Source organism: Streptomyces sp. NPDC001933, assembly GCF_042890955.1.
Classification (GTDB): Bacteria; Actinomycetota; Actinomycetes; order Streptomycetales; family Streptomycetaceae; genus Streptomyces.
Genome location: NZ_JBIASS010000015.1, coordinates 210736 through 252816 on the forward strand (window position 1 = coordinate 210736; position 42081 = coordinate 252816).

The 42081-nt window shown below is 71.1% G+C and carries 34 protein-coding genes and 1 riboswitch (1 of these 35 only partly in view); of the genes, 15 read left to right on the plus strand and 19 right to left on the minus strand.

Features of this window, described 5'->3' with window-relative positions; translation table 11 throughout:
- The 3 genes in view from ACFYY7_RS31435 to ACFYY7_RS31445 are tightly spaced (at most 37 nt apart) and all read left to right on the plus strand, a layout consistent with a single transcriptional unit that may run on beyond the window.
- A protein-coding gene (locus ACFYY7_RS31435) for a M60 family metallopeptidase (protein ID WP_388667106.1) crosses the window boundary here: on the plus strand, nucleotides 1–1116 show its 3' portion. It extends 285 nt beyond the left edge of the window; only the last 1116 of its 1401 coding nucleotides appear in the window; the start codon falls outside the window, past its left edge; it ends in the stop codon at nucleotides 1114–1116.
- Nucleotides 1117–1139: 23 nt separating this feature from the next.
- A complete protein-coding gene (locus tag ACFYY7_RS31440; protein WP_388667108.1) occupies nucleotides 1140–3566 on the plus strand; it encodes a polysaccharide lyase 8 family protein in 2427 nt (808 codons plus the stop codon).
- 37 nt (nucleotides 3567–3603) lie between these two features.
- Nucleotides 3604–5514 (plus strand): DUF2264 domain-containing protein, encoded by a 1911-nt coding sequence (locus ACFYY7_RS31445; RefSeq protein WP_388667111.1) that lies wholly within the window; start codon nucleotides 3604–3606, stop codon nucleotides 5512–5514.
- A gap of 12 nt (nucleotides 5515–5526) precedes the next feature.
- Here ACFYY7_RS31445 and ACFYY7_RS31450 read toward each other — a convergent pair whose 3' ends face one another.
- The 7 genes from ACFYY7_RS31450 to ACFYY7_RS31480 form a co-directional block, all read right to left on the minus strand.
- Nucleotides 5527–6090: a GAF domain-containing protein gene (locus tag ACFYY7_RS31450; protein ID WP_388667190.1), complete on the minus strand. Its 564-nt coding sequence runs from the start codon at nucleotides 6088–6090 to the stop codon at nucleotides 5527–5529.
- Nucleotides 6091–6110: 20 nt separating this feature from the next.
- On the minus strand, nucleotides 6111–6704 hold the full coding sequence (locus ACFYY7_RS31455; protein ID WP_388667193.1) for an ATP/GTP-binding protein: 594 nt from the start codon (nucleotides 6702–6704) through the stop codon (nucleotides 6111–6113).
- Nucleotides 6705–7035: 331 nt separating this feature from the next.
- Nucleotides 7036–7407 (minus strand): DUF742 domain-containing protein, encoded by a 372-nt coding sequence (locus ACFYY7_RS31460; RefSeq protein WP_351259008.1) that lies wholly within the window; start codon nucleotides 7405–7407, stop codon nucleotides 7036–7038.
- A 2-nt stretch (nucleotides 7408–7409) separates the two neighbouring features.
- A complete protein-coding gene (locus ACFYY7_RS31465; protein WP_388667114.1) occupies nucleotides 7410–7844 on the minus strand; it encodes a roadblock/LC7 domain-containing protein in 435 nt (144 codons plus the stop codon).
- Nucleotides 7845–7851: 7 nt separating this feature from the next.
- Nucleotides 7852–9846 (minus strand): ATP-binding protein, encoded by a 1995-nt coding sequence (locus ACFYY7_RS31470; protein ID WP_388667117.1) that lies wholly within the window; start codon nucleotides 9844–9846, stop codon nucleotides 7852–7854.
- 607 nt (nucleotides 9847–10453) lie between these two features.
- On the minus strand, nucleotides 10454–11743 hold the full coding sequence (locus ACFYY7_RS31475) for a hypothetical protein (RefSeq protein ID WP_388667120.1): 1290 nt from the start codon (nucleotides 11741–11743) through the stop codon (nucleotides 10454–10456).
- Between the two features lie 73 nt (nucleotides 11744–11816).
- A complete protein-coding gene (locus ACFYY7_RS31480) occupies nucleotides 11817–15218 on the minus strand; it encodes a PQQ-binding-like beta-propeller repeat protein (protein WP_388667122.1) in 3402 nt (1133 codons plus the stop codon).
- Between the two features lie 498 nt (nucleotides 15219–15716).
- Here ACFYY7_RS31480 and ACFYY7_RS31485 point away from each other — a divergent pair, with 498 nt between their 5' ends.
- Nucleotides 15717–19481 (plus strand): S8 family serine peptidase, encoded by a 3765-nt coding sequence (locus ACFYY7_RS31485; RefSeq protein WP_388667125.1) that lies wholly within the window; start codon nucleotides 15717–15719, stop codon nucleotides 19479–19481.
- Nucleotides 19482–19648: 167 nt separating this feature from the next.
- On the opposite strand, the gene ACFYY7_RS31490 is transcribed toward ACFYY7_RS31485, so the two are convergent.
- Both ACFYY7_RS31490 and ACFYY7_RS31495 read right to left on the minus strand, forming a co-directional pair.
- The gene (locus ACFYY7_RS31490; RefSeq protein WP_388667127.1) at nucleotides 19649–20890 is read right to left on the minus strand and encodes an MBL fold metallo-hydrolase; all 1242 of its coding nucleotides are present in this window, start codon (nucleotides 20888–20890) and stop codon (nucleotides 19649–19651) included.
- Nucleotides 20891–21190: 300 nt separating this feature from the next.
- Nucleotides 21191–21631 carry a PPOX class F420-dependent oxidoreductase gene (locus ACFYY7_RS31495; protein WP_388667130.1) on the minus strand — a complete coding sequence of 147 codons (441 nt, stop codon included), beginning with the start codon at nucleotides 21629–21631 and terminating at the stop codon, nucleotides 21191–21193.
- Nucleotides 21632–21779: 148 nt separating this feature from the next.
- Here ACFYY7_RS31495 and ACFYY7_RS31500 point away from each other — a divergent pair, with 148 nt between their 5' ends.
- From ACFYY7_RS31500 to ACFYY7_RS31515, 4 genes are all read left to right on the plus strand, one after another.
- On the plus strand, nucleotides 21780–22343 hold the full coding sequence (locus ACFYY7_RS31500; RefSeq protein ID WP_388667133.1) for a carboxymuconolactone decarboxylase family protein: 564 nt from the start codon (nucleotides 21780–21782) through the stop codon (nucleotides 22341–22343).
- Nucleotides 22344–22437: 94 nt separating this feature from the next.
- A complete protein-coding gene (locus tag ACFYY7_RS31505; protein ID WP_388667136.1) occupies nucleotides 22438–22722 on the plus strand; it encodes a hypothetical protein in 285 nt (94 codons plus the stop codon).
- The gene (locus ACFYY7_RS31510; RefSeq protein WP_388667139.1) at nucleotides 22719–22952 is read left to right on the plus strand and encodes a hypothetical protein; all 234 of its coding nucleotides are present in this window, start codon (nucleotides 22719–22721) and stop codon (nucleotides 22950–22952) included. The genes ACFYY7_RS31505 and ACFYY7_RS31510 overlap by 4 nt, the downstream gene beginning before the upstream one ends.
- Nucleotides 22953–23078: 126 nt before the next feature.
- On the plus strand, nucleotides 23079–23669 hold the full coding sequence (locus ACFYY7_RS31515) for a TetR/AcrR family transcriptional regulator (protein WP_266727884.1): 591 nt from the start codon (nucleotides 23079–23081) through the stop codon (nucleotides 23667–23669).
- A 65-nt stretch (nucleotides 23670–23734) separates the two neighbouring features.
- Here the strand turns inward: ACFYY7_RS31515 and ACFYY7_RS31520 are convergent, their stop codons facing one another.
- Both ACFYY7_RS31520 and ACFYY7_RS31525 read right to left on the minus strand, forming a co-directional pair.
- A complete protein-coding gene (locus ACFYY7_RS31520; protein ID WP_388667142.1) occupies nucleotides 23735–24736 on the minus strand; it encodes a DUF6745 domain-containing protein in 1002 nt (333 codons plus the stop codon).
- 139 nt (nucleotides 24737–24875) lie between these two features.
- Nucleotides 24876–25202 (minus strand): hypothetical protein, encoded by a 327-nt coding sequence (locus tag ACFYY7_RS31525; RefSeq protein WP_266727887.1) that lies wholly within the window; start codon nucleotides 25200–25202, stop codon nucleotides 24876–24878.
- 184 nt (nucleotides 25203–25386) lie between these two features.
- On the opposite strand from ACFYY7_RS31525, the gene ACFYY7_RS31530 reads away from it, so the two are divergent.
- From ACFYY7_RS31530 to ACFYY7_RS31555, 6 genes are read left to right on the plus strand one after another with little or no spacing between them, the layout of a single operon-like run.
- Nucleotides 25387–26343 (plus strand): STM4015 family protein, encoded by a 957-nt coding sequence (locus tag ACFYY7_RS31530; protein ID WP_388667145.1) that lies wholly within the window; start codon nucleotides 25387–25389, stop codon nucleotides 26341–26343.
- Between the two features lie 6 nt (nucleotides 26344–26349).
- Nucleotides 26350–27321 (plus strand): STM4015 family protein, encoded by a 972-nt coding sequence (locus ACFYY7_RS31535; protein ID WP_388667148.1) that lies wholly within the window; start codon nucleotides 26350–26352, stop codon nucleotides 27319–27321.
- The gene (locus tag ACFYY7_RS31540) at nucleotides 27302–28456 is read left to right on the plus strand and encodes an STM4014 family protein (protein ID WP_388667151.1); all 1155 of its coding nucleotides are present in this window, start codon (nucleotides 27302–27304) and stop codon (nucleotides 28454–28456) included. The genes ACFYY7_RS31535 and ACFYY7_RS31540 overlap by 20 nt, the downstream gene beginning before the upstream one ends.
- 52 nt (nucleotides 28457–28508) lie before the next feature.
- Entirely contained in the window at nucleotides 28509–29324 is an 816-nt protein-coding gene (locus ACFYY7_RS31545) for an STM4013/SEN3800 family hydrolase (protein WP_383718575.1), read from the plus strand.
- Nucleotides 29321–30694, plus strand: a complete 1374-nt coding sequence (locus tag ACFYY7_RS31550; protein ID WP_388667154.1) for an STM4012 family radical SAM protein — start codon at nucleotides 29321–29323, stop codon at nucleotides 30692–30694. Before ACFYY7_RS31545 ends, ACFYY7_RS31550 begins: the two co-directional genes overlap by 4 nt.
- Nucleotides 30695–30702: 8 nt before the next feature.
- Nucleotides 30703–31581, plus strand: a complete 879-nt coding sequence (locus ACFYY7_RS31555; protein ID WP_388667156.1) for an STM4011 family radical SAM protein — start codon at nucleotides 30703–30705, stop codon at nucleotides 31579–31581.
- 49 nt (nucleotides 31582–31630) lie between these two features.
- Here ACFYY7_RS31555 and ACFYY7_RS31560 read toward each other — a convergent pair whose 3' ends face one another.
- The 3 genes from ACFYY7_RS31560 to ACFYY7_RS31570 form a co-directional block, all read right to left on the minus strand.
- Entirely contained in the window at nucleotides 31631–32473 is an 843-nt protein-coding gene (locus ACFYY7_RS31560) for an SGNH/GDSL hydrolase family protein (RefSeq protein ID WP_351265939.1), read from the minus strand.
- A 189-nt stretch (nucleotides 32474–32662) separates the two neighbouring features.
- Entirely contained in the window at nucleotides 32663–33577 is a 915-nt protein-coding gene (locus tag ACFYY7_RS31565; protein ID WP_388667159.1) for a peptidoglycan DD-metalloendopeptidase family protein, read from the minus strand.
- A gap of 3 nt (nucleotides 33578–33580) precedes the next feature.
- A riboswitch (cyclic di-AMP (ydaO/yuaA leader) is annotated at nucleotides 33581–33737 on the minus strand.
- Nucleotides 33738–34034: 297 nt separating this feature from the next.
- A complete protein-coding gene (locus ACFYY7_RS31570; protein ID WP_388667161.1) occupies nucleotides 34035–36131 on the minus strand; it encodes an alpha-galactosidase in 2097 nt (698 codons plus the stop codon).
- A gap of 225 nt (nucleotides 36132–36356) precedes the next feature.
- Here ACFYY7_RS31570 and ACFYY7_RS31575 point away from each other — a divergent pair, with 225 nt between their 5' ends.
- Nucleotides 36357–37172 (plus strand): tyrosine-protein phosphatase, encoded by an 816-nt coding sequence (locus ACFYY7_RS31575; protein WP_388667164.1) that lies wholly within the window; start codon nucleotides 36357–36359, stop codon nucleotides 37170–37172.
- A gap of 9 nt (nucleotides 37173–37181) precedes the next feature.
- Here the strand turns inward: ACFYY7_RS31575 and ACFYY7_RS31580 are convergent, their stop codons facing one another.
- From ACFYY7_RS31580 to ACFYY7_RS31600, 5 genes are all read right to left on the minus strand, one after another.
- Nucleotides 37182–37349: a DUF6126 family protein gene (locus ACFYY7_RS31580; protein WP_376314470.1), complete on the minus strand. Its 168-nt coding sequence runs from the start codon at nucleotides 37347–37349 to the stop codon at nucleotides 37182–37184.
- Between the two features lie 33 nt (nucleotides 37350–37382).
- Nucleotides 37383–37991 carry a helix-turn-helix domain-containing protein gene (locus tag ACFYY7_RS31585; protein ID WP_388667169.1) on the minus strand — a complete coding sequence of 203 codons (609 nt, stop codon included), beginning with the start codon at nucleotides 37989–37991 and terminating at the stop codon, nucleotides 37383–37385.
- A gap of 66 nt (nucleotides 37992–38057) precedes the next feature.
- On the minus strand, nucleotides 38058–39455 hold the full coding sequence (locus tag ACFYY7_RS31590) for an aspartate aminotransferase family protein (RefSeq protein WP_388667171.1): 1398 nt from the start codon (nucleotides 39453–39455) through the stop codon (nucleotides 38058–38060).
- Entirely contained in the window at nucleotides 39452–41353 is a 1902-nt protein-coding gene (gene dxs, locus ACFYY7_RS31595) for a 1-deoxy-D-xylulose-5-phosphate synthase (RefSeq protein WP_388667174.1), read from the minus strand. The genes ACFYY7_RS31590 and dxs overlap by 4 nt, the downstream gene beginning before the upstream one ends.
- Nucleotides 41354–41379: 26 nt before the next feature.
- Nucleotides 41380–42081: flavodoxin-dependent (E)-4-hydroxy-3-methylbut-2-enyl-diphosphate synthase (locus tag ACFYY7_RS31600; RefSeq protein ID WP_388667177.1), on the minus strand; the 702-nt coding region annotated here is incomplete at its 5' end.

Sequence of the window (42081 nt, forward strand, 5' to 3'; positions counted from 1 at the left end):
GTCCCGGCCGGCACCCCGCTCTCCCTCACCGTCCAGCCGCACGACGATCTGCTGCCCACCCTCTGGATCGGCGCCTGGGACTACTACGGCGAGATCACCGAGCCGCGCAGCTATCCGCTGACCGCGGGGGCCAACACCGTCACGGACCCGCACGGCGGGCCGGTCTACCTCACCCTGACGGGCCGCGGCGAGCAGGCCGGTGTGCTGTTCCGCTCCGGTGCCGTCCCCATGCCCGTCTTCACCCTGGGCCGCACCTCCGAGGCCGACTACCAGCAACAGCTGGACACGCTCACCACCTCGCCGTACGTCGAACTGCACGCGCCGAACACCATCATGACGCTCACTCGCGAGGGCGCGCTGCTGTACCGCGGCGAGGACCACGCCGCACTGCTCGGGCTGGTCGAGACGATCATCGACTCCCACGCCCGGATCAGCGGTCTGGACGGCTCGAAGCCGGTGCACCGGCGCAAGGCCGGGCCGTACCACTTCACCGAGGTCAGCAAGGTGCCCAGCGGTGTCGGCGCCTACGCCACCCATGGCTACAACGGCTTCCCTCGCGCCTACCTGGACCGGGCCACGACCGTGGAGGGGCTGCGGACCCGGGGCTGGGGGCTCTACCACGAACTCGGCCACCTCCACCAGCAGATGGCGTACAAGCCCGGCGGTCTGACCGAGGTCACGGTCAACATCTACTCGCTGGCCGCGCAGCGCACCCTGAAGCAGCCGTCCAACCTCCTCACCGTCGACCCGAAGACGGGTCTCACCTACTTCGAGTCGGCGCGGCTGAAGTTCGGCACGGCCGGGCTGACGTACGAGAAGTCCTTCGGCGCGTACGAGAAGCTCGTCCCGCTGCGTCAGCTGGAGCTGGCGTTCGGCGACGACTTCTGGCCCCGGATGCACAAGCTGGTCCGCGAGGAGAACCCGCAGTCCGACTACACCGAGAACGACAAGCGCTACCGGGCTCTCGCCATCTACTCCAGCCGTGTCGCTGGCTACGACCTCACGGACTTCTTCGTGAACACCTGGGCGTTCCCGATCGACGCCACGGGCCGGGCCGAGCTGGCCGCACTGAACCTTCCGAAGCCGCCCGTCGACCCGTCCACGATGGCCGACTGACCGCTGTGACAAGGGAGTTCACCGTGAACCTGAGCAGACGCACTCTGCTCGCGGCGAGCAGTGCCACCGCCGTCGCCCTCATGACCCCGGCCGGCGCGGCACACGCCTCGCCCGTCGCGGAAGCATCCGGCGGAGCCACAGCCGCACCCACCGCCGGCTTCGACACACTGCTCCAGCGGGCCGAATCCCTGCTCACCGGCGGCGGATTCGACCCGGCCGACCCCGACTTCGCCACCGCCGTCGCGGCCCTGGACACCACGGCCGCAAAGCTGTGGGACACCCTCGACCGCAGCGCCGGCCGCACCGCGCTCTGGCCGGACCTCGCACCAATCACCGACCCGGGCAACTTCGGCCAGAGCTACACCCGGCTGCGCACCGTCGCGACCGCCTGGGCCACCGGGGGCACCTCCCTCGCCGGGTCCACGCAGGTGGCGGACGCCCTCGTCGCCGCGCTGCGCTTCACCCACGACACCGCGTACAACGCGGCCAGGCGCGAGACCGGCAACTGGTGGTTCTGGGAGATCGGCGCCCCGCGTGCGCTGATGGACTGCTCCGTCATCCTGCGCGACCGGCTTCCGGCAGCCGACCTGGCGGACTATCTGGCGGTCGTCGACCGGTTCTGCCCGGACGCAGACCGCCGTACCAACTCCCCCACGCTCTCCGAGACCGGGGCGAACCGCACCGACAAGGCGGTCATCGTCGCGCTGCGCGGGCTCCTGGGGCAGGACCCCGCCAAGCTCGTCTCGGCCCGCGACGCGCTCTCCGACGTACGCGACTCGGGCCGCAACAGCCTTTTCCAGTACACGAGTTCGGGTGACGGCTTCTACGAGGACGGCTCGTTCGTCCAGCACGACGTGGTGGCCTACACCGGTTCGTACGGCGTCGTGCTGCTGGGCGGCACGGCGTATCTGCTCGCTCTGCTGGCGGGCTCCGAGTGGGCGGTGGCCGACCCGAAGGTGTCGGTGATGTACGACGCCGTGGAGCGGACCTTCGCCCCGGTGGTCTTCGACGGGCTGATGATGGATTCGGTGCGCGGCCGGGCGATCTCCCGGGAGCGTGCCGGTGACCACCGCGACGGTGCGACGGCCCTGGCGGCGATCCTGCTGCTGGCGTCCGGCGCGCCCGCCGATTACGCGACGCGCTGGCGGTCACTGGTCAAGGGCTGGCTGACCCGCAACCGCACCACCCCCTTCGAGGGGCTCGCGACCATCCCGCAACTCGCCCTGGCCAAGGCCGTCCTGAACGACGAAGCCGTGCCGGCCGGACGGCGCTCCACGGGCAGCCACGTCTTCGCGGACATGGACCGCGTCGTGCACCGCCGCCCCGGCTGGGCCTGCGCTCTCTCGCTGTCGTCGAAGCGGATCTCGGCGTACGAGGCGGGCAACGGCGAGAACCTGCACGGCTGGTACACCGGCGACGGCATGACGTATCTGTACGACGGCGACGACCTCGGGCAGTTCAACGACGGCTTCTGGCCCACCGTCGATCCGTACCGCCTCCCCGGCACCACGGTCGACACCCGGCCGCGGACCGACCTCGGAACCGGCGCGGGTACGTCCACCTACCGTCCGGCCAACACCGTCGCGGGCGGTGCCGTGCTGGACGACCGGTACGGGGCCGCCGCCATGGAGGTGATCGGCGCCCAGGGCACCACCCTGCGGTCCAGGAAGTCCTGGTTCCTGCTCGACAACGCGGTGATCGCGCTCGGCGCGGGCATCACGGCGAGCGACGGCCGGCCGGTCGAGACGATCGTCGAGAACCGCAACCTGGGTACGGACGGACGCCACCGGCTGCTGGTCGACGGCATCCGCCTCCCCGTCGAGCAGGGCTGGAGCGGCGAGTTCGGCCGGGCCCGGTGGGCGCATGTCGACTCGGTTGGCGGCTATGTGTTCCCGGAGGGAACCGCCCTGCGTGCCCTGCGTGAGGAACGCACCGGCACCTGGCGGGCCATCGACACGGGTGCGGACACGGGCGGCAGCACCGACCCCGTCACCCGCCGCTACCTGACGCTCTGGACGGACCACGGCACTTCCCCCACCGATGCCCACTACGCCTATGTGCTGCTGCCGGGTGCGTCGGCCGCGGCGACCGCGGTGTGGTCGCGGTCCCGGCCGGTCCGGATCGTCGCCAACGACACCACCGCGCAGGCCGTGGAGGTGCGCCGGGCCGGGCTGACCGCGGTGAACTTCTGGGGCGCCGGAACGGCCGCCGGGATCACCGCGTCGGGCCCGGCGTCGGTGCTGGTGCGGCGCCAGGGCGGACAGGTCCGGGTCGCGGTCGCCGACCCGGGCCGGACGCTCACCACGCTCACGGTCGAACTCCCCTTCCCCGTGCGGTCGGTGGCACGGGCCGATGGTTCGGTGACTCTCGTCCCGGGCCGCAGGCCCGTGCTCACCGTCACCGTCGGCGGCTCACGCGGCCACACCCACCGAGCCGAACTCGTCCAGTAACCCATCCCGAGCATCACCCCCGAGGAGCAGCACCACCATGTCCGTCGCACCGCATCTGCAACTGCCGCCGCCCGACCGGCTCCTGTCGTCACGAACCGGCTGGACCCGGGCGCACTGGGAGGCGACCGCCGACCGGATGCTGGATGCGCTGGTGCCGTACGCGACCCCCGGCTTCGCCCAGTACCGGCTGCCCGGCCGCGGCAGCTGGTCGGGGGTCGTCTCGGACGGTCTCGAAGGGTTCGCCCGGTCGTTCCTGCTCGCCGCCTGCCGGATCGCGGGCGCGGGCGGGGCGGTGGACCCCGCACTGATCGAGCGGTACACGGCGGGCCTGGCCGCGGGCACGGACCCCGGGAGCGGGGAGGCGTGGCCGAGGCTGACGGACTGTTCGCAGCAGATGGTGGAGGCGGCGTCGGTCGCGGTGGCGCTGCACGAGACCCGGCCGTGGATCTGGGACCGGCTCGATGCCCGGGTGCAGGAGCGGGTCGTCGACTGGTTCTCCGGGTTCGTCGGCGGACGGACCTGGGACAACAACTGGCGGCTCTTCCAGGTGGTGTCCGAGCAGTTCCTCGCCTCGGTCGGCGCACCGTACAGCCGCTCCGACATCGAGTCGAACCTGGACAGGATCGAGGACTGGTACGTCGGTGACGGCTGGTACACCGACGGGGACGGCCGGAACTTCGACTACTACATCGGCTGGGCGATGCATCTGTACCCGCTGCTGTGGTCGCGAATGGCAGGTGCCGAGGACGGTGGCAGGACGGAGGTCTACCGGCAGCGGCTGAGCCGGTTCCTGGAGGACTATCAGCACTTCTTCGGATCCGACGGCGCGCCGGTCCACCAGGGCCGTTCGCTGACCTACCGGTTCGCGGCGCTGGCGCCGGTGTGGATGGGGGCGCTGGCCGACTGCACCCCGCTGGCGCCGGGGCTCACCCGCCGGCTCGCCTCGGGCACGATGCGGCACTTCGCGGAGCGCGGTGTGCCGGACGAGCGGGGGCTGCTGACGCTCGGCTGGTACGACACGTTCCTGCCGAGCACCCAGCCGTACTCCGGCCCCGCCTCACCGTACTGGGCGAGCAAGGGCTTCCTCGGGCTGCTGCTGCCGGCCGACCACGCCGTGTGGACGGCGCGCGAACTCCCGCTGCCCGTCGAGGAGTCCGACCAATACACCGCACTGCCCGCCACCGGCTGGCTGCTGCACGGCACCCGTGACGACGGCATCGTCCGGCTGATCAACCACGGCAGCGACCACAATCCGCCGTACGACGAGTCGGCCGACCTGTCCGAGGGCACCGAAGATCCGCACTACGCCCGGTTCGCGTACTCGACGGCGACGGCGCCCGAGGCCGCCCCGCACGCCGTGGCCCGCGCCATCGACGGCCATCTGGCGCTGCTGGCACCGGACGGCACCCCGTCACCGCGCCGCCGGATCCATCCGTTGCGCTGCGAGGATCGCGTCGCCGCCTCCTGGTACGCGGCCCGGCTGCCCGGTGACGATCACCCATACCGGATCGAGACGACGAGTGTGCTGCACGGCCCGTGGGAGTTCCGGGTGCACCGGGTCGAGGCGCCCGAGGGCGCGGTGGTACGGGAGGGCGGTCACGCGGTCGCCCATGCGGAGCGCCCGTTCGCCCTGTCGGGTCCGGACTGGGCCCTCGCCCGCACGGCCGACGGTCTGAGCAGCGCCCTGATCGGGCTGCACGGCTGGGACGGCGGCATCGAAGGGGCGGCCGTGGCACGTGATGTCCAGTCGAACGCGTACGGGCCGCACTCGGCGATTCCGTACCTCCGCAGCGGGCCGCACCCGGGCGGGCGGAGCATCCATGTCTCGCTGGTCGCCCTGTCCCGGGACGCCGTGCATCCGGAGGCGCTGCGCGACGCGGTGCGGGTGCGTGCGGGTGCGGACTCGGTGGTGCTGACCTTCCTGGACGGTACGACGGTCGAGGTCTGACCGCTGCCGGAGTCAGATTCCGCTGCCGTTGCCCTCCCGCTGGTCGATGTGGAAGACGAGCTCCATGGCCAGGGACTTGATCGTGTCGAGCCCCGCCCTGCCCCACGGGCGGGGCACGGTGTCGACCGCGCAGACGGCACCCAGAGCGACCCCCGTGCGGTCGATCAGGGGTGCGCCCAGATAGGAACGGATGCCTATCTCGTCGACCACCGGATTGCCGGCGAAGCGCGGGTAGTCGCAGACGTCCTCCAGGACGAGCGCCTTGCGCCGTACGACGACATGCGGGCAGTAGCCGCGGTCGAGCGCCACGTACCGGCCGCTGCGGCTGCTGCGCGCGGCAGTGGCGCCCAGGTCGGAGCCCTTGTGGGCGCCGCCGGGGGTGTGCAGCCCGGCGAAGAACTGCCGGTTGCCGTCGATGAAGTTGACCATCGAGAAAGGCACTTCGGTCACCTCGGCCACCCGGTCGGCGAAGGCGTCGAAGTTGTCGAACGACGCGTCGGGGCGCTCGCCGAGCCCGAGCGTCCTCAGCCGCTGGGTACGGACGAGGGCGTCGCCGTCGACGGGCGTGAGCAGCATGCGGCCGGTGGTGTCCCGGATCACGGGTGGGCTCCGAAACCGGTCAACGGGGCCGGGGCCGAGGTGGCGTTGATCAGGTGCTGGACCAGTGTGACCAGGGCCCCGGTGCCCGAGCTGGCGATCCGGGCGTCGCAGAGCACCACCGGTACGTCCGGGCCCAGGTCGAGTGCGGCCCGGATCTCCTCGGGCGCGTAGCGGTAGGCGCCGTCGAACTCGTTCACCGCGACGATGAATCCGATGCCGCGCCGCTCGAAGAAGTCGACGGCGGCGAAGCACTCCGCGAGCCTGCGGGTGTCCGCGATCACGACCGCTCCCAGCGCTCCCTGGGAGAGTTCGTCCCACATGAACCAGAAGCGTTCCTGGCCGGGGGTGCCGAACAGGTAGAGCACATGCTGCTCGTCGAGGGTGATGCGGCCGAAGTCCATCGCCACGGTGGTCGCGGTCTTGGACTCGATGCCTTCGAGGCTGTCGGTGGCGGCGCTGACCTGGGTCAGCAGCTCTTCCGTGCTGAGCGGTGCGATTTCGCTGACCGCGCCTACGAACGTCGTCTTGCCGACCCCGAACCCGCCCGCCACCAGCACCTTGAGCGCCACGGGAAACCCCTCTGAGACCATGGGGCCGCCGGGGTCACCGGGGCCCGGCTCGGCATCGTGGCCCGGAGCATCCGCGTAGCCCTGCGTGCCGCGGCGGTTCAGCGCGTCTCCGTAGCTCTGCGTGCCTCTGTGGTTCAGCGCGTCTCCGTAGCCCTGCGTGTCTCCGTAACTCTGCGCATCCCCGTAGCTGCGCGCATCCCCGTGGTTCCCCGGGTGTCCGTAGCTCTCCGGGCTGCCATAGCCCTCGGGCTGGCCGTAGCCGTTGTGACTTCCGTGGCCTTCGTGGCTTTCATGGCTTCCGAAGCCTTCGGGGCTTGCGTTGTTCTCGTACGCGGCAGAGCTGCCGAAGCCCTCAGAGCTGTCGTCGTAAGCCATCGAGCACTGCCTCCAGCAGAGATCGGTCGGTGGGCATGTCATGGAAGGCGGGTGGGTGCGCGGTCACTGCCCCGCAGTCGACCAGGTCGGAGACGAGCACCTTGGTGACGACTGCGGGAAGCCGCAGATGGGCGGCGATCTCGGCCACCGATGTGGGGCCGCCGCACAGCCCCAGCGCGACGGAGTGCTCGGGACCGAGATGCATCTGCGGCTCGGTCCCCGTGGCCATGATCAGGGAGAGCAGGTCGAGCACGGTCGTGGGACGGGTCCGGCCGTTGCTCACGGTGTACGGGCGAATCAGCCGGCCGGCCGCGTCGTCGAGCAACGGCCCGTCCTGCGGGACCGACACCCTCACAGCCCCATGGCGCCCGGTGACCCGGCCGCTTGTCTGACCGGGGTCATCAGATAGGGCCGGACGCTCTTGACCAGCATGGTCATCTCGTAGCCGAGCACCGCCGCGTCCGCCTCGCGTCCGGCGAGGACGGCGAGGCAGGTGCCGGACCCGGCGGTGGAGACGAACAGCAGGGTCGAGTCGAGCTCGACCACCACCTGCCGTACCTCGCCGCTGTCGCCGAAGCGCGCTCCCGCGCTGCGGCCGAGCGAGTACAGGCCGGCGGCCAGCGCCGCCATGTGGTCGGCGCTGTCGGCGTCCATGCCATGAAGGGATTTCACCAGCCCGTCGGCGGAGAGGAGGACCGCGCTGCGTGTGTACGGGACGCGCTGGACCAGGCCGCTCAGCAGCCAGTCGAGGTCCGAGGCCGGACCGGACGGCATATCGGTCGCCATGGTGCATCTACTCCTTGGAGGTGTTCGTTTCGAGAGGGTCGTTGACCGGGGCGGCGTCCGGGGCAGGCCCCGAGGCGTACGGGGCGACGGCCGCGGTGACTCCGCGTACCGGCAGCGGTTCGAGCGGGGCCCGGGACTGCCAGGTCTGCGGGTCGGCCGCCGTCCCGGGGCCCGATTCCGGCTCCGGGGCGGTGTCGGCCTCGGATTCGCTGCGGGCCTCGGCCAGTTGGATGCCCCGCCGGAAGGCCGCCATGAGTCCCGGGTCGTGCAGTGCCTGTTCGTCCTCGCTGCGCGGGGCCGGTGCCTCCCTCAACTGCGGGACCAGGTGCTCCTGGTTGGCGCGCCTGGGCAGTTGGGGCCGGCCCATGGTGCCGCGCACCACTCCGGGCTCGGCGTGGCGGGCATCGGGGGTGTCGTCCGTGGTCGGGATCGCGGGGGTGGACCCGTCCGGGGCGGTACGGTCCAGGCGCTCGGCGCGCAGCGGAAGCGGCGGGGCCTCGCCCTGGCCATGGTCGCCCTGTGCCTGCTGGGACGGTTGGTGCAGGCGCAGCGGCTGGCTGGGCACGTAGGGCTGGCGGACGGTGTTCGCCTGCGGACCCGGTGCGGTGCCCGTACCGGGGTTCAGGCTCACGCCCGGCGTCGGGCTCGGGTTCAGGCCCGAGGCCTGAGCCGGCCTGTGGTGGCCGGACCTGTCGTCCTCGGCCGGTGGACGGTGTACGGGGCCGGGGGGCGGGACCGGGGCGGCGCCGCCCTCGGCCGGGACATCCCCGTTCGCGCCCAGAAGGGACTGCGGGAGGACGAGTACGGCCTGTGTGCCGCCGTAGATGTTGCTCTGCAGCCGGACCGCGATGCCGTGCCGTCGGGCCAGCGAGGCGACGACGAACAGCCCGATCCGGCCGTCCTGGAGCAGATGGGCCACATTGACCTGGTCGGGGTCGGCGAGCAGGGCGTTCATCCGCTTCTGCTCGTTGCCCGGCATGCCGAGCCCCCGGTCCTCCACCTCCAGGGCCAGTCCGGCGGTGACCTGCTGGGCGCGCAGCAGCACTTGGGTGTGCGGGGCGGAGAACACGGTCGCGTTCTCCACCAGTTCGGCCAGCAGGTGGATCACGTCCGCCACGGCGTGGCCGCGCAGGGTGCCGGCGATCGGCGGCACGAGCTTGACCCGTGGATACTGCTCGACCTCGGCGATCGCCGAGCGCAGGACCTCGGTCATGGTGACCGGGTTGCTCCACTGGCGCCGGGAGACGGCACCGCCGAGGACGGCGAGGTTCTCGGCGTGCCTGCGGATGCGGGTGGCGAGATGGTCGACGTGGAAGAGGCCCTTGAGCAGGTCGGGGTCCTCGACCTCGTGCTCCAGCTCGTCGAGCAGCTGGATCTCGCGGTGCACCAGCGACTGCAGCCGACGGGCGAGATTGACGAAGACCTCGACCTTATGGTCCTCGCCGGAGTGGTCGAAGAGCCGGGACGCCTGGACGACCGCGGCCACGGCGGCCTCCTGCTGGCGGCCGAGTTCCTGGGCGAGCAGCTCGAAGCCGTCGCTGCCCGGAGCGGAGGGCTGCGCGGGCTTGCGGGCAGTCACCGGTTCGCCGTTGCGGAGCTGTTCCAGCACCCGCTGCAGTTCGGCCTGGCCCTGGGCGCTGGCACGGCGGAGCGCCAGACAGCGGCCGAAGACGGTGGTGGCGACGCGGTTGGCGGCGAGGTACGCGGCCAGCACCGCGGCGAGCGCCAGGGTTCCGGCGGAGCCCAGCGCGATCCAGAGTTCGCCGGAGAGACGGGCTCCGGTGGAGCGGGCGGTGAAGATGACCGCTGCGGCTCCGCTCAGTACCGCCACGACGGTCGGCAGCACCGCCGTGCGCAGGAGTTGGGGGCGTATACGCGCTTCGGGGGACAGCTGGGCGGCGCGCGGCCTGCCCGTGGCCGAGTGGGAACGGGCACCCGGTCGGCCGTGCCGTCCGCCCTCTCGGCGTTCCGGTCGCGCTTCGGGTGCGCGAAGTTGAGACATCAGTGTCCTCGGTACGTGGGGCACCAGGAATCGGCGTTCATGCGGTGGCACCTACGGTGGTCGGTCAGGCTCGGTTCATCGGTCGGGCAGGCTCGAAAGTCATGAGCCCACCGTTGATCACCGGCCACACACGGTAGTCGTCAAACAAGCGAGTGCGGCGGGCAGTTGTCGAACTTGCCCGCCATCCGTCCCGCTCTGGTATGACCGCTCGCACAAAAGGCCGATTACTCCGCATTGACGCCTGGTCGACCGACACCCGAATGGCCGATCGGAATGAGCCCATGAGCACACGAAACGACCCGGCCCGTCCGGTCGTGCCGGACGGGCCGGGCCGTGTGAGGTCATGCCCGTCCGTGCGCTCGCCCCGCGTGAGCGAGGGTCCCTCGGACGACGGCGGCCCTCAGGCCGACCGCAGCAGCGCCGCGTCTCCCGGCTCCAGGTCCTTGACCGTGAGCGTCATGGCGTCGGAAGAGGTACGCGCGCCGCGCCTGGGCCGCGCCGCGCCTGGGCCGCGCCGCACCGAACACCGCGGGGTGCGGGCCCGTCATGCTGAGCAGGGCGGTGATCCTGGACGTGAGGATCGGCGGGTCCGGCTCGTGGTCCCGGATCACGATGCGAGGACTTCTCCGGTGGCGACGGCCGCTGCCACGGTGCCGCCGATGACGACGGCCCAGGCAGCGACGAACGGGACGCGGGTGCTCCAGGCGCGCAACGCGGACGAGGACGCCGCGCGGGCCAGCAACACGTCGCGACCGCGTAGTACCGCAAGGCCGACGCCGGTCAGGGTCAGCGCCATGCCGGCGCCGAACGCCAACACCATCGCGACGGCCGTGCCGACCCGGCCCGTCAGCAGTCCGCCGAGGAGCACGAGGAATGCCGACGGGGAGGGGAGCAGGCCGCCGGACGTGCCGAGCAGCAGGATGCCACGCCAGGTGAGCAAGGACGTGGTCGTCGGGATGTGGTGGCTGTGGTCGTGGTGGTGCTCATGGCTGTGCCCGTGGTGGTGACCATGGCCGTGGCCGTGCTTCCGGTTGATCAGGTGACGCCGGAGCAGGCCGACGCCCACGGCGACCACGACCAGGGCCGCGATCAACTGCAGCCAGTTCGTCACCGCGGCGACGTCAGGTGCGTGCTGGGCGGCGAGCCACCAGCCCAGGGCAAGTGCGGTGACCGATGCCGTGTGCATGACCGCCACAATGGCGCCGAGCCACAGTGCGTCCCGTGCCCTGCCCCGGCCGCCTACGAGGTACCCGGCCACGAGTGACTTCCCGTGACCGGGAGCACAGGCGTGGAAGGCGCCCACCGCCGCCGAGACGAGAAGGGCCAGTGGCAGTGCGGCTCCGTGGTCCAGCAGTGCCGCAAGGTCTGTGGTCCACACGCTCGTCGTCGCCGCGGACGCGGTGGCGGAGCTGTCGGCTCCGCCGAGGGTCAGGGTATGGGTGGGGGCGCTCGCCGTGTGCAGGCCGCCGCCGCCCTTCTCCGTCACCGAGATGGTGCGGTAGGCGCGGTTGACGTCGGTCAGCGCGGTGATGGTGAGGGCGATCGTGTCCACGGGTTCGGGGCAGCGGTATCGCACCACGGCGCCCCTGCTCGCGAGCTGCAGGGTGTCCGCCTTGCCCGGTCGGCACTCACGTCCGTCCTGGCGCACGGTGATGTGCGAGCCGAGATAGGCCGCCTCGTCCCCCTCGGCCGCCTGGTGCAGGACGTCCAGGTCGTCCTGCTGGGCGGACCAGGTGATCTCGACGCTACGGCCGTCGGCCTTGACCTGGGCGACCGGCGGGGTGCCGAAGGGGTGCGCCTCGGCCGCGCCTGCGGCGCCCAGCAGTGTCAGTGCGGCGGCCAGGCCGATCAGCAGGAAACGGGCGGCGTGGGTGCGGGTGGTGCGGAGGGTGTGCACTGTGATGGTCCCGTCGGGAGTGGAGCGCCGCGAGTCGCCTCCCTTGGCGGGGAGGCGACTCGCGGACGGTGGATCAGTGCTCGCGCAAGTGGCGGGCGGCCAGGGCGTGGAGCGTGCCGTCGTCGGTGAGAGCGAAGACGTAGTCACCGCTGACGGAGAGCGCCGAGGCCACGCCGGCGCCCAGGTTGTACTCGGTCAGCAGCTTGCCGGTGGTGCGTTCCAGGACGACCAGGCGGCCGTCGCGGGTACCCGCGTACACCAGGTCCTTGGTGACCAGAGCGTGCGCGGTGGGCGATCCGGGGCCCTCGGTGCACCCCTTGGCGACGTTCCACTTGTCGTCCAGCGGACTCCTGCCTGGCTGGTAGCCGACCTCGGTCTCCCAGATCGGCTCCGCCGGGTGGGCCGCGCCGGTGTCGTAGGCGCGGATGACGCCGTCACGGCCGGCGACGTAGGCGGTGCTGCCCCAGATCGCGGGGCTGGTCAGCGGGGGCGGGCCGGGCTCGCAGGCGCTGCCGCCGCCCAGCGGGGCCTGCCACAGGACCTCACCGGTGCTGAGGTCGTGCCCGCGGACGCCGCTGTTCGTCATCGTCACCAGCTGCGGGGTACCCGTGGCCGGGTCGGTCAGGGCCGGGGAGGAGTGACTGGCTATGTCGCCGTTGGTGTCCTTCGCCCACAGCTGGCTGCATCCGACGAGGTCCATGGCGACCACCGTGTTGCTGGATCCGCTGTGCAGGTAGGCGATGTCGGAGCCGGGCTGCCGGACAGCCGTGCTGTGGAACTGGCCCCAGCTCGCCGCTCCCCCGAAGCCGCCCAGCAGGTCTCCGGTCCTGGCGTCACGGCACTCGATCCTGTCCCAGTTCTGGTAGACGGCGACCGTGCGCGGTTCGGCCTTCAGGTCGAAGACGGTGACCGGGCCACCGGCCCGGCCGTACCGGCGTACGGTCTCGCCGTGCTGCTGTTCGTCCTCGATCTTCTGCCAGACGACATGGCCGTCCTCGGCGTCCAGCGCGTAGATCCGGCCGACGGCGGTCGTGATGTAGACCTTGCCGTCGTGGTAGGCCGGTACCGACTCGGCGTCACCGTCCAGATAGGTGCGCCAGATCTCGCGGCCGGACTCGATGTCGTAGGCCAGCATCATGTGGTGCGGCGAGTCGAACGCCCTGGAGGAGACGATCACCTTGCCGTCCACGACGACCGAACCGTTGAGGTTGAACTGCTCGCCGGTGTTGGCCGCCCACTGCAGGTCGAGCTCGGTGCCGGGGTTGTCGCCGCTGTCGGAGCGGCCCGCCTCGTCGCGGCCCTGACGCAGCCAGTCCTGGCCGGTCCTCGGCGCGGCGATCTTGCCTTCGGGCTTCACCGTGAAGGTGTTGGTGACGGTGGGCCACGCCTTGCCCCGGGTGTCGACCGCGGTCATCGCGGCCGTGTAGGTGCCCGGCTTCATGCCGGGGAGGCTGCCGCCGGCCCGGGTCCAGGAGGTCCGGGCGGCCGGGCAGGGCTCGGTGGCACCACCGGGGGCCTCGTAGCAGTTCTCGACACCGGTCCTGCGGGCCTTGGCGCCGAACCCCATCCGGTCCTTGTGCCAGCGGATGTGGCCGCGGGAGTCGCGAATGGTCAGCGAGGCCGTGGCAGGGGTTCGCCCGGCGTCCTCGGCGTACAGCTCGATCGGGATTCCGGCGCTGTTGCCGTGCACACTGCCCTGGGCGGGGCTGACCAGCGCGACCGCGTCGTGGACATCGAACTGGCGGTGGGTGCCCATGACATAGCCGGTGTCCTCGTTCCGCCCTGTCCTCGGGTCGTCGTAGATGCCCTTGAAGTCGAGGATCTTGAAGTCCGGGTGGGAACCGTCGATGCCGTAGGTGCCCTGGTTGTTGACCTCGACCGAGCGGTCGAATGCACCACGGCGGTACTCGGCCTGCTGGTTGTGGCCCGCGGCGAAGAGCCGCACATCGTACTTGGACAGCTCGTCGACAGTAGGCTGCATGCCGGCGCCGGGTCCCCACACGGTGAACAGGGACCGGTGTGCGAAGACGAGCACCTGCTTGCCGGCCGCGTGGCGCCTGAGGTCCTCGCGCAACCACTCCAGCTGCGGCTTCAGGCCGCTGGAGTCGTAGTTGTCCTCGAGGACGACGATGTGCCGGCCGTTGCGGTCGAAGCTGTACCACTCGGGACCGAGGTTGCGGCGGTAGTACTCCAGGCTGCCGCCGTAGCCCTGCGAGGTGGCGGTGCCGCCGACGTCGTGGTTGCCGACGACGGGGTAGAAGGGCATGCCGAGCCCGCCATCGGCCAGGCCCTTGCGCAGGATGTCGTATCCGGCCTGGCGGCGCGGCTCGTCCGCGTAGTCGGTCACGGTGTTGTCACCGGTCGCGATGGCCATGGTGGCGCCGTCGACCTCGGACATCGTCTCGACCTGCCCGGTCCACTGCGGCAGGGTGGAACGCGCCGCGCCGTCCGAGGTGTTGGACACCTCGATGTCGGAGTTCATCACCCACTTCTCACGGGGGTCGGCAGCGTTCTCGTCCGGCACGAGGGCGAAGTCGATGCCGGAGCCGCCGTCCTCCGGAACCCTGTGGAAGAACTGCGGGACGTAGTCGTCACGCAGTGCCGGGGTGTAGCCGTTCGGAGAGACGACACTGACGAGGTCGGTCTCCCGGCGGGTCGGGTCCATCTGCAGGCTGTACGAGCCGTCGGGGCCGGTCGTCGTCCAGACGGAGCCGTCCGTGACATCGACCCCGGACATCGGAGTCTCGCCCGCGTCGTGCCGGCCGTTGCCGTTGGTGTCCTTGAAGACCGTGCCGGTGACCGTGTTCGCTGTCGCCGCTGCCGCCTGCGCGAGCGGCGCGGCCGTTGCCACCTGAGGGGCCAGGCAGGACAGCGCCACCACGCCGATGGTGGCCAGCTTCACCGGCTTGCGGCTGACGCCGGCCTTGGCGGCCGGCCGGGCGAGCCGGAGTCGTCCGGTGCGGATCTGCCACACCGCGAGCAGCAGCGCGGCGGCCAGCGCGACGCCGAGTGACACCTCCGCCCACGGGAAGGCGGGGAGCGCGTGGGCGCCCGACGCGTCGACAACGGGGGTCTGCGCGTTGGCATTGGCCGTGGTGCCGTCGAACTCGGCGACGACCTGGGTCAGCCCGCCCTGCTTCAGCATCGCGCTCAGGTCGAGCTTGTCGACGTGGCAGTTCCACGCGAGCTCGACCACGACCCCGCCGGGGACGCCGCCCGAGTCTCCGGCGACGCCGGAGCCGGTGGCGGGGCAACCGGAGGCGCTCAGCAGATTCGAGGCCCAGGCGCCCGCGTTCTGCGGTGACGCCACGTCACGGTGGATGATCAGACGCCCGCTCGTGACGTCGTTCTTGGTGGAGATGACGAGTTCGCCGTGCTGCGGCGACACATGCGCCGCAGCGGGCTGCGTACAGAAGCCCAGGACGAGGTAGAGCAGCGCAAGGCCTAGACCTGCTGCTTTGCTGATAAATCTCATGGGCCAGGAGGCTAGTTCGACCGGACAGCCTGCCAATCGGTAAAGAGCGATCTTCATCGAAGGGCCCACGGAAATTCATGCGAGGGTGTACGGGGCCACCCACGGCGGCGCCGCCCGGCGTCGGGAACACGGACTCGACCCCGCGCAGCGCAAGAGCCTGTGCGTGCCGCCGGTGGCGGCCGGTCCGTGGAGTGGTCCGACGACCGCACCGGCCGGGTGCGGCCGCCTTCCGCATCACAACTCCACCTGCAGGCTGCCCATCGGGCGGAACTCCCGCATTCCACCCGCCTGCCGCCAAGTACATTGGCCTGGAAGGCACTTGTGCCGTCCATCCGGTGCGCGATTCACGTGTGGCCGCACATCGCAGCGGGTGCTGGCGGGAAGCCGACATGAGCCCTCCCCGCCAAGATCTGCCCTGGACCGGGCGACACCGGCCAACCACACTCTTCGCAGCACTCGGGAATCACCCTCTCCCGAGTCCGATGAAGAGAGGGATCCATGACAAGAGTTCCCCCGAAACGCAGAGCCGGGCTGATGTCGGCCGGGCTCGCACTCATCCTGCTGCCGGCCGGTATGGCAGCGCAGGCAGCCGCAGCCGGACCGGACGGCGGCAGCCAGGCAGCCGCGCACACCAGCGCCGAAGCCGCACGCCTCACGGCCACCGCCCACGCCACCCACACCGTCACTCTCGTCACCGGCGACAAGGTCACCGTCACCGACCTCGGCCGGGGCAGCAGTACGGTCAGCGTGGACCGCCCGAAGGACGCCACCGGAGCCGTCCGCACCGAGTCGGCGAACGGCCACGTCACCGTCACCCCTGACGAGGCGCTGCCGTACCTGCGCGCCGGCACCCTCGACGCGCGGCTCTTCGACGTGACCGAGCTGATACGCCAGGGCTTCGCCGACGGAGACGAAGGCGCGGCGGACGGGCTGCCGTTGATCGTCACCTACGGCAGGAACGCGCGGACGGCTCCGAGTGTGCCGCAGGGCGCCGAGAAGGTGCGGTCCCTGCCCAGCCTCGACGGGGCTGCGGTCCGCGCCGGCCAGGAGCGCGAATTCTGGCGGTCCGTGGCTCCGCATGCCACCAAGTCCGGTGCGCGCACCGCGACTTCGGGTGAGGCGCGCTTCGCCGACGGTATCGAGAAGGTCTGGCTCGACGGGCGCGTCAAGGGCGACATGGCCGAGTCCAACGCGCAGATCGGCACGCCGCAGGCCTGGGAGTCCGGACTCACCGGCAAGGGAGTGACGGTCGCCGTGCTGGACACCGGCGTCGACGCCGGACACCCGGATCTCGCGGGACGCGTCTCCCGGTCGAAGAGCTTCATCGAGGGGCAGGAGGTCGCCGACCGCAATGGACACGGCACCCATGTCACCTCCACCGTCGGCGGTACCGGCGCCGCGTCGGACGGCAAGGAGAAGGGTGTCGCGCCCGACGCCACCCTCGCCGTCGGCAAGGTCCTCAGCGACCAGGGTTTCGGCAGCGAGTCGCAGATCATCGCCGGGATGGAGTGGGCCTCGCAGGACGTGCACGCCAAGGTCGTCTCGATGAGCCTCGGCTCATCGGAGGGCAGCGACGGCACCGACCCGATGGCGCAGGCCGTGAACACGCTCTCCAAGGAGACCGGCGCCCTCTTCGTCATCGCCGCCGGGAACGCCGGCGCCCCCGGCACGATCGGCTCACCCGGCGCCGCCGACTCCGCGCTCACCGTGGGCGCCGTCGACTCCGCCGACCGGGCCGCGTCCTTCACCAGCCAGGGCCCTCGCACCGGCGACAACGCCCTCAAGCCCGACGTGTCCGCGCCCGGCGTGAGCATCCTCGCCGCCCGCTCCCAGCTGATCAGCGGCAGCGGCTACTACACCTCGCTGAGCGGTACGTCGATGGCGACGCCGCATGTCGCGGGCGTCGCCGCGCTGCTCGCCCAGAAGCACCCCGACTGGACCGGCGCGCAGCTCAAGGACGCGCTGATGTCGACCTCGAAGCAGCTCGGCGCGTCCGCGTACGCACTGGGTGCGGGCCGGGTCTCCGTGCCCGCCGCGATCGACGCGCGGATCACCGCGACCGGCAGCGCCGACCTGGGCTTCCACAGCTGGCCCTACGCGGACGACAAGCCGGTGACCAGGACGCTCACCTACTCCAACTCCTCGGACCAGCCGGTCGAGCTGAGCCTGGCCGCGCAGGGCGCTCCCGACGGCGTCGTCTCGCTCGCCGACACGTCGCTGACCGTGCCCGCGCACGGCACCGCGTCCACCACGGTGACCGGTGACGGCGCGAAGGCCACTGTCGGCAACACCAGCGGACAGATCGTGGCGAGCGCCGACGGTGCCCCCGTCGCACACACCGCCTTCGGCCTGGTGAAGGAGGAGGAGCGGTACACGCTCACCGTCCACGTCAAGGACCGCGACGGCGCCCCGACCGCCGCATACGTCGCGCTGCAGCAACTCGTCGAGGGCAGCGACCCGTTGCCGGCGCATGTCGGCGACTCCGGCACCCTGACGCTGCGGCTGAAGCCGGGCGCGTACAGCCTGGCTTCCTACCTCGACGTGCGCGGCAGCCACGGTGCCGATTCGCTCGGCCTCGGCTTCCTCGCCGCCCCCCAGATCGCCCTTGACCAGGACCGCGAGGTCACCCTGGACGGGCGGCAGCTGAAGGAGATCAGCGCCAAGGTCGACCGGCGCACCGAGACCCGGCAGATGGTCATGGAGTACAGCCGCAAGGCGAACGGCGCCGACCTGCTCGGCGCGGTCCAGGTGCCGCCGACCTACGACAGCATCTTCGCCGCCCCCACCGACAAGGTCACCGACGGCACCTTCGAGTACCGCACGGTCTGGCGGCTCGGCAAGCCGCTCCTGGAGGTCGAGGCGGGCGGCAGGCCGCTGGACGATGCCACCGTCCAGGCCGGCAGCACCGTCACCGACAGCCGCAGCACTGTGCCCGTCGTCGACGCGGGCAGCGGGGCACCGGCCGACTACACCGGCAAGGACGTGCGCGGCAAGGCCGTCGTCGTCCGCGCCACCGGCGCGATCTCGCCGGTCGAGCTGGCTCAGGCGGCCGAGGACGCGGGCGCCAGGACCCTGTTCGTCACGGACGACAAGCCGGGCCGGCTGATGAACTGGTTCGGCAACGCCGACCGCACCGACCGGTCGATGCTCATCGCCACGGTCAACGCCGCGGACGGCGCCCGGCTGATGGCCGCGGCCAAGTCCGGCAAGCGCGTAAAGCTCACGAGCACCCGCAACACGCCCTACGTCTACGACCTGTCCGACGGCCACCCCGGCGCCATCCCGGACCACCTGGCGTACACCCCGAAGAAGAGCGAACTCGCCCGGCTGGACGACAAGTTCCACGCGGCGAAGCCCACCCGGGGCGGCGAGTTCCGCTTCTCCATCACCGACACCTTCCGTATCGGCGTCGGCCTCCTGGAGCGCATCGACTACCCGGCCGAGCGCACCGCCTACGTCTCCACGGGACCCGGCCAGAAGTGGCACGAGTCCGTGATCACCGTGCCCCGCGGGATCGAGGAGCGCAGCGGGCTGATCACCTACCGGGGCGGCACCCGCAGTGAGGTCGACTGGTTCAAGCCGGTCTGGCACCCCTGGCTCGGCACCGGGCTCGCCTGGGGCCAGCAGCGGGCCGGGAACGACCTCCAGTTCAACACCCCCGGCTGGGGCGACTCCGGCCCCGACCACACCGGTTTCGGCGACGTGTGGAACGACACTTCGGTCAAGCAGACCACCGAGGTCTACGTCGACGGGGCGCGCGTCGACCGGCGCACCGGCTCGGCCGGGTACGTGCGGAAAGCCGATCCGGCCGAGCACACCTACAAGGTCGTCACCGACACCGCGCTCGACCCCGAGCGCTGGAAGCTGTCCACGAAGGGCCACTCCGAGTGGACCTTCAAGTCCGCCGCGACGCCCGCCGACAAGTGGACGGTGCTTCCGCTGCTCAACCTCGGCTTCGATGTCGACACCGACCTCGCGGGCAACGTCCGCGCCGGGCAGCGCCTGCCCGTCGGGATCTACTCCGAGTACGTCAAGGGCGCGACGGACACCGGGACCATCAGCGACGGCACCCTCCAGGTGTCGTATGACGACGGCCGGACCTGGACGTCCGTGGGCCTGGACCGCGACGGGTACAAGGCCGCCTGGCGCGGCACCCTGAAGGTGCCCGCCGACGCGCAGTTCGTCTCGCTGCGCGCGTCCGCCGGCGACGACCGGGGCGGCCAGGTCACCCAGGAGATCATCCGGGCGGTCGGCGTGAAGTGACGCGCTCCGGCCACCGGGCCATGGGGTGAGCCGTACGCGGCGCACCCCCGAATGACAGACGGCGCCGTCTCCCCTGTACCCGGGAGACGGCGCCGCTCGTCGATTCGGCCTCCGTCGGCTCGGCGGACGACTGCGTCATCGCGTTCTGGCTCTCGTCCTGCCCCGGGTCACCGCTCACCCGCGAGGTCGAGATCGCGTTCGTCCTGACTCCGGGAAACGCCCGTTGCCTCACCGCGGCGCCAGGGGTGCCGGAGCGGAGCGGCCACGGACCGCCACCAGGGATCGAGGGGAAGCGTTCCCGCGGGCTCGAAGGGTTCGCCCGGCCGGGGGACGGCGATCGGCTGCCCCGCCCCGGCGGCGGCGTCCATCGTCCACTCGGCCGGTTCGGCCCAGGCGTGGAAAGCCAGGCTGAACGTTCCCCAGTGGATCGGCAGCAGCACGCCGTGGGGCTTGCGTCCTTGCAGGTCGAGGTGGGCTTCCACGCCCTCGGCAGGCGTCATGTGGATGTCCGGCCACGCCCCGGGGAGCGGTGTGGTGTCGGTGTGGTTCTCGGGCCAGTACTGGGAGTACGCACCGATCTGGATCATCGTCGCGTCGAACGGGCCGTGCTCGGCGCCGATGTCCTCGAAACCGGGGAAATAGCCGGTGTCTCCGCTGTGGTAGATCCGGTGCTCGGGGCCGGTGACGACCCAGGACGCCCAGAGCGTGTGCTGCTGGTTGCGCAGCCCTCGGCCGCAGAAATGGCGCGCCGGGGTGGCGGTCAGCCTGATCCCGGCGATGTTCGTGGTCTCGTTCCAGTCCAGTTCGCGCATCCGGTCGGTGGACACGCCCCACCGCTCCAGGTGGGCGCCGACACCCAGCGGGACGGCGAACACCGTGTCCGTGCCGGCGAGGGCCCGGATCGTCGGGAGGTCGAGGTGGTCGTAGTGGTCGTGCGAGATCACCACCGCGTCCACCGGCCCGAGCGCGGCGAGCGGCAGCGGGACGGGGTGCAGCCGCTTGGGGCCGGCGAAGGCGAAGGGGGAACAGCGCTCGCCCCAGACCGGGTCGAAGAGCACCCGTCGGCCGTCGATCTCGGCGAGCACACTGGAATGACCCATCCAGGTGAGCCGCAGCCCCGTGGCGGGCGGCTCGGCGAGGTCCGCGTAGGTGGTGGCGTGGACGGGCACGGTGCCGGCCGGTGCCCTGCGTGCCCGCTCCTCCTTGCGGAAGTAGACCTTGGCGAACTCCAGGGCCGATCCGGACGGCTTGGTCCGCGCCCCCACCGGGTTCTGGAAGACCCCGTCGGCGAAGTTGGGCGAGCGGCGGATGCGCTCCATGCGGGCACCGCCCGGGTCCGCGCCGAATGCGGCGGGGCGCAGCGAGCGCAGCCGGGTGCGGAGCGGAGGCAGGGGGTCGGCGCCGGTCACAGCATCTCCTGGGGGAGTCGGTCTCGTCTCATTATGGGCGGGGGGTACGTCGGTGCGAGAGCGGAGAGTCCGGGGTAGGAGCGTCCGGCAGTAGGCAGCGCGGGTGAAGGAGCGGGGCTGGGGTGCGTGCATCGCAAGGCGGAGGATTGAAGCATGGCAAATGGGGCCTCCCCTGCTCGAGCGAAGCCGAGAGCTTGGGGAACGTGGTGATTGACGACAACGCCGCGAGGCGCGTGCCCCAGCCCCGCGACGCCGCGAGGCCTGCTGCCGGGCGCTCTCAGCCGGCCGGACCGGGCCGCGTCAGCCACGCGGCTGCCCGTACACGTGCTCGATGCGCAGCCGCAGCACGATGCGCCGGTCCCGGACCATGGCACTGCGGTAGTCGTCCCAGTCGGGGTGTTCGCCCTGGACGTCGCGGTAGAGCGCGACGAGCTCCTCCACCGTCGCGTCCTGCGGATCGGCGGCGACCGGGGACAGCTCGGCGGTGGCGTCCGCGACCGTCCACGCCCAGCGGTCGGCGCTGGTGACGTGGTAGCTCGCCCGGGGGTCGCGGCGCAGGTTCCTCGTCTTCGCCCGGTCGTCGGTGATCGAGACGCGGACGATCCGCTCCCCGGGGTAGTAGAAGTGGTTGACATTGGACAGCTGGGGCCTGCCGTCCCGCTTGAGTGTCACGAGCACTCCGCCGCTCTCCTCGGCGAGCAACCCCAGCAGCGCTTCCTGCTTTGCGTCGAATCCCGTCATGCCGGGTCCAACGTCCGTACCCGTCGCAGGATTCCGCATCCGCCCGGACAGTGATGTCACATCCGGGTACCCCTCGTCCGTCGCATCGGTGCAATCGGCCCCGTGGCACCGCCCCGGGGTATCGGAGCCGTACCGAAGGAGACCGGCCATGACCTCTCGAATCCCGCTCGACCCGCCCCGTACTCTGCTTTTCCGCGCCGTGTCGTGGTACTCGAACCGGACGTTCGGCAAGGTCATCGATCCGCTTCGGGCCGCCGCCCACCACACCGGGGTGCTGTGGGCCACGTCCCGGTTCGAGCTGTCGGCGGGCCGCTGGAAGAAGCTGGACGCGCAGCTCAAGGCGCTGGCCGTGATGGCGTCGGCGGCCACCATCGGCTGCAGCTGGTGCATGGACTTCGGCTACTGGGAGAACCACCGGCACGGCATGGACCCGCGCAAGCTGCGCGATGTGCCGGTGTGGCGGGAGAGCGAGGTGTACACCCCGCTGGAGCGTGACGTCATGGAGTACGCGGAGGCGATGAGCGTCACTCCGCCGGAGGTCGGCGACGAGTTGGCGCAGCGGCTGCGGGCCGCGCTCGGCGATGCGGCGTTCGTGGAGCTCACGACGATGGTCGCGGTGGAGAACATGCGCTCCCGGACGAATTCCGCTCTCGGCCTGACCAGTCAGGGCTTCAAGGACCGGTGCGAGGTGGAACGCCCCGCGAACCGCTGACCCGGCAACCCGGCCGGTACTTCCGCCCGGGTTCGGCCCGTGCGGCGGGTGGCTGCCATGGCAGCCACCCGCCATCGCGGACGACAGCGGAAGGGTGCTGGCCCGCAATGCCGCACCGGGATGCGCCACGTTCGACCTGCCGCGCGAGAAGGGCTGGTACCGGCTGACCGTCGATGCCACCCGTACGTCGCCGGACCCGGTGACATGGATGCTCGGGACCAGGGTCACCAGCGAATGGCGGCTGCGCTCCGGGCGCGAGAAGTCGGCCGCCCCGGCCCGGCTGCTGGACCTCGATTACCAGTTTCCGCTCTCCGGCGAGAACGCGGCCGACCCCGGAAAGCCGCTCGACTACACGGTCGGTCTCACCGCGCAGGGGTGAGCGAAGGCGCTGCCCATCGCCTCGTTGAAGGTCTGGTACGCCACGGACGGCACCGGCTGGAAGCCGGCCACGGCGGCCCGTGGCGCCGACGGCCGCTGAAGGTCACCGTGCCGGCGCTCGGGACCGCCGAGGTCGATCTGAGATCCACCGTCACGGACGCCTCGGGTGCCTCGCTGACGGAGACGCTGATCGACGCGTACAACTCCGGCTGCGCCGACATCTGGTGCTGACGGCGCGGGCCGGCGCCCGGGGCGCCGGTTGAGGAAGGGGGGCGGGGTCGTGGACGGCTCCGCCCCCGCTCTTCCCGCGCCTGGCATATTCGCTAGGGTGACGCCGTGGCGAGAGTGCGGTTGAGCGTGGCGGAGCGACGTGAGGAGCTGCTGCGCGCTGCCATCGAACAGATCGAGGTACGGGGCGTCTCGGCGGTCCGGATCGCCGATGTGGCCGCCGTGCTCGGAGTGAGCAACGCGCTCGTGCTCTATCACTTCTCGACCAAGGAGAAACTGGTCGCGGCGGCTTTCGCGCATGCCGCCGAGGCCGACCTCGCCCAGCTGCGCAAGGTGCTGGGCCGCCGCACCAGTGCGGTACGGCGGCTGCGCGCCGCCGTCCGCTGGTACGCGCCGACGGGGCAGGCCAAGGGGTGGCGGCTGTGGATCGAGGGCTGGGCCGCCTCGCTGCGCGACCCGGCGCTGCGCAATGTGGCCGGCGACCTCGACCAGCAGTGGAAGGCCGAACTGGCGGAGGTCATCGAAGAGGGCGCCGCCGCCGGTGAGTTCCACTGCGACGACCCGATGTCCGCGGCCTGGCGGCTGACCGCCCTGCTGGACGGCCTGGCCGTCCAGACGACTTCGTACGCGGGCCCGCTCTCCCGGGCCACGATGCTGGCCTGGACCGACGAGGCACTCGCCCGCGAACTCGGCATCGACCACGAGGCACTGACGGCCTGAGCCCGCCCGCCCCGTCGGCGCTCCGGGCCGTGGTCCGGCCGCGCGGTCCGGGCGGCCGGCGATGGTCAGGTCTGGCGCACCGGTGCGTACTCCTCGCCCTGAAGTCCGAACGTCCACGCCACACCGTCCTTCGCGGTCCTCGTCCTCGGCGGCACCCGAAGCCAGTAGACGCGGTGCGTGCCGTCCGGCTCCGGGGTGGAATTGACCACCTCGACCATCACCACGTCCTCGTCGCCGTCCATCGCGATGCGCCAGAGCACGCCCGTCTCGTCGCGGTGCACCGGCTCGGCGCCGGATTCGGTGAGGTAGCGGTCGTATCCGTAGAACTCCAGCATCACGCGGCGCAGTTCCGCGTTCTCCTCCTCACGTATCCGCTTCGGGGTGAGGGAGTTCAGCTCCTCCAGGAACTCGGCGGGCACGGGCATGCCGCGCCAGGCGTGGAGGGCGAAGCCGTCACGGAAGGCGAGCGCCGGGCCGTCCCCGCGGTCGAGCCGGCCCGCCTCGTCCCGGTGCAGCACCTCCGGGCGCTCGCTGATCACCACGGCGCGCTCGTAGGGCCACCACCAGCCCGCGTGCCTGGCCACCTCGGCCAGACCGTCGAGCCGGTCGCCCCGGCCGTCGAAAGCGGCGAGCCAGGCCGCGTCGTGCTGGCCGAGGACCGCGTCGAGCAGCACCAGCCGGACGTCGGACTCGTCCTCGGGGCGCTGGGCGAGATCCGCGACCACACCGGCCCTGATCCGCTCGGCGAGCGCCGCGGTGGTCTCCCAGAGCTGCGCGCCCGTGGCGGACCACAGCGCGGACCAGCCCGCCGGACCCAGTTCGTCATACATCCGGCGGCGCTCCTGCGCCCAGGGCCGGGTCCTTATCTCGTCGCGCACCGAGCGCCCGGCGTCGACGAGCTTCTCGACGGCCTCCACCGCGGCCCTGGGCGAATCGACCCAGACGATCCGCTCCGGCTCGGCGAGTCCGGCGCTGCGGTAGGCGAGCCGCAGCCCGTCCTCGGCCGCGGACCGGTCGGCCGCGCCGGTCGCCGCTGCCACGGCCCGCCATGAGTCCACGTACTGCATCGGTCTTCCCCGTCCCCTGTGTTCTGCGATCGGTGTTCTGTGTGTTGTGTGCTGCGTGTTGTGCATTGCGTGCTGTGTTGTGCGTGACGCGCTGCGCGTCGTGCGACGCGGGGTCTCCGGGCCCCTTGCCCGGAAGCCGTCAGTCCGCGACGACGCGGAACGCGCCCGGTGTGTACTCCCGCTGGCGCACCACGCGGTACCAGCCCTTCGACAGCGGGATCACCGCGTGCTCCTCGTGCACCACCCGTCCGCCCTCGGGGAGATGGAGCAGCATCGGCCCGAACACCCCCGCCTCGCGCATCAGCCGGCCCGGCCCCTGGACCGCGTGGGCATGGCCGGTGACCTCGCCCAGCGCGAGGACCATACGGCCCTTGCCGTCCCTCGGCTCACCCGGCGCGTCCACGAGATGCGCGGGCACCGCCGACTCGTCCAACGACACGATCAGTACATCGCCCTGCCGGTACACAGACGTCTCCCCTCGATGGCCGCACCCGCTGTGCCGGCCACGGAGAAAACGCTACGGGGAGGGTCTGACAATCGACCGGCGGGCGGCCCGGACCGTCGCGCCGGTCCCGGTCGCGCCGTTGTCAGTGCGGCTTGATAAACCTTGTGGACATCAGCCCGTCCCCCAGTACCAGGAGCTCAGGGTCATGTCCGGTGTGGACCATCTGCACGAGTTGCTCGGCCTTCCCACTGTCGACTTCCAGCACACGACGGGTGAGGCGCCCGTGCAGGCCGCCGATGCGGCAGCCTGGCGCATCTCGGTCGATCCGTACGAAGACGAATCCGAGACGACCTGGGAGGAGGCCTTCCAGGCGTTCCTCAAGGCGGTCGACCCGGCCGGGGTGCGGGCCCTGATCGTCGGTCAGTGGGGCGAGTCGTACGAGGAGGACTCGTCCTACCCGATCGATCTGATCATCGCCGCCGCCGACCGGCTGACCTCGCTGGAGGCCGTCTTCGTCGGCGACATGATCTCGGAGGAGAACGAGATCTCCTGGATCGAGCAGACGGATGTCACGGCGCTGCTGAAGGCCTTCCCCGGGCTGCTGGAACTGGGTGTGCGCGGCGGCACCGGCCTGGAATTCTCCGCCACGAAGCACGAGCGGCTGCGTTCGCTGACCATCGAGACCGGCGGTCTGCCGGTCGGGGTGATCCGGGGCATTCTGGACAGCGAGCTGCCCGCGCTGGAGCGGCTCGACCTCTGGCTCGGTGTCTCCGCGTACGGGGGCGACGCCGATGTGGCCGACCTGGCCCCGCTGCTCTCCGGTACCCGCTTCCCCCGGCTCACCCATCTCGGTCTGCGCAACAGCGAGCTGCAGAACGAGATCGCGGCGGCCGTGGCCTCCGCCCCCGTCATCGCCCAGCTGCGTGTCCTCGATCTGTCCAACGGCACCATGGGCGACGAGGGCGCGGCGGCGCTGCTGGACGGCCAGCCGCTGACCCATCTCGAACAGCTCGATCTGCACCACCACTTCATGACCGAGCCGATGGAGCGCCGGATCGTGCAGGCGCTGGAGCCCCACGGTGTGCGGGTCGATGTGTCGGAGCGCGAGGAGCCCTGGGGCAACCGCGGCATCGAGGGCCGCTACACCTCGGCCTCGGAGTAACGCACCATGACTGACATCGAACACCCCGAGTCGTTCCACGGCCTGCCCGTCCACACCCTTCCCGGGCCCGGCCGGGCCACCGATGCCCCGCTCCCGGACGCCGGTTCGGTCGCGTGGCGGCTGGAGAGCGCCTGGCAGGGCGATCTGACGTTCGGCCCGCTGTGGCAGCACTTCCTCGACACGGTCGACACGACACAGGTACGGGCCCTGGTGATCGGCGCCTGGTGGCAGGAGGAGTACGAGCCGTTCGCCCCGGTCGTCGATCTGCTGGTCGCTCACGCCGACCGTTTCCCCGCCCTGCGGGCGCTGTTCCTCGCCGATGTCGTCAGCGAGGAATGCGAATTGTCGTGGCTGGAGATGTGCGACATCACCCCGGTGGTAGAGGCGTTCGGGGAGCTGGAGGAGCTGACGGTGCGCGGCTCCGGCGAAGAGGTCGGCGACCGGCCGGTGATCGGGCTGCGGCCGGTGCGGCACAAGTCGCTCAAGTCACTGCGGTTCGAGTCCGGCGGGCTCCCGTCCGACGTCGTGCGCGCGATCGGCGCCTCCGAACTGCCCGCGCTGGAACGGCTCGAACTCTGGCTCGGCGTCACCGAGTACGGCGGGGACAGCACGGTCGAGGACCTCGCCCCGCTGCTCTCCGGTGCGACGTTCCCCGCCCTGCGCCATCTGGGGCTGCAGAACAGTGAGATCCAGGACGAGATCGCGGCCGCCGTGGCCTCCGCCCCGGTGGTCGCCCAGCTGGAATCGCTCTCCCTCGCGATGGGGACCCTGGGCGACGAAGGCGCCGAGGCACTGCTCTCGGGCCAGCCGCTCACCCACCTGAAGTCGCTGGATCTGCACCACCACTACATGAGCGACCCGATGGTGGAACGTCTGAGGAACCTGCTCGGAACCGAGCGGGTGAACGGCGAGATCGACGATGTCGAGTACTGGGATCCGGAAGAGGGCATCGACCGCTATGTCGCCGTCAGCGAGTAGTACGGCGGGCCGGGTGCCGCGCTTCGCCGTCGTGGGTGTGCCCGGCAACCGCCGGGTCACGTTCTTCCAGGACGCCGTGCGCGCCGCCGGGCTGCCGGCGGCGCGCGTCGTGCCCTGGTCGGCGGTCCTGCGCGGCGAAGCCGTCTTCCTGCCCGGCGAGACCGTACGGCTGGACTCGCCGGGTGAGGACGCCGAGGTGGAGCGGCTTCTGCGGAGCGTCGACGATCCGACCAGGGTCGAGGGATCCGCCCTCTGGTACGCCCGGTTCACCGAGGCCGTGCGGACGGTGGCGCGGGCGGCGTCCGCTGCCGGTGCCGAACTGCTCGACGACCCCGGTGATGTCGCGGTCCTCTTCGACAAGCGGCTCTGCCATGGGGTACTGGACGGGGCCGGGGTGCCGGTCCCGGCGTCACCGACCTCCGGGGCCGCGGCACCCGTGGTGCGGGACTGGGCGGACGTACGCGAGCGGATGGCGGACCACGGCATGTCCAGGGTCTTCGTGAAGCTCGCGCACGGCTCGTCCGCCTCGGGGGTCCTGGCCGTGGAGACGGCCGGGCCGGGCCGCATCAGGGCCACCACCTCGGTGGAGCGCGATGCGTCCGGCCGGCTCTTCAACTCCCTGCGGGTGCGCCGCATCACGACGGAGCCGGAGATCGCGGCGGTCGTCGACGCGCTCGCACCCGACGGGCTGCACATCGAGCGCTGGCTGCCCAAGGCCACCCGGCACGGCCGGGCGACGGACCTTCGGGTCGTGGTGGTGGACGGCCGGGCCACCCACGCCGTGGTACGCACCAGCCACTCCCCCATGACCAATCTTCACCTCGGCGGCGAGCGCGGAGATCTCGACGCCGTCCGCGCGGCCGTCGAGGCGGCGGGCGGCAGCTGGAGCGGGGCCCTGGCCGTGTGCGAACGGGCCGCGGCCTGCTTCCCGGACACCCTGTGCGTGGGTGTCGATCTGCTGCCCGCGACCGGCTGGCGGCGCTTCGCCGTCGGCGAGGTCAACGCCTTCGGCGATCTGCTGCCGCGCCTGACCGGGCTTCCCGGCAGCGGCGCCGAGGGACTGGACACGTACGCGGCGCAGGTCGCCGCCGTACAGAACAGAGCAAGGAACCACCGTGCAACCGCCACCGCCTGACACTGCCCCCACCCCCGCGGACGCCGTGAACCCGGATATTAATGAACCGGACATGAGCGGGATCGTGGGCAGCCACGATCTGCTGCTCGTCACCCTCGACACACTGCGCTACGACGTGGCGGTGGAGCTCGCCGCCGAAGGGCGCATTCCGCATCTGGCACGTCATCTGCCGGGCGGTGTCTGGGAGAAGCGGCATGCGCCGGGAAGCTTCACCTACGCCTCCCACCAGGCGATCTTCGCGGGATTTCTGCCGACACCGGCCGGCCCCGGACCGCACCCCCGGCTGTTCGCGGCGCGTTTCGCGGGCAGTGAGTCCACTGCCTCCGGCACCTTCGTCTACGACACGCCGGATCTGCTCTCCGGCCTCGCCGAGGTGGGCTACCGCACGGTGTGCATCGGCGGTGTCGGCTTCTTCAACCGGCAGCCGCCGCTCGGTTCCGTACTGCCGGACATGTTCCAGGAGAGCCACTGGGAGCCGGAGTTCGGCGTGGCGTCCCCCACCTCCTTCGAGGCCCAGGTGACCCGTGCCGAGCAGGTCGTCGCCGGACTCCCGGCGGAGCAGCGGCTGTTCCTCTTCGTCAATGTGTCCGCCCTGCACCAGCCCAACTGGTTCCACCGGCCGGGGGCCACCCGCGAGGCGGGCGACTCCCGCGCCACCCACGCCGCCGCCCTGGAGTACGTCGACGCCCACATCGGCAGGCTCTTCGCCGCCGCGAGCAGCCGCCGCCGCTGCTTCGCCATCGTCTGCTCGGACCACGGCACGGCGTACGGGGACGACGGATACACCGGGCACCGGCTCGGTCACGAGTCCGTCTGGACCGTTCCGTACGCGCACTTCTTCCTGGAACCGGGGGCCACCGCACCATGAGCCGCACCACGACCGCCGCACCGGCCGTCCGGCCGTACCAGAGCTATGTGTACGCCTACCCGCACAAGACCGCCTACCGGCCGCTCGCCGACCGGCCGGAGCTGCGCGAGCTGTGGGCGGCCGAGCGCAAGGACGCGCTCTCGCTCTACCTGCACATCCCGTTCTGCGAGGTCCGCTGCGGCTTCTGCAATCTGTTCACCCGGATCGGTGCCCCAGGCGAGCTGACGACCCGGTACCTCGACGCGCTGGACCGGCAGGCCGCCGCGGTCCGGGACGCACTGGGCGACGACGGTCCGGTGCGGTTCGCCGCGGCGGCGTTCGGCGGGGGTACGCCCACGTTCCTGACCGCGGCGGAGCTTGAGCGGCTCTGCGACATCGCGGAGAAGCGGATGGGGGCCGACCTGCGGTCCGTTCCGCTCTCGGTCGAGACGTCGCCGTCGACCGCGACGGCCGACCGGCTGGCCGTCCTCGCCGACCGCGGGACGACCAGGATCAGCATCGGGGTGCAGAGCTTCGTCGAGGCCGAGGCGCGGGCCGCCGTGCGCCCGCAGCGCCGTGCCGATGTGGAGGCGGCGCTGGACCGGATACGTGACGCCCGCATCCCGGTCCTCAACATCGACCTGATCTACGGCATCGACGGGCAGACCGAGGAGAGCTGGCGCACCTCGCTGGACGCGGCGCTCGGCTGGCGGCCGGAGGAGCTGTACCTCTATCCTCTGTACGTGCGCCCCCTGACCGGGCTGGGCCGGCTCGGTGCCGACAGCGAGGCCGCGGCAGATGCGTCGGACGCGGCCTGGGACGAGCAGCGGCTTCGGCTGTACCGCGCGGGCCGGGACCACCTACTGGCCCATGGCTACGAGCAGGTGTCGATGCGGATGTTCCGCCGCGCCGACGCCCCGCGGACGGACGGGCCCGACGACTACGCCTGCCAGACCGACGGCATGATCGGCCTGGGGTGCGGAGCCCGTTCGTACACCACGAAACTGCACTACTCCTTCGACTACGCGGTGGAGATGCGGGAGGTGCGGGCGATCATCGACGGCTACACCGCCACCGAGAACTTCTCGCACGCGGAGGTCGGACGGTACGTCGACGGCGACGAGGCTCGCCGGCGCCACCTGCTTCAGTCGGTGCTCCAGGCCGAGGGGCTGCCGCTGGCCGACTACCGGGAGCGGTTCGGCACCTCGCCGGCCGACGACTTCCCCCTTGAGCTGGCCCGGTTCGAGGCGCGCGGCTGGCTCGACGCGTCGGCCGGGGCGTCCGGACGGCTGCGGCTCTCCACCGAAGGCCTGGCCCACTCCGACGCGCTGGGCCCGGATCTCTTCTCCCCCGGGGTACGCGCCGCGATGGCCGCGTACGAACTGAAGTGAGTGCGCCGATGGACCTGACGATCCTCTACCGCGGGCCGCTCTCCTCGTGCGACTACGACTGTCCGTACTGCCCGTTCGCCAAGCGGCGCGACAGCCGGGAGCAGCTGCGCGCCGACCGGGCCGCGCTGGAGCGGTTCACGGCGTGGGCCGCGGCGCAGACCGGCGACCGGATCTCGGTCCTGTTCACGCCGTGGGGCGAGGGCCTGGTCCGCTCCTGGTACCGCCGTGCCCTGGTCGAGCTGGCGCAGCTGCCGCACATCCGCCGGGTCGCGATCCAGACCAACATCAGCAGCCGTACGGGGTGGCTGGCCGAGGCAGGTGGGGCGGGCCGCGAGAAGATCGCGCTGTGGTGCACGTACCACCCGGGGCAGACACCGTACGAGCGGTTCCTCGACAAGTGCCGGGAGCTGACCGCGCTCGGCATCCGCCACAGCGTCGGTGTGGTCGGGCTCGACGACCATCTCGACGAGGCGCGACGTCTGCGCGCCGCACTGCCGGACGAGGTCTATCTCTGGGTGAACGCGGCGGAGGGGCACACGTACACGGACGAGGAGGCGGACCGCTGGACGGCCATCGACCCGCTCTTCCCGTACAGCCGGCATCCGCACCGGTCGGCCGGGCTGCCCTGCCGGACCGGTGAGTCGGTCATCTCGGTGGACGGTGACGGCACCGTGCGCCGCTGCCATTTCGTACCGGCGGAGCTGGGCAATCTCTACGACGGGAGCTACCGGCGGGCGCTCGGTCCGCGCGCCTGTCCGCTGGCGGTCTGCGACTGCCACATCGGGTACGTGCACCTGGAGACGCTTCCGCTGTACGACGTCTTCGCGGGCGGTGTGCTGGAGCGGATCCCGGCGGCTGTGCTGCCGTCGCTCGCCGGACCGGCCTGAGGTTCAGGCGGGTCGGCCGAGCGACGGCACCACGGACCCGGACTGCCGTCTAGAGCGGCAGGAGGTCCGGGCGCTTCGCTTCGACGTGGTCGCCGGAGGACTCGCCGCGCAGCCGCCGGCCGATCCACGGAACCAGGTACTCGCGCGCCCAGTGGATGTCGTCGCGCCGTACTTCGAGGGTGCCGCGCTGTGCCTGCGGGGGCCATTCCTGGTCGGGGTCGGCCGGTACGTCGATGCCGAGGACCTGGGCGGCGCGCAGCGCGACCCTGGTGTGTCCCTCGGGCGACAGGTGGAGCCTGTCGTCGTCCCAGGCGCGCCGGTCCTGGACGGACCGCAGCGACCACAGGTCCAGGACCGGGCAGTCGTAGCGGTCGGCGATGGCCCGCACATGGGCGGTGTAGGTGGCGATCTTGCCGCGCAGATGGCGCAGCACGGGAACGCCACGGGTGTCGAAGCCGGTGGTGACCATGACCGTGCCGACCGCCCCGGTCAGCTCGGCGACCGCGCGCTCGAAGCGCTCGGCCACGTCGTCGGGGTCGGTGCCCGGCCGGATGATGTCGTTGCCGCCCGCGCAGAAGCTCACCAGGTCGGGTGCGAGCTCCTTGGCGCGCGGCACCTGCTCCTCGACGATCTGGTCGAGGAGGCGTCCGCGTACGGCGAGATTGGCGTACCTGAAATTGCCGTGCGCGGAGCCTTCCGTGCCCGTCGTATCGGGGTCCGGTAGCTGGTCCGCGAGAAGTACCGCGAATCGGTCCGCCCAGCCGACGAAGGTCCCGTCCGGGCCGGGGTCGCCGACTCCCTCGGTGAAGCTGTCGCCAATCGCCGCGTACGACCCGATGACGCCCTGTCGGTTGTTGACGCCACGTTGGTTTTTTCTCGAATCGTCTGCCACAAACGCTTATCCTGCACCGCCGAATGTGACCTACGCGACCGTAATAAAGGGTTGACGGGTGGTGAGATAGACCACCCGGTCAGTTTTTGGTAAAGGGGGAATAAGCAGAAGGGGCGATGCGCCGCCGCGCACCGCCCCTTCCGTGTTGCTCAGGTCATGCTCTGTCGCTCAGCTGCCCGGCCGTTCGGCTCAGACGTAGATGCCGTGCGAGGCCAGGAAGGCGATCGGGTCGATGTCCGAGCCGTACGCCGGGCCCGTGCGGACCTCGAAGTGCAGGTGCGGGCCGGTGGAGTTGCCGGTGGAGCCGGAGAGGCCGATCTGCTGACCGGCGCTCACGGCCTGGCCCACCGAGACGGAGGCGGAGGACAGGTGGCCGTACTGCGAGTAGTGGCCGTCGGCGTGCTTGACGACGACCTGGTTGCCGTACGCGCCACCCCAGCCGGCGGTGACGACGGTGCCGGAGGTGATGGACTTCACGCTGGTGCCGGAGGCGACGGGGAAGTCGATCCCGGAGTGGCTGCCGCTGGACCAGTTGGAGCCGGAGGCGCGGTAATTGGTGGTGTGGTTACCGGGGACCGGGTGGACGTAGCCGGAGCCGTTGCTCTGGGCGGCCGGGGCGGAGGCCGGGGCCTTGGACTCCGGGGCGGCGGAGGGCTTGGCCGGGGCGGACCTCTCGACGACCACCGAGGGCGCCTTCGACGGGAGGGCCGAGCCGGTGCCGGCGCCGGTGGGCGCTGCGTTGCCGGAGGCCTTGACGCCGAGGGTCAGCTTCATGCCCGGGAAGATCAGGCTGGGGTCCTCGCCGACGACCTTGCGGTTGTCCTGGTACAGCTTCTGCCAGCCGCCCTTGATCTGGTGCTCGGCGGCGATCTTCGACAGGTAGTCGCCGGAGACGACGGAGTACGTCGTGGTGGCGGCCTGCTTCTGCGCGGCCGGGGCGGCCTGCGTGGCGGCGGCCGACTGCGGCGCGGCGGCCGGGGCGGCCTGGGCACCGGTGGCACCGAGCAGCGGCAGTGCGACGACGGCGCCGCCGGCGCTCACCGCGGCGACGCCACGGGCGATGGTGCTGACCTTCGGACGACGGTGCTTACCCGATATGGGCATGGTCTGTTTCCTCTCCGGCGCCTGCGAGGTGAGCTGTCGGGTTCGGGCTGGAGATGCCCGGCCGCGCTGAGCGCGACTTCACCCCGAGCCGGCCGGATTTCTCCGGTCGGCGGCTTACCTGGTTCCCCCGCTCCTGCCACGCGATGAGTGGATGTGAATTCCGGACGGCGGCAGGATTAGGCGGTCCGACCGGATTGACGGTGACCGTAAGCGAGTCGGGACGACGAGAACAAGCCACGGGTTCCACACCGGAATCCGCGCCGGGGAAATCGGCGCGGAATTCCGGTCACACTCCGTGGATTAAGGATCTTGGCTTTCCGCGCGGCGCACGGATTACCCGACTCCCCCGTCGCCACACACCGTCACGGATATGATCCCGCTCACGAGGCACCCCCCATGTCCCTTATAAGCAGGCCATGTTCGGGCAAATACCCCTATTACGGACATATGCCGCCCATCATCCCTGTCGGAGCCTCAGCACCCGGGCGTCGAGATCACCCCGGAGTCCGGTGTGCAGCCCCTGGTGCAGCAGCGCCGAACCGTGGTGCACCGCCCCCGTGTCCAGGCAGGTGTACGTCGCCGCGGGGTCGAGTCCGCGCAGCCGCAGGACCGGTGGCCGTTCCCCGTACCGCTGCGCCTCCAGCCACATCAGGACCACGGCGTCGTCCCCGTGGACGTACTGGACCGCGCTCAGTGAGCCGCGCGGCGCACGCAGCCGGTACAGCTCACCCAGCTGCACGACCGGCCGGATCTCCTTGTAGAGGTCCACCCAGGTCCGCGCCTCCGCCAGCTCCGCCTCGCTCCACTCGGTGAGGTCCCCACCGACCCCGAGCACACCGGCCATCGCACTCACGAAACGGAAGCGCAGCGAGCTGACCCTGCCGTTGAGCTGGTCGTTCGGGCTGTCGGTGACCCAGGCGGCCATCACCCGGGCCGGGTGGATGTGCCCGAAACCCTCCTGGATGGCGAGACGGTCGAGCGGGTCGGTGTTGTCGGAGGTCCACACCTGGTCCGTACGGGACAGGATTCCCAGGTCGATCCGGCCCCCGCCGCCCGAGCAGGACTCGAACGCGACCGTGGGATGCGCGGCCCTGAGCCGGTCGATCAGCACGTACAAGGCGTCCACATGCTCGATCCAGAGTTTCTGCGGGTACTCCTCGCCCGGCCAGCCCGCGTCGGTGAAGCAGCGGTTGAAATCCCATTTCACATAGTCGACGGGAGTTTCGGTGAGCAGTGTGTCCAGCTGTTCCCAGAGATATTCCTGCACATCGGGGCGGGCCAGATTGAGCACCAGCTGGTTGCGGTACTCCGTCCGCGCCCGCCCGGGGAAGTGCTGCACCCAGTCGGGATGCGCGCGATAGAGATCACTGTCGGCATTGACCATTTCCGGCTCGACCCAGATACCGAACTGCATGCCGAGCCCGTGAACTTCGTCGGCGAGCGGCTTCAGCCCGCCGGGGAAGCGGTCCGGATTCGGTGTCCAGTCACCGAGCCCGGCCCGGTCGCTGGTCCGCTGCCCGAACCACGCGTCGTCCACGACGAACAGCTCGACGCCCATCGCCGCGGCCCGCTCGGCAAGGGCCCGCTGCTGGTCCAGCGAGATGTCGAAGCCCGTCGCCTCCCAGGAGTTGTAGAGCACCGGCCGCAGGTTCGCCGCGTCCGGGATCACATGGGCCAGCTGCCAGGCGTGCCAGGCGCGGCTCGCCCCGCCGAACCCCTCCCCGCTCCACAGACCGGCGAAGACGGGAGTGGTGTACGACTCCCCCGGCGCCAGCCGCAGCAGTCCGGAGTCGTCGTAGCCGGCGCCTCCGGTGATCTGTACGAGCCCGTCGGGCAGCCGCTGCACGGAGATCCGCCACGACCCGGACCAGCCGAGGGCGCAGCCGTACACCTCGCCGCTCTCCTCGGTCGCGGCGCCGTCGGCGTCCAGCGCGACCCAGGGCAGGAACTGGTGGCCGGTGTGGCCCCGCCTGCTGGAGATGACGCTCTCGCCGGGGATCAGCTCCGCCCGTGCGAGCCGAGATTCCGCCGCCCAGCGCCCGTGCAGCCGGCTCAGCCGCCAGCCGTCGCGGGCCGGCAGCGACCAGGCGGCCGCGTCGGCGCGCAGCAGTTCCAGCGGCGGGCCGTCCGGTCCGGCGTGGGCGACGGTGGCCCAGCGCTCCACGACGTCGGAGTCGTCCCGCATCCGGTAGTGCAGGGTCAGGGCGAGCCGGTGCACCGAGTCGGTGAAGCCGATCCGCAGCTCGTCCCCGTCCGCCTCGGCCGCGCCGAAGGCCCACTCGGTACCCCGGACCTCGGGGGTCCGCACCGAGAGGGCCGGGCGGACGAACCTGGGCCCGCCCTCCACCGGATACTCCTCCCGGCCGTCGAGGTGGGACTCGAAGGCCCTGAAGGGCAGCTCCGGTGCGGCGGCCAGCGCCTCGGCCGCCGCACGGCCGATCCTCGGCCCCCAGTGCAGATGGACGAGCTCGTCCTGCTCCGTCAGTCGCAGTGCGTAGCTGCTGCTCGCCCCGGTGAGCAGCCAGGTCCGGCCGGTTGCGTCCGTCTCGATCATCGCATCCCCACATTCGAACAGTTCCGCACATCATCGACCATCGGTCGAGTGCGGGCAACGGCCCGGTGAGGAATTGGCCGGGCGGATTCGCTGCGGGAGAACCGGAGTTCGCCCGAGTGTCGACAGGGAAAGGACGAGATGATTGCCTGAAGAATCAATGTCGTATCGTCGCGGGAGTGGCCTTGCCTGCGACTCGCGCCGGCATCAGACACTCCAGGAGTCACCGTGACGCAGCAGTTGCCGCAGATCCCGTCGACGGAACCCGAGCTGGCGGGTGTCCGCAACTTCCGCGACGTGGGCGGGCTGCCCACCGTGGACGGGCGTCGGGTGCGGCACGGGCGGCTCTTCCGCAGTGGTCACCTCGCGCACGCCACCGCCGAGGACGCCTCGTTCCTCGGTGGCCTCGGCCTGCACACGGTCTTCGACTTCCGCAACGCGGCCGACCGCCGGCTCGACGGGCTGGACGTCGAGCTGCCGGGCGTACGGAATGTCAGCATCCCGCTCTCCGACCCGGCGGACGGCTCGCAGTTCTGGCACATGGTCCGCAACGGCGATGTCGAGCAGCTGCGCTCGATTCTCGGCGACGGAAAGGGGACGGACCGGATGGTCGCCTCGTACCGCTCGATCATCCGGGACCGCACCGCCGAGCACAGCCGGGTGCTGCACGCCCTGGCCGAGGACAGCGTGCCCGCCCTGATGCACTGCGCGGCAGGCAAGGACCGGGCCGGGCTGTCGATCGCGGTGTCGCTGCTCGCCGTCGGCGTCGAGCGCGAGGCCATCGAGGCCGACTACCTGAAGTCCAACGACGCCCACCGCCGCTACAAGGTGAAGCGCAGCGACACCTCGGCGGACGGCATGTCGGCCGAGGTGATGGAACTGCTGAACCCGCTGTTCGGCGCCCATGCCGAGTACCTGGAGGCGGCGTTCGCCACCATCGAGGAGACCTGGGGCAGCACGGACCGCTACTTCTCCGAGGGTCTGAAGCTCACCCCCGCGACCCGGGACCGGCTGCGCGACCGGCTCCTGGACGAGGCACGGTAGCGGGCCCGGTCAGCCCTTGCCGGCCACCGCGAAGAGCAGGTAGAGGAAGGCCGCGACGATGTGTCCGGCGATGAGGTAGGCGAACAGCCGGATCACGACGCCGCGCGGAAACTTCCGCTCCTGGGCCTCGTAGTTCTTGCTGGACCCCAGCGGGTCGAAGTTCTCTGAATCGGACATGACGGTCCTCTCTGGCGACCGGAGGAGCCGGTCTCAGCGACGGTGGATACCGCTGCCGAGGCACAGCTCGGCGGCGGGGCTCTGCAACAGGGTGTGGACGAAGAGCAGCTCGGCACCGTCGCGGTCGACGGCCGTGATCCGGTGCGGCGTGAGCGAGTCGAAGTGCGCGCTGTCGCCGGGGGCGAGGTCGTGCACGGTCTCCCCGAGCCAGACCCTCAGGTGTCCGGCGAGCACATACAGCCATTCCTCGCCGGGGTGGACGCGCACGAGATCGCTCTGCGCGGCCTGCGGGACCCGGACGCGGAGCGCCTGCATCGCCCGGCCGGAACCGCCGGCCTGCCGGTACATCCAGCCGTCCGCCTCGGCCCCCTCGAACTTCCCGCCGCGGATGATCGCGTCACGTTCCGGGGGCTTCTCGCCGAGCAGTTCGGAGACCGTCGTACCGTAGATCCTGGCAAGACCGAGCAGCATCGGCAGCGAGGGCTGGCGACGGCCCGTTTCGAGCCGGGAGAGATGGGCGGGCGAGAGCCCGGCCCGCTGAGCGGCGGTCTCCAGGGTGAGACCACGGCTCCGGCGCAGATCGCGCAGGCGTGGTGCGACTCCGGGCAGCTCGTCGGCCGCCCCTCCGTCTGGAGGATTCATGTACCCATTGGGCCAGGAGCCTGCCTGAGAGGCAAATTTCTTGCCTCTCAGGCAAAAGTTCCGGGGTCAGCGGTTGGCGACCGCCTGCTTCACCAGTGTCCTGCCGAAGTCCCACATCAGCCCACCTCCGCTGTGTGCGTCGTCCATCACAGCGGTGAACGCCGTGACGAACCGGTCGACGTCCGCCTCGTCGATCACCAGCGGCGGAATCAGCTTGATCACTTCCAGGTGGTCCCCCGAGACCTGGGTGAGAATGCGGTGCTTCTGGAGCAGCGGCACCACCACCATCTGCGCGAAGAGACCCTTGCGGGCCGCCTGCAGCATGGTCCAGCGGCTGCGCAGCTTGAGCGAGGACGGCCGGCCGAACTCGATGCCGGTCATCAGCCCGCGCCCGCGCACCTCGTGCAGCAGCTCGTAGCGGTCGACCAGTGCGGTCAGCCGGTCGCGCAGCAGATCGCCGGTGCGGCGCGCACGGGCGACGATCTGCTCGTCCTCCATCACCGCGAGGACCGCGAGCCCGGCCGCCATCGCCTGGGCGTTGGAGCCGAAGCTCGCGGAGTGCACCAGGACCCGGTCCATCGACGAGTAGACGCGGCGGAAGATCCAGTCCTTGCCCAGGGTCGCCCCGACCGGCACGTAGCCGCCGGAGAGGGCCTTGGCGACACAGACCAGATCGGGCTCGACGCCCTCCTCGTGCTGGTACGCGTAGAAGTCGCCGGTCCGGCCGAGGCCGGTCTGCACCTCGTCGGCGATGAGCAGGGCCTTGTGCTTGTGCAGCAGCTCCTGCGCCTCCCGCAGGAAGCCGGGCGGCGCGGCGTGGACGCCCTTGCCCTGGATCGGCTCGACGACCAGGGCCGCCACGTCGCCGCGCTTCAGCTCGCGCCGCAGGGCGTCGAGATCGCCGAGCGGGATGGCGGTGTCCGGCAGCAGGGGCGCGAAGCCGTCCCGGAAGCCGTCCTCCCCGTTGACCGAGAGGGAGCCGGTCGTCAGCCCGTGGAAGGCGTGGGTGCAGTAGAGGATCCTGGGCCTGCCGGTGGCATAGCGGGCGAACTTCAGGGCCGTCTCGACCGCTTCCGTGCCGCTGTTGCCGAAGAAGACCCGGTCCAGGTGCGGGCTGTGCGCGAGCAGCTTCTCGGCCAGCAGTCCGGGCAGCGGCTGGCAGTCGAAGCGGGTGAGGTCGGCCAGCGAGGCGTCCAGGACGTCGTGCAGGGCCTTGCGTACGACGGGATGGTGCCGGCCAAGGCCCATCACCCCGAATCCGGCGAGCATGTCGAGGTAGTCGTTGCCGTCCGCGTCCCAGAAGTGTGCGCCCTCGGCCCGTTCGTAGACCTTGTCGAAGCCGATGGTGTGGAGCATCCGGGGCAGCTGGTGGTTGAGGTACTTGGTGTGCAGCTCGTAGCGCTCGGCGCCGCGCTCGGCGAGGAGCCGCGCCAGGTCGAAGCCCTTGGGCCCGTCGTCCTTCATTCCGCGCTCTCCTCGGTCCTCGTCGCCGCCTCCCTGGCGGCCAGTGCGGCGCTGATCCGGCCGGCGATCTCGACCGGGGTGAGCCCGATGTCGGCCAGCACCTCGGCACGCTTGCCGTGCGCGAGGAACTGCTCGGGGATGCCGAACGTGCGCAGCGGTACGTCGACCCCGGCGTCCCGCAGCGCCTGCCCCACCGCCGAGCCGACGCCCCCGGCCCGGCTGTTGTCCTCGACGACGGCGACCAGCCGGTGCCGGGCGGCGAGCGGCGGCAGTTCCCCGTCGACCGGTTTGACCCAGCGCGGGTCGACGACGGTGCAGCGGATACCGGCCCCGGCCAGCAGATCGGCGGCCTTCAGACAGACCGGGGCGAGTACGCCGACGGCCACGAGCAGTACGTCGGGGTCGTCCGCCCGGTGCAGCACGTCCATACCGCCGATCCGGCCGACCGCCGGGAGCGGCTCCCCCACCGACTCCTTGGGGAACCGGATCACGGTGGGGGCGTCGTCGACGGCGACGGCCTCGCGGAGCTGGGCGCGCAGTTCGCCGGCGTCGCGCGGGGCGGCGATCCGCAGCCCGGGGACGACCTGGAGGACGGACATGTCCCACATGCCGTTGTGCGAGGGCCCGTCGGGTCCGGTGACTCCGGCCCGGTCGAGGACGAAGGTCACCCCGCACCGGTGCAGCGCGACGTCCATCAGGAGCTGGTCGAAGGCCCGGTTGAGGAAGGTGGCGTAGACGGCGACGACCGGGTGCAGGCCGCCGGTGGCCAGTCCGGCCGCGGACACGGCGGCATGCTGCTCGGCGATGCCGACGTCCCAGACCCGGTCGGGGAAGGCCTCGGCGAACTTCGTCAGCCCGACGGGGTGCAGCATCGCCGCCGTGATGGCCACGACGTCCGGCCGTTCCGCTCCGATCGCGGCGATCTCGTCCCCGAACACCGAGGTCCAGGAGGGCCCGCCGGCGGGGGCGAGCGGTGCGCAGGTCAGCGGGTCCATCGCACCGACGGCGTGGAAGCGGTCGGCGTCGTCCAGGAGCGCGGGCGGGTAGCCGCGGCCCTTCTCGGTGAGGCAGTGCACCAGCACCGGGCCGTGGAAGCGTTTCGCCCGGTGCAGGGCGGATTCGACGGCCGCGATGTCATGGCCGTCGATGGGTCCGACGTACTTGAGCCCGAGGTCCTCGAACATGCCCTGCGGGGCGAAGGCGTCCTTGAACCCCTTCTTCGCGCCGTGCAGCGACTCGTAGAGCGGCTGTCCGATGACGGGCGTCTGCCGGAGCACGTCCTTGCCCCAGGAGAGGAAGCGCTCGTAGCCGTCGGTGGTACGGAGGGTGGCGAGGTGGTTGGCGAGGCCGCCGATCGTGGGGCCGTAGGAGCGCTCGTTGTCGTTCACCACGATGATCAGCGGGCGGTCCTTGGCGGCGGCGATGTTGTTCAGTGCCTCCCAGGCCATCCCGCCGGTGAGGGCGCCGTCCCCGATGACGGCCACGACGTGGTCGCTCCGCCCCAGCACCTGATGGGCCTTGGCGATGCCGTCGGCCCAGCCGAGCACGGTCGAGGCGTGCGAGTTCTCGATGACGTCGTGCGCGGACTCCTCGCGGGACGGGTAACCGGACAGGCCTCCCTTGCCGCGCAGCTTGGAGAAGTCCTGCCGCCCGGTGAGCAGTTTGTGCACATAGCTCTGGTGCCCGGTGTCCCAGAGGATGCGGTCGGCGGGCGAGTCGAAGGCCCGGTGCAGGGCGATCGAGAGCTCCACCACCCCGAGGTTGGGCCCCAGATGACCGCCGGACCGGGCCACCGCCTGGATGAGGAACCGCCTGATGTCCTGGGCGAGTTCGTCGAGTTGCGCTTCGTTCAGCGCCTTGAGATCGTGCGGCCCCCGGATGCTCTCCAGAATCGTCACGCTCGGGCCCCCTCTCTGGTTCTGTTTCAGCTCACGGTGACGGCGGGAGCCCCCGACGGCTTCCCCGCCCCGTCCATGGACTCGGCGATCTTCAGGGCTTCCTCGATGAGCGTCTCGACGATCTTCGACTCGGGCACCGTCTTGATGACCTCGCCCTTCACGAAGATCTGCCCCTTGCCGTTGCCGGACGCGACACCCAGGTCCGCCTCACGGGCCTCGCCCGGACCGTTGACGACACAGCCCATCACGGCCACCCGCAACGGCACCTCCATGCCCTCAAGACCGGCACTGACCTGGTCCGCGAGCTTGTACACATCCACCTGCGCGCGCCCGCACGACGGGCACGACACGATCTCCAGCCGCCGCTGCTTCAGGTTCAGCGACTCCAGGATCTGGATACCGACCTTGACCTCCTCGGCCGGCGGCGCCGACAACGACACCCGGATCGTGTCCCCGATCCCCTCCGACAGCAGCGCACCGAACGCCACCGCCGACTTGATCGTCCCCTGGAACGCCGGACCCGCCTCCGTCACACCCAGATGCAGCGGATAGTCACAACGAGCCGCCAGCTGACGGTACGCGTTGACCATCACCACCGGGTCGTTGTGCTTCACCGAGATCTTGATGTCACAAAAACCGTGCTCCTCGAAGAGCGACGCCTCCCACAACGCCGACTCCACCAACGCCTCCGGCGTCGCCTTCCCGTACTTCGCCAGCAGCCGCGCGTC

Coding starts and splice junctions, on each gene's coding strand:
- ACFYY7_RS31530 (WP_388667145.1), top strand. CDS start 25,387: ATGTCCGGTGTGGACCATCTGCACGAGTTGCTCGGCCTTCCCACTGTC.
- ACFYY7_RS31470 (WP_388667117.1), bottom strand. CDS start 9,846: ATGTCTCAACTTCGCGCACCCGAAGCGCGACCGGAACGCCGAGAGGGC.
- ACFYY7_RS31585 (WP_388667169.1), bottom strand. CDS start 37,991: ATGAATCCTCCAGACGGAGGGGCGGCCGACGAGCTGCCCGGAGTCGCA.
- ACFYY7_RS31480 (WP_388667122.1), bottom strand. CDS start 15,218: ATGAGATTTATCAGCAAAGCAGCAGGTCTAGGCCTTGCGCTGCTCTAC.
- ACFYY7_RS31465 (WP_388667114.1), bottom strand. CDS start 7,844: ATGGCGACCGATATGCCGTCCGGTCCGGCCTCGGACCTCGACTGGCTG.
- ACFYY7_RS31565 (WP_388667159.1), bottom strand. CDS start 33,577: ATGCCCATATCGGGTAAGCACCGTCGTCCGAAGGTCAGCACCATCGCC.
- ACFYY7_RS31590 (WP_388667171.1), bottom strand. CDS start 39,455: ATGAAGGACGACGGGCCCAAGGGCTTCGACCTGGCGCGGCTCCTCGCC.
- ACFYY7_RS31495 (WP_388667130.1), bottom strand. CDS start 21,631: ATGACGGGATTCGACGCAAAGCAGGAAGCGCTGCTGGGGTTGCTCGCC.
- ACFYY7_RS31455 (WP_388667193.1), bottom strand. CDS start 6,704: ATGGTCTCAGAGGGGTTTCCCGTGGCGCTCAAGGTGCTGGTGGCGGGC.
- ACFYY7_RS31550 (WP_388667154.1), top strand. CDS start 29,321: ATGAGCCGCACCACGACCGCCGCACCGGCCGTCCGGCCGTACCAGAGC.
- ACFYY7_RS31500 (WP_388667133.1), top strand. CDS start 21,780: ATGACCTCTCGAATCCCGCTCGACCCGCCCCGTACTCTGCTTTTCCGC.
- ACFYY7_RS31520 (WP_388667142.1), bottom strand. CDS start 24,736: ATGCAGTACGTGGACTCATGGCGGGCCGTGGCAGCGGCGACCGGCGCG.
- ACFYY7_RS31580 (WP_376314470.1), bottom strand. CDS start 37,349: ATGTCCGATTCAGAGAACTTCGACCCGCTGGGGTCCAGCAAGAACTAC.
- ACFYY7_RS31570 (WP_388667161.1), bottom strand. CDS start 36,131: ATGATCGAGACGGACGCAACCGGCCGGACCTGGCTGCTCACCGGGGCG.
- ACFYY7_RS31545 (WP_383718575.1), top strand. CDS start 28,509: ATGAGCGGGATCGTGGGCAGCCACGATCTGCTGCTCGTCACCCTCGAC.
- ACFYY7_RS31445 (WP_388667111.1), top strand. CDS start 3,604: ATGTCCGTCGCACCGCATCTGCAACTGCCGCCGCCCGACCGGCTCCTG.
- ACFYY7_RS31555 (WP_388667156.1), top strand. CDS start 30,703: ATGGACCTGACGATCCTCTACCGCGGGCCGCTCTCCTCGTGCGACTAC.
- ACFYY7_RS31540 (WP_388667151.1), top strand. CDS start 27,302: ATGTCGCCGTCAGCGAGTAGTACGGCGGGCCGGGTGCCGCGCTTCGCC.
- ACFYY7_RS31485 (WP_388667125.1), top strand. CDS start 15,717: ATGACAAGAGTTCCCCCGAAACGCAGAGCCGGGCTGATGTCGGCCGGG.
- ACFYY7_RS31450 (WP_388667190.1), bottom strand. CDS start 6,090: ATGCTGCTCACGCCCGTCGACGGCGACGCCCTCGTCCGTACCCAGCGG.
- ACFYY7_RS31535 (WP_388667148.1), top strand. CDS start 26,350: ATGACTGACATCGAACACCCCGAGTCGTTCCACGGCCTGCCCGTCCAC.